This is a genomic window from uncultured Bradyrhizobium sp. (assembly GCF_947648125.1).
Lineage (GTDB): Bacteria > Pseudomonadota > Alphaproteobacteria > Rhizobiales > Xanthobacteraceae > Bradyrhizobium.
The window spans coordinates 115,344-172,632 of the sequence record NZ_CANSMR010000009.1; the positions used below are offsets into that span (position 1 = coordinate 115,344).

Annotated in this window: 52 protein-coding genes (2 of these 52 only partly in view); 32 read left to right on the top strand and 20 right to left on the bottom strand. The window is 65.0% G+C overall.

Features of this window, described 5'->3' with window-relative positions:
* The 6 genes from Q0030_RS18280 to Q0030_RS18305 all read left to right on the top strand — a co-directional run.
* Positions 1-395, top strand: partial view of a putative hydro-lyase gene (locus Q0030_RS18280; protein WP_298369803.1) — the 3' end only. Its footprint begins 424 nt before the window's first position; the window shows 395 of its 819 coding nt (coding positions 425-819); the start codon falls outside the window, past its left edge; its stop codon occupies positions 393-395.
* An 86-nt stretch (positions 396-481) separates the two neighbouring features.
* Positions 482-1,729 (top strand): ABC transporter substrate-binding protein, encoded by a 1,248-nt coding sequence (locus tag Q0030_RS18285; RefSeq protein WP_298369805.1) that lies wholly within the window; start codon positions 482-484, stop codon positions 1,727-1,729.
* A 178-nt stretch (positions 1,730-1,907) separates the two neighbouring features.
* On the top strand, positions 1,908-2,786 hold the full coding sequence (locus Q0030_RS18290) for a branched-chain amino acid ABC transporter permease (RefSeq protein ID WP_298369808.1): 879 nt from the start codon (positions 1,908-1,910) through the stop codon (positions 2,784-2,786).
* Positions 2,786-3,772 carry a branched-chain amino acid ABC transporter permease gene (locus tag Q0030_RS18295; RefSeq protein ID WP_298369810.1) on the top strand — a complete coding sequence of 329 codons (987 nt, stop codon included), beginning with the start codon at positions 2,786-2,788 and terminating at the stop codon, positions 3,770-3,772. The genes Q0030_RS18290 and Q0030_RS18295 overlap by 1 nt, the downstream gene beginning before the upstream one ends.
* Positions 3,769-4,500 (top strand): ABC transporter ATP-binding protein, encoded by a 732-nt coding sequence (locus tag Q0030_RS18300; RefSeq protein WP_298369813.1) that lies wholly within the window; start codon positions 3,769-3,771, stop codon positions 4,498-4,500. Before Q0030_RS18295 ends, Q0030_RS18300 begins: the two co-directional genes overlap by 4 nt.
* Entirely contained in the window at positions 4,484-5,188 is a 705-nt protein-coding gene (locus tag Q0030_RS18305; protein WP_298369815.1) for an ABC transporter ATP-binding protein, read from the top strand. The genes Q0030_RS18300 and Q0030_RS18305 overlap by 17 nt, the downstream gene beginning before the upstream one ends.
* Positions 5,189-5,434: 246 nt before the next feature.
* Here Q0030_RS18305 and Q0030_RS18310 read toward each other — a convergent pair whose 3' ends face one another.
* From Q0030_RS18310 to Q0030_RS18320, 3 genes are read right to left on the bottom strand one after another with little or no spacing between them, the layout of a single operon-like run.
* On the bottom strand, positions 5,435-5,716 hold the full coding sequence (locus Q0030_RS18310; RefSeq protein ID WP_298369819.1) for a hypothetical protein: 282 nt from the start codon (positions 5,714-5,716) through the stop codon (positions 5,435-5,437).
* 18 nt (positions 5,717-5,734) lie between these two features.
* Positions 5,735-6,238, bottom strand: a complete 504-nt coding sequence (locus Q0030_RS18315) for a GNAT family N-acetyltransferase (RefSeq protein ID WP_298369822.1) — start codon at positions 6,236-6,238, stop codon at positions 5,735-5,737.
* Entirely contained in the window at positions 6,231-6,890 is a 660-nt protein-coding gene (locus tag Q0030_RS18320; RefSeq protein WP_298369824.1) for an aldolase, read from the bottom strand. The genes Q0030_RS18315 and Q0030_RS18320 overlap by 8 nt, the downstream gene beginning before the upstream one ends.
* Before the next feature lie 178 nt (positions 6,891-7,068).
* Here Q0030_RS18320 and ltnD point away from each other — a divergent pair, with 178 nt between their 5' ends.
* From ltnD to Q0030_RS18355, 7 genes are all read left to right on the top strand, one after another.
* Entirely contained in the window at positions 7,069-7,980 is a 912-nt protein-coding gene (ltnD, locus tag Q0030_RS18325) for an L-threonate dehydrogenase (RefSeq protein ID WP_298369826.1), read from the top strand.
* Between the two features lie 12 nt (positions 7,981-7,992).
* Positions 7,993-8,775 carry a 2-oxo-tetronate isomerase gene (gene otnI, locus Q0030_RS18330; RefSeq protein ID WP_298369829.1) on the top strand — a complete coding sequence of 261 codons (783 nt, stop codon included), beginning with the start codon at positions 7,993-7,995 and terminating at the stop codon, positions 8,773-8,775.
* Positions 8,772-10,046, top strand: coding sequence for a 3-oxo-tetronate kinase (gene otnK / locus Q0030_RS18335; RefSeq protein WP_298369831.1), 1,275 nt, complete (start codon positions 8,772-8,774; stop codon positions 10,044-10,046). The genes otnI and otnK overlap by 4 nt, the downstream gene beginning before the upstream one ends.
* A 178-nt stretch (positions 10,047-10,224) precedes the next feature.
* A complete protein-coding gene (locus Q0030_RS18340) occupies positions 10,225-11,916 on the top strand; it encodes a methyl-accepting chemotaxis protein (RefSeq protein WP_298369833.1) in 1,692 nt (563 codons plus the stop codon).
* A gap of 191 nt (positions 11,917-12,107) precedes the next feature.
* A complete protein-coding gene (locus Q0030_RS18345) occupies positions 12,108-13,814 on the top strand; it encodes a methyl-accepting chemotaxis protein (protein ID WP_298369834.1) in 1,707 nt (568 codons plus the stop codon).
* 383 nt (positions 13,815-14,197) lie between these two features.
* On the top strand, positions 14,198-17,377 hold the full coding sequence (locus Q0030_RS18350; protein ID WP_298369837.1) for an efflux RND transporter permease subunit: 3,180 nt from the start codon (positions 14,198-14,200) through the stop codon (positions 17,375-17,377).
* Complete coding sequence (locus Q0030_RS18355) at positions 17,364-18,566, top strand: efflux RND transporter periplasmic adaptor subunit (RefSeq protein WP_298369839.1); 1,203 nt, start codon at positions 17,364-17,366, stop codon at positions 18,564-18,566. The genes Q0030_RS18350 and Q0030_RS18355 overlap by 14 nt, the downstream gene beginning before the upstream one ends.
* A 114-nt stretch (positions 18,567-18,680) precedes the next feature.
* Here Q0030_RS18355 and Q0030_RS18360 read toward each other — a convergent pair whose 3' ends face one another.
* Entirely contained in the window at positions 18,681-20,192 is a 1,512-nt protein-coding gene (locus Q0030_RS18360; protein WP_298369841.1) for an acetyl-CoA acetyltransferase, read from the bottom strand.
* A gap of 142 nt (positions 20,193-20,334) precedes the next feature.
* Positions 20,335-21,468 (bottom strand): nitronate monooxygenase, encoded by a 1,134-nt coding sequence (locus Q0030_RS18365; protein WP_298369844.1) that lies wholly within the window; start codon positions 21,466-21,468, stop codon positions 20,335-20,337.
* Between the two features lie 278 nt (positions 21,469-21,746).
* Here Q0030_RS18365 and yghU point away from each other — a divergent pair, with 278 nt between their 5' ends.
* Entirely contained in the window at positions 21,747-22,625 is an 879-nt protein-coding gene (gene yghU / locus Q0030_RS18370; protein WP_298369847.1) for a glutathione-dependent disulfide-bond oxidoreductase, read from the top strand.
* A 121-nt stretch (positions 22,626-22,746) separates the two neighbouring features.
* On the opposite strand, the gene Q0030_RS18375 is transcribed toward yghU, so the two are convergent.
* The 5 genes from Q0030_RS18375 to Q0030_RS18395 all read right to left on the bottom strand — a co-directional run bounded on the left by Q0030_RS18375 (position 22,747) and on the right by Q0030_RS18395 (position 26,701).
* Complete coding sequence (locus Q0030_RS18375; RefSeq protein WP_298369849.1) at positions 22,747-23,022, bottom strand: GNAT family N-acetyltransferase; 276 nt, start codon at positions 23,020-23,022, stop codon at positions 22,747-22,749.
* A 13-nt stretch (positions 23,023-23,035) separates the two neighbouring features.
* The gene (locus Q0030_RS18380; RefSeq protein WP_298369851.1) at positions 23,036-23,653 is read right to left on the bottom strand and encodes a flavin reductase family protein; all 618 of its coding nucleotides are present in this window, start codon (positions 23,651-23,653) and stop codon (positions 23,036-23,038) included.
* Between the two features lie 146 nt (positions 23,654-23,799).
* Complete coding sequence (locus Q0030_RS18385; RefSeq protein ID WP_298370124.1) at positions 23,800-25,077, bottom strand: acyl-CoA dehydrogenase family protein; 1,278 nt, start codon at positions 25,075-25,077, stop codon at positions 23,800-23,802.
* A gap of 172 nt (positions 25,078-25,249) precedes the next feature.
* Positions 25,250-25,627, bottom strand: a complete 378-nt coding sequence (locus Q0030_RS18390; protein WP_092125064.1) for a VOC family protein — start codon at positions 25,625-25,627, stop codon at positions 25,250-25,252.
* 291 nt (positions 25,628-25,918) lie between these two features.
* Entirely contained in the window at positions 25,919-26,701 is a 783-nt protein-coding gene (locus tag Q0030_RS18395; RefSeq protein ID WP_298369857.1) for an SDR family oxidoreductase, read from the bottom strand.
* A gap of 151 nt (positions 26,702-26,852) precedes the next feature.
* Between Q0030_RS18395 and Q0030_RS18400 the strand changes: the two genes are divergently transcribed.
* Genes Q0030_RS18400 through Q0030_RS18410 form a run of 3 tightly spaced genes read left to right on the top strand, consistent with a single transcriptional unit; the run spans position 26,853 to position 29,009 of the window.
* Positions 26,853-27,647 carry an enoyl-CoA hydratase/isomerase gene (locus Q0030_RS18400; RefSeq protein WP_298369860.1) on the top strand — a complete coding sequence of 265 codons (795 nt, stop codon included), beginning with the start codon at positions 26,853-26,855 and terminating at the stop codon, positions 27,645-27,647.
* Positions 27,644-28,630, top strand: coding sequence for a phosphotransferase family protein (locus Q0030_RS18405; protein WP_298369863.1), 987 nt, complete (start codon positions 27,644-27,646; stop codon positions 28,628-28,630). The genes Q0030_RS18400 and Q0030_RS18405 overlap by 4 nt, the downstream gene beginning before the upstream one ends.
* A gap of 1 nt (position 28,631) precedes the next feature.
* Positions 28,632-29,009, top strand: coding sequence for a DUF6285 domain-containing protein (locus tag Q0030_RS18410; protein ID WP_298369866.1), 378 nt, complete (start codon positions 28,632-28,634; stop codon positions 29,007-29,009).
* A gap of 129 nt (positions 29,010-29,138) precedes the next feature.
* Here Q0030_RS18410 and Q0030_RS18415 read toward each other — a convergent pair whose 3' ends face one another.
* The gene (locus Q0030_RS18415) at positions 29,139-29,918 is read right to left on the bottom strand and encodes an enoyl-CoA hydratase-related protein (protein WP_097670526.1); all 780 of its coding nucleotides are present in this window, start codon (positions 29,916-29,918) and stop codon (positions 29,139-29,141) included.
* Between the two features lie 220 nt (positions 29,919-30,138).
* Here Q0030_RS18415 and Q0030_RS18420 point away from each other — a divergent pair, with 220 nt between their 5' ends.
* Positions 30,139-31,413 carry an acyl-CoA dehydrogenase family protein gene (locus Q0030_RS18420; protein WP_298369870.1) on the top strand — a complete coding sequence of 425 codons (1,275 nt, stop codon included), beginning with the start codon at positions 30,139-30,141 and terminating at the stop codon, positions 31,411-31,413.
* Between the two features lie 27 nt (positions 31,414-31,440).
* Positions 31,441-31,914: a GFA family protein gene (locus Q0030_RS18425; RefSeq protein ID WP_298369872.1), complete on the top strand. Its 474-nt coding sequence runs from the start codon at positions 31,441-31,443 to the stop codon at positions 31,912-31,914.
* A gap of 142 nt (positions 31,915-32,056) precedes the next feature.
* On the opposite strand, the gene Q0030_RS18430 is transcribed toward Q0030_RS18425, so the two are convergent.
* Positions 32,057-33,637 carry a fatty acid--CoA ligase gene (locus Q0030_RS18430; protein ID WP_298369874.1) on the bottom strand — a complete coding sequence of 527 codons (1,581 nt, stop codon included), beginning with the start codon at positions 33,635-33,637 and terminating at the stop codon, positions 32,057-32,059.
* A 259-nt stretch (positions 33,638-33,896) separates the two neighbouring features.
* Positions 33,897-34,772 carry an SDR family oxidoreductase gene (locus tag Q0030_RS18435; protein WP_298369876.1) on the bottom strand — a complete coding sequence of 292 codons (876 nt, stop codon included), beginning with the start codon at positions 34,770-34,772 and terminating at the stop codon, positions 33,897-33,899.
* A gap of 100 nt (positions 34,773-34,872) precedes the next feature.
* Between Q0030_RS18435 and Q0030_RS18440 the strand changes: the two genes are divergently transcribed.
* The 3 genes from Q0030_RS18440 (at position 34,873) to ppc (ending at position 40,386) form a co-directional block, all read left to right on the top strand.
* Positions 34,873-35,685 carry a crotonase/enoyl-CoA hydratase family protein gene (locus Q0030_RS18440; protein WP_298369878.1) on the top strand — a complete coding sequence of 271 codons (813 nt, stop codon included), beginning with the start codon at positions 34,873-34,875 and terminating at the stop codon, positions 35,683-35,685.
* A gap of 123 nt (positions 35,686-35,808) precedes the next feature.
* Positions 35,809-37,353, top strand: coding sequence for an acyl-CoA synthetase (locus tag Q0030_RS18445; RefSeq protein ID WP_298369880.1), 1,545 nt, complete (start codon positions 35,809-35,811; stop codon positions 37,351-37,353).
* 240 nt (positions 37,354-37,593) lie between these two features.
* Positions 37,594-40,386 carry a phosphoenolpyruvate carboxylase gene (gene ppc, locus Q0030_RS18450; RefSeq protein WP_298369882.1) on the top strand — a complete coding sequence of 931 codons (2,793 nt, stop codon included), beginning with the start codon at positions 37,594-37,596 and terminating at the stop codon, positions 40,384-40,386.
* 139 nt (positions 40,387-40,525) lie between these two features.
* Here the strand turns inward: ppc and Q0030_RS18455 are convergent, their stop codons facing one another.
* The 4 genes from Q0030_RS18455 to Q0030_RS18470 form a co-directional block, all read right to left on the bottom strand.
* Positions 40,526-41,638 carry an SMP-30/gluconolactonase/LRE family protein gene (locus Q0030_RS18455; RefSeq protein WP_298369884.1) on the bottom strand — a complete coding sequence of 371 codons (1,113 nt, stop codon included), beginning with the start codon at positions 41,636-41,638 and terminating at the stop codon, positions 40,526-40,528.
* 157 nt (positions 41,639-41,795) lie between these two features.
* Positions 41,796-42,710 (bottom strand): SDR family oxidoreductase, encoded by a 915-nt coding sequence (locus Q0030_RS18460; RefSeq protein ID WP_028338734.1) that lies wholly within the window; start codon positions 42,708-42,710, stop codon positions 41,796-41,798.
* A gap of 158 nt (positions 42,711-42,868) precedes the next feature.
* Complete coding sequence (locus tag Q0030_RS18465) at positions 42,869-44,008, bottom strand: thiolase (protein WP_298369887.1); 1,140 nt, start codon at positions 44,006-44,008, stop codon at positions 42,869-42,871.
* Between the two features lie 4 nt (positions 44,009-44,012).
* Positions 44,013-44,426, bottom strand: coding sequence for a Zn-ribbon domain-containing OB-fold protein (locus tag Q0030_RS18470; RefSeq protein ID WP_298369889.1), 414 nt, complete (start codon positions 44,424-44,426; stop codon positions 44,013-44,015).
* A 255-nt stretch (positions 44,427-44,681) separates the two neighbouring features.
* Between Q0030_RS18470 and Q0030_RS18475 the strand changes: the two genes are divergently transcribed.
* From Q0030_RS18475 to Q0030_RS18520, 10 genes are all read left to right on the top strand, one after another.
* Positions 44,682-45,929 carry an amino acid ABC transporter substrate-binding protein gene (locus Q0030_RS18475; protein ID WP_298369892.1) on the top strand — a complete coding sequence of 416 codons (1,248 nt, stop codon included), beginning with the start codon at positions 44,682-44,684 and terminating at the stop codon, positions 45,927-45,929.
* Positions 45,930-45,974: 45 nt separating this feature from the next.
* Positions 45,975-46,898 (top strand): branched-chain amino acid ABC transporter permease, encoded by a 924-nt coding sequence (locus Q0030_RS18480; RefSeq protein ID WP_223970969.1) that lies wholly within the window; start codon positions 45,975-45,977, stop codon positions 46,896-46,898.
* A complete protein-coding gene (locus tag Q0030_RS18485) occupies positions 46,891-47,811 on the top strand; it encodes a branched-chain amino acid ABC transporter permease (RefSeq protein ID WP_298369898.1) in 921 nt (306 codons plus the stop codon). Before Q0030_RS18480 ends, Q0030_RS18485 begins: the two co-directional genes overlap by 8 nt.
* Positions 47,801-48,532: an ABC transporter ATP-binding protein gene (locus tag Q0030_RS18490; protein ID WP_050406749.1), complete on the top strand. Its 732-nt coding sequence runs from the start codon at positions 47,801-47,803 to the stop codon at positions 48,530-48,532. Before Q0030_RS18485 ends, Q0030_RS18490 begins: the two co-directional genes overlap by 11 nt.
* Positions 48,522-49,241, top strand: coding sequence for an ABC transporter ATP-binding protein (locus Q0030_RS18495; RefSeq protein ID WP_223970967.1), 720 nt, complete (start codon positions 48,522-48,524; stop codon positions 49,239-49,241). The genes Q0030_RS18490 and Q0030_RS18495 overlap by 11 nt, the downstream gene beginning before the upstream one ends.
* Before the next feature lie 110 nt (positions 49,242-49,351).
* The gene (locus tag Q0030_RS18500; RefSeq protein WP_298369904.1) at positions 49,352-50,701 is read left to right on the top strand and encodes an amidase; all 1,350 of its coding nucleotides are present in this window, start codon (positions 49,352-49,354) and stop codon (positions 50,699-50,701) included.
* The gene (locus Q0030_RS18505; protein ID WP_298369907.1) at positions 50,694-51,380 is read left to right on the top strand and encodes a DUF2848 domain-containing protein; all 687 of its coding nucleotides are present in this window, start codon (positions 50,694-50,696) and stop codon (positions 51,378-51,380) included. Before Q0030_RS18500 ends, Q0030_RS18505 begins: the two co-directional genes overlap by 8 nt.
* Before the next feature lie 248 nt (positions 51,381-51,628).
* The gene (locus Q0030_RS18510; RefSeq protein ID WP_298369909.1) at positions 51,629-52,372 is read left to right on the top strand and encodes a 2OG-Fe(II) oxygenase; all 744 of its coding nucleotides are present in this window, start codon (positions 51,629-51,631) and stop codon (positions 52,370-52,372) included.
* A gap of 13 nt (positions 52,373-52,385) precedes the next feature.
* Positions 52,386-53,039, top strand: coding sequence for a DNA oxidative demethylase AlkB (gene alkB, locus Q0030_RS18515; protein WP_298369912.1), 654 nt, complete (start codon positions 52,386-52,388; stop codon positions 53,037-53,039).
* Between the two features lie 26 nt (positions 53,040-53,065).
* Positions 53,066-54,280 carry an MFS transporter gene (locus Q0030_RS18520; RefSeq protein WP_298369915.1) on the top strand — a complete coding sequence of 405 codons (1,215 nt, stop codon included), beginning with the start codon at positions 53,066-53,068 and terminating at the stop codon, positions 54,278-54,280.
* Here the strand turns inward: Q0030_RS18520 and Q0030_RS18525 are convergent.
* The 3 genes from Q0030_RS18525 to hpaD all read right to left on the bottom strand — a co-directional run.
* Positions 54,277-55,905: a thiamine pyrophosphate-dependent enzyme gene (locus Q0030_RS18525; protein ID WP_298369917.1), complete on the bottom strand. Its 1,629-nt coding sequence runs from the start codon at positions 55,903-55,905 to the stop codon at positions 54,277-54,279. The two genes, Q0030_RS18520 and Q0030_RS18525, sit on opposite strands and share 4 nt — an antisense overlap.
* Before the next feature lie 24 nt (positions 55,906-55,929).
* Complete coding sequence (locus tag Q0030_RS18530; RefSeq protein ID WP_298369920.1) at positions 55,930-56,802, bottom strand: fumarylacetoacetate hydrolase family protein; 873 nt, start codon at positions 56,800-56,802, stop codon at positions 55,930-55,932.
* A gap of 156 nt (positions 56,803-56,958) precedes the next feature.
* On the bottom strand, positions 56,959-57,289 hold the 3' portion of the coding sequence (gene hpaD, locus Q0030_RS18535; protein ID WP_298369923.1) for a 3,4-dihydroxyphenylacetate 2,3-dioxygenase. 653 nt of this gene lie beyond the right edge of the window; 331 of the gene's 984 nt are visible here — the last part of the coding sequence; the start codon falls outside the window, past its right edge; it ends in the stop codon at positions 56,959-56,961.

Here is a 57,289-nt window from a genome sequence, read left to right on the forward strand (position 1 = left end):
TCCGTCACATCGAACGCAACCTGCGTGTGCCAATGTACCGGACCGACATCGCCTGCCAGCCGTCGGGGCCGTTCGCCGGACCCATGGTGGTGTCGATGCGCCCGTTCAAGCCGGCGGATGCGATCCGCGCGGTGCAGATCACGTCGCGCTTTCCGTCGGTGCATGGCGCACCGGTCCACCTCGGTCATCCGCATGCGATCGGCATCAAGGATATCGCCAAGCCCGACTATGGTGATGTGGTGCCGGTGGCCGATGACGAGATCCCGGTGTTCTGGGCCTGTGGCGTGACGCCGCAATCGGTGATCGCAAGTGCGAAGCTGCCGTTTGCGATCACGCATTCGCCGGGCCTGATGCTGGTGACCGATCTCAGGAACAGGCAGCTGGCTGTGCTCTGAATAGGCAATTCGTGCAATTCATTGAGGCTTTACTGCGCGCTACAAGCGTCACATCGATAATAACAAGCTGACCAAGGGGAATTGCGATGACGATCTCTCGCCGTAACGTGTTGCTGGGTGCCACTGCTGCCGCTGCGCTCGGTCCGATGGCCGCGCGCGCGCAGACCAGCGAAGTGGCAATCGGCGTGATCTATCCGTTGTCCGGATCCAGCGCCGCGATCGGTGTCGACGCGCAGCATGCCTTCAACACCGCGGCCGAGATCATCAACAAGAACTATGATTTCGCGCTGCCGCTCGCCAAGGGCGAAGGCCTGTCCGGCCTCGGCGGCGCCAAGGTCCGCCTGGTGTTCGCCGACCACCAGGCCGACCCGCAGAAGGGCCGCGCCGAGACCGAGCGGCTGATCACCCAGGAGAAGGTCTGCGCCGTCGTCGGTACCTACCAGAGCGCGGTCGCCGTCACCGTCAGCCAGACCTGCGAGCGCTACGGCATTCCGTTCATCTCGGCCGACAACTCCTCGCCGAGCCTGCATCGCCGCGGCCTGAAGTATTATTTCCGCGCCTCGCCGCATGACGAGATGTTCTCGACCGCGATGTTCGACTTCTTCGATGCGATGAAGAAGAAGGGCCAGAAGATCGAGACCCTGGCGCTGTTCCACGAGGACACCATCTTCGGCACCGATTCGGCGAATGCCCAGATCAAGCTCGCCGGCGAGCGCGGCTACAAGATCGTCAGCGACATCAAGTACCGCGCCAATTCGCCGTCGCTGACCGCCGAGGTGCAGCAGCTCAAGGCGGCGAATGCCGACGTGCTGATGCCGTCGAGCTACACCACCGACGCGATCCTGCTGGTCAAGACCATGGCTGAGCTCGGCTACAAGCCGAAGAACATCATGGCGCAGGATGCCGGCTTCTCCGAGAAGGCGACCTATGACGCGGTCGGCGACAAGCTGGACGGCGTGATCTCGCGCGGCAGCTTCTCGCTCGACCTGGCGCAGAAGCGGCCGATGGTCGGTCTCATCAACGAGATGTACCGCGCCAAGTCCGGCAAGGACTTCAACGATTACTCGTCGCGCCAGTTCATGGGTCTGATCGTGATGGCCGACGCCATCAACCGCGCCAAGTCGACCGACGGCGAGAAGATCCGCGAGGCGCTGGTCGCTACCGACATGCCGGGCGACGTGACCATCATGCCATGGCGGCGCGTCAAGTTCGACGAGATGGGGCAGAACAACTTCGCCGATCCGGTGCTGCTGCAATATACCGCGAAGAACTTCGTGACGATCTTCCCGGAACAGGCCGCCGTCTCCGAGGCGATCTGGCCGATGAACAGCTGATCGGTCGCTCAGCTTCCCTACGTCGTCCCGGGCAAGCGAAGCGCGACCCGGGACCCATTACCACAGGCAGGTATTTTGCGATGATTGGTTGTTGTCCTTCCTACCGATACGTTCGTGGTAATGGGTCCTGGCTTTCGCCAGGACGACGCTGGAATAATGCGGTGACTGGGGCGCAGCGGTGACAGCCGAGACCATTATCCAGAGTTTGGCGAGCGGCCTCTTGATGGGGCTGCTCTACGGACTGATCGCCGCAGGCCTCGCATTGATCTTCGGATTGATGGACGTCGTGAATTTCGCGCACGGCGAATTCCTGATGATCGCGATGTACGTGACCTTCTTTCTGTTCGCGTTCTTCGCGATCGATCCCTTGCTCGCGGCGCCGTTGGTCGCCGCAGCATTGTTCGTGTTCGGCGCGGTGGTCTACCTGCTGGTGGTCCGCTTCGCGATGCGCGCCAAGGCCAATGCCGGCATGGTGCAGATCTTCTCCACCTTCGGCCTTGCGATCGTGATGCGGGGCCTCGCCCAGTTCTTCTTCACACCCGACTACCGCAGCGTCACCAACTCCTGGGTCGGCGGCAAGACGATCTCGATCGCCGGCATCTACCTGCCGGAGCCGCAGCTGATCGGCGCGATGCTGTCGATCGCGGCCTTCGTCGCGCTCTACTTCTTCATCAATCGTACCGATTTCGGCCGCGCGCTCGAGGCGACGCGCGAGGACGCCGGCGCGGTGGCGCTGGTCGGCATCGACAAGAACCGGGTGTTCGCGCTCGGCTGGGGCCTCGGTGCGGCGCTGGTCGGACTTGCCGGCGCCATCATGGCGATCTTCTTCTACGTCTATCCCGACGTCGGCGCGTCGTTTGCGCTGATCGCCTACGTCACCGTGGCGCTCGGCGGCTTCGGCAGCGTGTTCGGCGCCTTTGCCGGCGGCATCATCGTCGGCCTGGTCGAGGCGACCACCGCGCTGATCCTGCCGCCGTCGCTGAAATCGGTCGGCATCTATGCCGTCTATCTCCTGGTCGTCTTCATCCGCCCGCGTGGCCTGTTCGGATCGATGTGATGGACACCAACTTCGCCCAACGCCGCAGGCGTGACCTGATCGTGGCGGCCTGCCTTGCGGTGATCGCAGCGCTGGTGCCGCTGTTCGTCAAGGACGTCTACGTCCAGAACATCATGGTCTTGACCTTGATGTATGCCGCGCTGTCGCAGAGCTGGAACATCCTGTCCGGCTATTGCGGACAGATCTCGCTCGGCCATGCGCTGTATTTCGGGCTCGGCGCCTACACCACCGCGCTGCTGTTCACCAAGTTCGGCGTGCTGCCGTGGTTCGGCATGCTGGCGGGCGGGGCGATCTCCGCGGTGATCGCGATGGCGCTTGGCTATCCCTGTTTCCGCCTGCGCGGGCATTATTTCGTGATCGCGACCATCGTGATCGCCGAGATCGCGCTGCTCCTGATCCAGAACTGGGATTGGGCGGGCGCGGCGCTCGGCATCGATATCCCGGTGCGCGGCGACAGCTGGCTGAAATTCCAGTTCACCCGCTCGAAGCTGCCGTACTTTTATTTCGCGCTGGCGCTGGCCTGCATCGCCTGGCTCGTCACCTGGTGGCTGGAAGATTCCAAATGGGGCTATTGGTGGCGCGCGGTGAAGGATAACCCCGACGCGGCCGAGAGCCTTGGCGTCGTCGTGTTCAATTCCAAGATGGGCGCGGCGGCGGTCTCCGCCTTCCTCGTTGCCGTTGGCGGCAGCTTCTATGCCCAGTTCGTCTCCTATATCGACCCCGAAAGCGTGATGGGCTTCCAGTTCTCGCTGTTGATGGCGCTGCCCGCGGTGCTCGGGGGCATCGGCACGCTGTGGGGGCCGGTGCTCGGCGCCGTGATCCTGATCCCGCTCACCGAGCTGACGCGATCCTTTGTCGGCGGTTCCGGCCGCGGCGTCGACCTGATCGTCTATGGCGCACTGATCGTTGCGATCTCGCTGGCACTGCCGAAGGGGCTCGTCAGCGTGTTCAGCATGCTCTCCGGGCGCAAGGAGGCCACGCGATGACGGCGCTCCTGGAGACTCGCGGCGTCTGGCAGCGCTTCGGCGGCCTCGTCGCCAATAGCGACGTCTCGATCTCGGTCGGGCGCGGCGAGATCGTCGGCCTGATCGGCCCGAACGGCGCCGGCAAATCGACGCTGTTCAACTTGATCGCGGGCGTGCTGCCGCCGACGCAAGGCTCGATCGTGTTCGACGGCGAGGACGTGACAAAGCTCCCGGCGGCGGAACGCTGCCAGCGCGGCGTCGGGCGCACCTTCCAGGTGGTCAAGAGTTTCGAGACCATGACCGTGATCGACAACGTCATCGTCGGCGCGCTGATCCGCAACACCAAGATGCGGATCGCGCGACAGAAGGCCTATGAGGTGCTGGAGTTCTGCGGCCTTGCGGTGCGCGCCGACAAACTTGCCGCCGACCTCGTCCCGTCGGAGAAGCGCCGGCTCGAAGTCGCCCGTGCGCTCGCCACCGAACCGAAGCTGCTGCTGCTCGACGAAGTCCTCACAGGGCTGACGCCGGTCGAGGCGCAGACCGGTGTCGAGCTGGTGCGCAAGGTCCGCGCGACAGGCGTCACCGTGCTGATGGTCGAGCATGTGATGGAAATCGTGATGCCGCTGGTCGACCGCGCCATCGTGCTCAATCTCGGCAAGGTGCTGGTCGAGGGCAAGCCGACTGAGGTCGTCCGCAATCCAGAAGTCATTTCTGCCTATCTCGGGGATCGTCATGCTGTCGGTGCGTGAAGTCACCACCGCCTATCAGGGCCTGGTTGCGATCTCCTCGGTGTCGATCGACGTCACCAAGGGCGAGATCGTCTGTGTTGCGGGCGCCAACGGCGCGGGCAAGTCGACGCTGCTGAAATCGATCGCCGGTGCCGAGCGTCCGCGCGCCGGCACCGTCACCTTCGACGGCAAGCGGATCGACGGCCAGCCGCAGCACGTCATCACCGCTGAAGGCATCGCCTTCGTGCCAGAGAATCGCCGGCTGTTTCCGCGGCTCTCGGTGCGCGACAATCTGCGGCTCGGCAGCTACCTCTATCGCAGCCAATCCGACCGCGATGCGCCGCTCGACCTCGTGTTCAATCTGTTCCCGCGGCTCGGCGAGCGGCTCGAGCAGCGCGCGGAGACCTTGTCCGGCGGCGAGCAGCAGATGCTCGCGATCGGCCGGGCGCTGATGACACGGCCGCGGCTCCTGATGCTCGACGAGCCGTCGCAAGGCATCATGCCGAAGCTGGTCGACGAGATCTTCCAGGCCGTGAAGCGCATCCGCGACGCCGGCATGACGGTCCTGATCGTCGAGCAGCGCATGGCCGAGTGCCTGGAGATCGCCGACCGCGCCTACATCCTGCAGACCGGCCGCGTGCTGATGCAGGGCACCGCGGCGGAGATCACCGGCAATCCCGACGTGCGCAAGGCGTATCTGGGGCTGTAGCGCCAAGGCATCGCCGCGCACGCACCCGTCATCCTTGTGCGCGCCCCTTTGGCGCGCCTCGAAGGATGGGCCGCGCGCGACGCGAGTATGTGGCATCCTTCGAGGCTCGCTGCGCTCGCACCTCAGGATGACGTCAGTGTTTGCGGCGCGGCGAGCGGCCCGGATGAGCGACTTGCGAAGGCGGAAGCGACATTCGTGAGTGTGCCGTGTATCGCTCATGCGGGCTACGGATCCAGCCCACGCAGCCTACTTGTCCTTGCCGTCTTCGACCTTCTCGACCTTCGCGGCGAGGTCCGGCACGCGGGTGACGCGGTAGGTTGCGTTGCTGCAGGTCAGCGTCCAGGCCTCGTTGTCGGGCTTGGAGAGCTTGTCGTCCCGTTCGGCCTTGAGCGGCTTGTCGCAGGCATAGCCTTGCGCACGCAGCTGGATCGCCAGCAGGTCGGGCAAGGTCTCCTCGGCCCGCGCGGCCGATCCCGCGAGGCCGCTCGTGAACAGAGCTGCGAATGCCAAGCCTGTGAGCCTCGTCATGACTGTCCTCCGCAAATCTTACACCTGTTGCAGTGATGCGCTTCTTTCCATGAGGGTGAGGGGCGTTCCGTTGTATTCGATCCGTTCGAAGGTCTTCCAGCCCAGCCGCGCATACATCGCTTCGCTGTGCGGGGTGAACAAGTACAGCCGGTCGAAGCCCAGTTTGGCGCTTTCATCGGTGGCGCGCAGACTCAATGCGGACGCTACTCCCTGTCCGCGATGTTCCCTCGGGACGTACACCGAGGACAGCCACGGCGTCAGATGCTTGTGGGTGATGCTCGCCGCCAAGATGCCGGCCGATCCCAACGGCGTTCCGTCCTCGCTCAATGCAACGATCGCCATCGGCAACGCGTCTTTCTGGAGCGATCGACGGAGCCTCTCGGTTCGATCTTCGAGCGTGGCCGCCGGCGTCAGGTAGCCGAACTGAGCGTGCTGCCATGCTGCGATCGTTGGCACGAGTGCTGGATGGTCAGCTAGATATTCGATCGTTACTTTCGGTTGCCTGATCAAATGTTCAGTCATGCCCATGTTCCGGCAGCGTCAGCCCGAACACTTTGGTCAAATCCTTGACCTGTTCGGGCGAGAGATAGCGCGGGTTCAGCCCGCGCAGCAGCAGATAGAGTTTGGCGGTTTCCTCCAGCTCCTCGGTCGCAAACACCGCCGCCTCCAGTGTGTCGCCGGAGACGACGGGACCATGATTGGCGAGCAGCACCGATGAATATTTCCCGGCCAGCCCCCTGATCGCATCCGCAACGGCGGGATCGCCGGGGCGATAATAGGGCACCAGCGCGGTCTGGCCGCACTTCATGACGTAATAGGCCGTCATCGCCGGCAGCGCGGCGCGCGGGTCGATCTCGGGCAGCATCGAAAGCGCGACCGAATGGGTCGAGTGCAGGTGCACCACGGCACCGGCCGTTGCGCGGGTCTGGTAGAGCGCGGTGTGCAGCGGCACTTCCTTGGTCGGGGCATCGCCGGAGACCAGCCGGCCGTTGCCGTCGAGCCGCGACATCTTCGCCGGATCGAGGAAACCGAGCGAGGCGTTGGTCGGCGTCACCAACCAGCCGCCGTCGTCGAGCCGGACGCTGATATTGCCCGAGGAGCCCGGCGTCAGCCCGCGCTCGAACAGCGAGAGGCCGAAGCGGCAGATGTCCTCACGAAGCCTTGTTTCGCCCATCCGCTTTCGTCCACCCGGTTTCGTCCGCCTGTTTTCGCCTTGGCGCTATTCGTTTCCCGCTTTGTCTCATGCTTTGGCAGCGCGGCCAAGCCGTGATAGGCAAGCAGTAAGCGCGCATGATCCGGAAAGATGGGAAACCGTTCCATGCGCAATCAAGTAAAAAGTTGAGGATCGCCGCATGTCCAGTTCCGCAACACCGCACGTCGCCGTCATCGGGCTGGGCTCGATGGGATACGGCATGGCGACCTCGCTCAAGCGCGCCGGTTTTGTCGTGACCGGCTGCGATGTCTCGGCCGATGCCGTCGCACGCTTTGTGGCCGACGGCGGCAAGGGCGCGAAAACGCCGGCCGAGGCGGCCAGGGATGCCGACATCGTCGTCAGCGTCGTCGTCAATGCGGCGCAGACCGAGGCCATCCTGTTCGGCAAGGACGGCGCCGCCGAGACCCTGGCCAAGGACGCGGTCTTCATCTCCTCGGCGACCATGGATCCCGATATCGCGCGGCGGCTGGCGAAGCAGCTGGAGGCGACCGGCCGGCATTATCTCGATGCCCCGATCTCCGGCGGCGCGCAGCGCGCGGCACAGGGTGAATTGACGATTCTCGCCTCCGGCAGCGCGGTGGCGTTTGCGAAGGCGCGGCCGGCGCTGGATGCGATGGCGGCAAAGCTCTACGAGCTCGGCGATGCGGCAGGGCAGGGCGCCGCGTTCAAGATGATCAACCAGCTGCTGGCCGGTGTGCATATTGCGGCCGCCTCGGAGGCGATCGCCTTTGCCGCCAAGCAGGGCCTCGACATCAGGAAGGTCTATGAGGTGATCACGGCCTCCGCCGGCAATTCCTGGATGTTCGAGAACCGCATGCCGCATGTGCTCGACGGCGACTATGCGCCGCGCAGCGCGGTCGAGATTTTCGTCAAGGACCTCGGCATTATCCAGGACATGGCGCGCAATGCGCGCTTTCCGGTGCCGGTCTCGGCCGCGGCGCTGCAGATGTTCCTGATGACATCGGCCGCCGGCATGGGCCGCGACGACGATGCGTCGGTGGCGCGGATGTACGCGCAGGTCACCGGCACCAAGCTTCCCGGCGCGAAATAACAGGATCCTGCAATGCCCCGCTTTGCCGCCAACCTCACCATGATGTTCAACGAGGTCCCGTTCCTCGACCGCTTCGAGGCGGCGGCGAAAGCGGGCTTCACCGCGGTCGAGTTCCTGTTTCCGTACGACCATCCGGCCGACGAGGTCGGCAAGCGGCTGAAGGCCGCCGGGCTGACGCAGGCGCTGTTCAATCTGCCGCCGGGCGACTGGAACGCCGGCGAGAAGGGATTTGCCGCGCTGCCTGATCGCTTCGCCGATTTGCAAGCGAGCCTGAAGACCGCGCTGCCTTATGCGCAGGCGACCGGCGTCAAGCGCGTGCATCTGATGGCCGGGATTGCCGACCGCAGTGATGCCAAAGCGGTTGCTGCGTTTCGCAAATCGGTCGCTCACGCCGCCGAGTTCTTCGCGCCGCACGGCCTCGACGTCGTGATCGAGCCGATCAATCCGCGCAACGTGCCCGGTTACTTCCTCAACGACTTCATCTTCGCGCGCGACCTGATCAAGGAGCTTGATATCGCGAACCTGAAGCTGCAGTTCGACATCTATCACTGCCAGATCATCCATGGCGACGTCACCATGCGGCTGCGCGAGATGATGCCGATCATTGGCCACATCCAGATCGCCTCGATCCCCTCGCGCAACGAGCCCGACGGCGAGGAGCTGAATTATCCGTTCCTGTTCGGTGAGCTCGACCGGCTCGGTTACGGCGGCTTCGTCGGCTGCGAATACAATCCGCGCGGCAAGACCACCGATGGTCTTGCCTGGTTCAAGCCCTACGCCGGAGTGAAGCCGTGACACTCGCACTCGGTTGCATCGCCGACGACTATACCGGCGCCTCCGACCTCGCCAACACGCTGACCCGCGCCGGCCTGCGCACGGTGCAGACCATCGGTGTGCCCGCCGACGATCTCGCGCTGCCGGAGGTCGACGCCGTCGTGGTGTCGCTGAAGAGCCGTTCGATCGAGGCCGGCCTTGCCGTGACGCGTTCGCGCGCGGCGGAAGCCTGGCTGCGCGGCCGGGGCGCCGGGCATATCCTGTTCAAGATTTGCTCGACCTTCGATTCTACCGATGCCGGCAATATCGGTCCGGTGATGGACGCGCTGCGCGCCGACTCCAAGGACAATATCGTGCTGGTGACGCCGGCCTTCCCGGAAACCGGCCGCACCGTCTATCAGGGCAATCTGTTCGTCGGCTCGGTGCCGCTGAACGAGAGCCCGCTGAAGGACCATCCGCTCAACCCGATGCACGATTCCAATCTGGTCCGCGTGCTGGCGCGCCAGAGCAAGACCAAGGTCGGCCTGGTCGATCTGGCGACGCTGAGCCGCGGCACCGAGGCGGTTCGGGCCAAGCTCGCCGAGCTCGCGCGCGCTGGCATCGGCGCTGCGATCGTCGACGCGGTGTTCGACCGCGACCTCGAGGCCATCGGGCAGGTGGCGCTGGATCATCGTCTGTCGGTCGGCGCCTCCGGCATCGGGCTTGGATTGGCGCGGGCGCTGGCCGCTGGTAAGGCCAAATCGGCTGCCGTGAATGCTGCGACCAGCGCTGCGATCGGCGGGCCGGCCGCCTGCCTCGCCGGCAGTTGCTCGCAGGCGACCCTGCGCCAGATCGCCAGCGCCGAGAAGGTGATGCCGGTCCTGCACCTCGATCCCGAGCGGGTGATCGCCGGCAAGGACGAGGCGCAGCGCGCGCTAGCCTGGGCCAAAGAGCGGCTCGGCACGGGTCCAATCCTGATCGCCAGCAGTTCGACTCCGGAGGAGGTGGCTGCTCTGCAATCCCGTCATGGCCGTGATGCAGCCGGACATGCGATCGAGCAGGCAATGGCCGACCTCGCTGAGGGGCTGGTGCGGTCGGGTGTGCACAGGCTGGTTGTCGCCGGTGGTGAAACTTCAGGCGCCGTGGTCGATCGCCTGGGTATCCCGGGATTCCTGGTCGGGGCGGAGATCGCTGCGGGCGTGCCGGTTCTGCGCGCGGTCGGCGCTGGAAAAGACGAGATGGTGCTTGCCCTGAAATCAGGCAATTTCGGCGGGCCGGAGTTCTTCTCGGACGCGCTGGCATTGATGCCTTGATGCGCCTGTCGCGCATCATGTCGGGATGATGACTGATATCTCCGTAGTTCAACGGTGAACCAAATTAACCCTACTTAAGGAGGGGGGCTGGCTTTGATATCTGCGGCGCACCGCCGCGCCATCAGTCTTGTTTCCGCACGAACGGGTCTAGCGAGCCCGGCACCCAAGAGACCCCACGATGTTCGCCAAATTCTCGATCCGCGCCAAGATCATTGCCGCGGTTGCGTTCCTGCTTGTTGCGCTGACGGGCATGGGCCTGCTTGCAGTCTGGAATATGCGGGCGATCAACGCCAGCACCGTCGACATCACGACCAACTGGTTGCCGAGCGTGCGCGTGCTCGGCGAGCTGCGTGCCGGGGTCATCACCTACCGCAACGTGATCCGCGAACACATGCTCTCGGAAACGCTGGAAGAGAAGCTGGCCGCCGAAAAAACGCTCGCCAGCGTCGTCGAGATGACCGCCAAGACGCGGGTCAAGTACGAGCCGATGATCACTTCACCCGAAGAGCGGGCGCTCTACCGGCAGTGGTCCGACACCTGGGACAAGTACCGCAAGGGCACCGAGGAAGTGATGAGCCTGTCGCGCAAGGAAGCCGGCAAGCTTCCGCATGAGGCGCATGAGCTCAACACCAAGGTGGTGAACAAGATCGGTCTCGAAGCGGACGAGATCCTGAACAAGGACATCGAGCTCAACAACACCGGTGCGGACAAGGCCGCGCAGGATTCTGCCAACAATTACAGCTCGGCACTGATGATGGTCGCCATCTTGCTCGGCATTGCCATCCTGATCAGTGTCGGCGTCAGCTTCTACACGGTTCGCGACATCTCGTCGGGCATTGCCTCGATCGTCGCGCCGATGCAGGCGCTGGGCCGCGGCGACCTGACCGCCCAAGTGCCGCACCAGGGCGAGAAGACCGAGATCGGTGCCATGGCCGACACACTGCAGGTGTTCAAGGAGGCTCTGGTTGCCAAGAAAGCGGCCGATGAGGCCGCCGCTGCCGATGCCGAAGCCAAGATCGAGCGCGGCCGCCGGGTCGATACCATCACCCGCAATTTCGAGCAGATGATCGGTGAAATCGTGCAGACCGTGTCGTCGGCCTCGACCCAGCTCGAAGCCTCGGCCTCTACGCTGTCGTCGACCGCAAGACGTTCGCAGGAACTGACCACCTCGGTTGCCGCCGCGTCCGAGGAGGCCTCGACCAACGTCCAGTCGGTGGCGTCGGCGACCGAAGAGCTGTCGTCGTCGGTGACCGAGATCAGCCGCCAGGTCCAGGAGTCGGCGCGGATGGCCGGCGACGCCGTCGGCCAGGCGCGCACCACCAATGATCGCGTCAGCGAGCTGTCGAAGGCCGCCGCACGCATCGGCGACGTCGTCGAACTGATCAACACGATTGCCGGCCAGACCAATCTGCTGGCGCTGAACGCCACCATCGAGGCGGCGCGCGCCGGTGAAGCCGGCCGCGGCTTCGCGGTCGTGGCATCGGAGGTGAAGGCGCTGGCCGAGCAGACCGCGAAGGCGACCGGCGAGATCGGCCAGCAGATCGCCGGCATCCAGACCGCGACCCAGGAGTCGGTCGGCGCCATCAAGGAGATCTCGTCGACCATCGAGCGGCTGTCGGAGATCTCCTCCACCATCGCCGCCGCCGTCGAAGAGCAGGGCGCGGCGACGCAGGAGATTTCCCGCAACGTGCAGCAGGCGGCGCAGGGCACCCAGCAGGTCTCGGCCAACATCACCGACGTGCAGCACGGCGCCAACGAGACCGGCTCGGCTTCGACCCAGGTGCTGTCGGCGGCACAGTCGCTCTCGGGTGACAGCAACCGCCTCAAGCTCGAGGTCGGCAAATTCCTCGACGCCGTCCGCGCGGCCTGACGCCGGCAAAATCTCCGACCATCAAACGATGCCCGGTCGAGAGGCCGGGCATTTTCTTTGCCGCGACGCGGTGCTCAGTAGTTCCACTGAATGTGTGATTAACGAACCGTAGTTCCGCGCGCGGTAACCTGCTGTGGCGCGACGCGACCACCCGCACAGAATCGCGAAATCCATTCCAAACGAGGCACCGGATGCTGTTCCTGCCGAGATTCCGCATTCTCACGAAGATACTGGCGATTGTGGGCGGTCTCTCGATCATCGCCGGGATGCTCGCCTATCTCGGGATCTCCTCGTTGAAATCGCTCAGCGAACACGGCGTCGTCACCGCGCGGGCTGCGGAACGCGCGTTGTTGTCAGCTGAGGCCAACCAGAACGTGCTCGCGATCAATCGCGCCGAATTCCGCAGCGCGCTCGATCCGCGCGACGAGAACCGGCTCGCGGCACGATCCCTGATTGACGAGCAGTTCAAGTCGCTCGAGGAGCGCCTCGCCACGATCAGCAAGACGCAGGACCCGCAAACCATCGCGCTGCTGCCCGGCGTGCGATCGGCGCTGTCCGCCTATCAGGCTCAGTTGAAGCAGACGCTTGACGCGGTCGAGAGCGCGAAGGCGGTCGACCTGACCCAGTCCGCCGAGAAACTGCGCGATGTGGCGATGAAGAGCCGCGCGGCCGCGGAAGAGCTTCAGGCCAGGGTTCGGGCCGTCGCTGACCGCAAGGACGAGCGGGTCAGGGACAACGTCAAGGCCAGTGAGCAGGAATACGTATCGACCTCGGAGCTGTTGATCCTGCTTGCTGCTTCGGGGGTCCTGCTCGGGTTGCTGTTCGGCTTCGTCGTCGGACAATACGGTGTCGCGAAGCCGATCCGTGCCGTCGTCGCGATGCTGCAGCAGCTTGCCGATGGCCAATATGACATCCCCGTGCACGGCACCGATCGCCGCGACGAGGTCGGCGACGTCGCCAAGACCGCGCTTGTGTTCAAGGACAACGGCCTTGCCAAGGTCCGGATGGAGCGCGAGCAGAAGGAAATCGAAGCGCGCGCCGCCGCGCAGCGCCGCACCGACATGCTGCAGCTGGCCGATGGCTTTGAGCGCGCGGTCGGAGAGATCGTCGAGACCGTCGCATCCGCCTCGACGGAGCTCGAAGCGTCTGCGACCACGCTGACCTCGACCGCCGAGCGTTCGCAAAACCTTGCCACCACCGTTGCCGCTGCGTCGGAGGAAGCCACCACCAACGTCCAGTCGGTGGCGTCCGCAACCGAGGAACTGTCATCCTCCGTCAACGAGATCAGCCGGCAGGTGCAGGAATCGGCACGGATGGCGGGCGATGCCGTCAACCAGGCCCGTGCGACCAATGACCGGGTCGGGGAGCTGTCGAAGGCTGCCGCCCGGATCGGCGATGTGGTCGAGCTGATCAACACCATCGCCGGCCAGACCAATCTGCTGGCGCTGAACGCCACCATCGAGGCGGCGCGCGCCGGCGATGCCGGACGCGGCTTCGCCGTGGTGGCATCGGAGGTGAAGGCACTCGCGGAGCAGACCGCAAAGGCGACCGGAGAGATCGGCCAGCAAGTTTCCGGCATCCAGGCTGCGACTGAGGACTCCGTGGCCGCGATCCGTGCCATCGGCTCGACCATCGAGCGGCTCTCGGAGATCTCGTCCGCCATTGCCGCTGCGATCGAGGAGCAGGGCGCGGCGACGCAAGAAATATCCCGAAACGTGCAGCAGGCGGCGCAGGGCACCCAGCAGGTCTCGGCCAACATTACCGACGTGCAGCATGGCGCCAACGAGACCGGCTCGGCGTCGACCCAGGTGCTGTCGGCGGCACAGTCGCTCTCGGGTGACAGCAGCCGCCTCAAGCTCGAAGTCGGCAAGTCCCTCAACGCGGTTCGCGCCGCCTGATCCGGCGCCGGTCCGGCCATACAGACATCGTTGTCGGGGCAACCGATCCCGGCGTGGTGAGCCGGCCGGCTCACCACGCTCTACATTTTCGCAGAGCAGCGATGCGCTAGCCTCGTGACGGCCGAAACGGCGTGCTCGGCCGGCGCATATTCGCAGCAGAGCCGTCTCTTTTTGACGATGATCCGAGCGCGATCGGCGGCACTGTGTCCGGCGTACCTGATCGGAGCGCACGGTCTCACGAACTATGCCAAGGAAGTGAAGGCCGCGGCGGCTCCGCAGGTTGGCGTTTTGCCCGTCATCGGGTAAATCGGCCGCTGCGGAACGGCTTTTGCAATGTCGATTCCTCTGCCCGGGGCGGGCTTCATTTCGGGAATGCTGCTTTTATGATCGCACTGGTCCGTATCGCGCTGAGCCGGCCATATACTTTCGTCGTGCTCGCGATCCTGCTCTTGATCATTGGACCGCTGGCAGCGCTGCGCACGCCGACCGACATCTTTCCCGACATCCGAATCCCCGTGATCGGTGTGGTCTGGCAGTACACCGGCCTGCCGCCCGACCAGATGGCCGGCCGCATTACATCGCCGTTCCAGCGCGCGCTGACCACGACGGTCAACGACATCGAGCACATCACCGCCAACTCGTATAACGGGTTCGGCATCATCAAGATCTTCTTCCAGCCCAATGTCGACATCCGCACCGCCAACGCGCAGGTCACCGCGATTTCGCAGACCCTGCTCAAGCAGATGCCGCCGGGCGCGACGCCGCCGCTGATCCTGAACTACAGCGCCTCGACGGTTCCGATCATCCAGGTCGCGCTCTCCGGCGAAGGCCTGACCGAGCAGAACCTCGCCGATATCGGCATCAACCAGCTGCGCACGCCGCTGGTCACGGTGCCTGGTGCTGCGATCCCGTATCCGTTCGGCGGCAAGCAGCGCCAGGTCCAGATCGATCTCAATTCGACCGCGCTGCAGGCGCGCGGCCTGTCGGGCCAGGACGTTGCCAACGCGCTCGCCGCGCAGAACCTGATCACGCCGGTCGGCACGCAGAAGATCGGCAATTTCGAATACACCGTAAACCTGAACAACTCGCCGCTCCGGATGGAGGAACTCGGCGATCTGCCGATCAAGCAGGTCAACGGCGCAATGGTCTATGTCCGCGACGTCGCTACCGTTCGCGACGGCAACCCGCCGCAGACCAACATCGTCCATGTCGACGGCAACCGCTCGGTGCTGATGATGGTGCTGAAGGCCGGCGCCACCTCGACGCTCGATATCATCTCCGGCATCAAGCAGAAGGTGATCGACGTCAAGGACCAGATGCCGGACGCGCTCAAGATCGGCTTCATCGGCGACCAGTCGGTGTTCGTCCGCGGCGCGATTACGGGCGTTGCCTTCGAGGGCGTGATCGCCGCGCTCTTGACCAGCGTGATGATCCTGTTGTTCCTCGGCAGCTGGCGCTCGACCGTCATCATCGCGGTGTCGATCCCGCTGTCGGTGCTCGGGGCCATCATCATGCTGTCCCTGATCGGCGAGACGCTGAACATCATGACGCTCGGCGGCCTTGCGCTCGCGGTCGGCATCCTGGTCGACGACGCCACGGTGACGATCGAGAACATCAACTACCATCTCGAGCAGGGCAAGCCGGTCGAGCAGTCGATCCTCGACGGCGCCAACCAGATCGTGACGCCGGCCTTCGTCTCGCTGCTCTGTATCTGCATCGTGTTCGTGCCGATGTTCTTCCTGACCGGCGTGGCGCGCTTCCTGTTCGTGCCGATGGCCGAAGCCGTGATGTTCGCGATGATCTGGTCGTTCATCCTGTCCCGCACCCTGGTGCCGACCATGGCGAACTATTTGCTGCAGGCGCACGTCCATCACGAGGGCGCGCCGCCGAAGTCGCGCAATCCTTTGGTCTGGTTCCAGCGCGGCTTCGAGGCGCGGTTCGAGCGCATCCGCGGCGGCTATCACGGTTTGCTCGAAATGGCGCTCGGCCACCGCACGGTGTTCGTCGGCGGCTTCCTCGCGGTCGTCGCAGCGTCGTTCCTGCTGGTGCCATTCCTCGGCCGCAACTTCTTCCCGTCGGTCGACGCCGGCAACATCCTGATGCATGTCCGCACCCAGGTCGGCACCCGCGTCGAGGAGACCGCCAACCAGCTCGCCGACATCCAGAAGGCGATCCGCAAGCTGGTGCCCGGCGAGATCGAGACCATGACCGACAACATCGGCATGCCGATCTCCGGCATCAACATGACCTACAATAACACCGGCGTGATCGGACCGCAGGACGGCGACATCCAGATCCGCCTGAAGGAAGGCCACAAGCCGACCGAGCAGCACGTCCGCGCACTGCGTGAGCAGTTGCCGCGGCTGTTCCCGGGCACCAGCTTCGCGTTCCTGCCGGCCGACATCGTCAGCCAGATCCTGAACTTCGGCGCGCCGGCGCCGATCGATTTGCAGATCCGCGGCGCCAACCTCGACGCCAACTTCGCCTACGCCAACAAGCTGCTGGCGAAGATCAAACGCATCCCCGGCATCGCCGACGCGCGGATCCAACAGTCGCCGAACAATCCGACCTTCAACATCGACGTCGACCGCACCCGCGCCCAGTATGTCGGCCTGACCGAACGCGACGTCACCAACTCGCTGGTCGTCAACCTCGCCGGCTCCTCGCAGGTCGCGCCGACCTACTATCTCAATCCCGATAACGGCGTGTCCTATTCGATCGTGATGCAGACGCCGCAATACCAGATCGACTCGCTGAGCGCGCTGCAGACGCTGCCGATCACCGCGACCGGCAACACCCAGGCGCCGATCCTCGGCGGCATCGCCGACATCAAGCGCGCGACCTCGAGCGCGGTGGTGTCGCAATACGACATTCAGTCGCTGGTGCAGATCTACGCCACGACGCAAGGCCGCGATCTCGGCGGCGTCGCAACCGACGTGCGCCAGCTGATCGCCGACACCGCCAAGGAGGTGCCGAAGGGCTCTTCGGTCGTGCTGCTCGGTCAGGTGCAGACCATGAACTCGGCCTTCACCGGCCTGCTGTTCGGCCTGCTCGGCGCGGTCGTCTTGATCTACTTCCTGATCGTCGTGAACTTCCAGTCCTGGTCGGATCCGTTCGTGATCATTACGGCGCTGCCCGCCGCGCTTGCCGGCATCGTCTGGATGCTGTTCACGACCCAGACCACGCTGTCGGTTCCGGCGCTCACCGGCGCCATCATGTGCATGGGCGTCGCGACCGCCAACAGCGTGCTCGTGATCAGCTTCGCCCGCGAGCGCTATGAGGAACTCGGTGATCCCGTCGCGGCGGCGCTGGAGGCCGGCTTCGTCCGGTTCCGCCCGGTGCTGATGACCGCGCTCGCCATGATCATCGGCATGGCGCCGATGGCGTTGGGGCTCGGTGAGGGCGGCGAGCAGAACGCGCCGCTGGGCCGCGCCGTGATCGGCGGCCTGATCTTTGCAACCTTCGCGACGCTGATGTTTGTTCCCGTGGTATTCAGTATGGTACACAAGAAGCAAGGCGCCAAAGCCGCCGCCTCATCGGAGATTCCGCATGCAGCCCACTGAACAGCGCCCACCGGTGTCCCGCCGGAGATGGGGCATATTCGGCGTGGTTGCACTGGTCGGCGCGGGGCTGATCGTCGGCACCGGCATCCGCGCCCGTGAGGAGCAGGACAACCGGCTGAAGGAATGGACCGATGACCAGGCCATTCCGACGGTCGCCGTGGCGCTGCCCAACGCCAAGGCGCTGAGCCCCACGATCGACCTGCCGGGCCGGCTCGAAGCTTATTCCCGCGCGCCGATCTATGCCCGGGTGTCCGGCTATCTCAAGAACTGGGACGCCGACATCGGTGCTCGCGTCAAGACCGGCCAGGTAATCGCCGAGATCGAGGCGCCCGACCTCGACCAGCAATTGCTGCAGGCGCGCGCCGATCTCGCCAGCGCCCAGGCCTCGGCCAAGCTCTCCGAAGCCACGCTGAACCGGCGCAAGACGCTGGTCGCCTCGAACTTCGTCTCCGCCCAGGAAATCGACGAGCGCACCGCCGACCTCTCCAACAAGAACGGTGCGGTCAGGGCCGGCCAGGCCAATGTCGAGCGGCTGGAAGCGCTCGCCGGCTACAAGAAGATCACGGCGCCGTTCGATGGCGTGGTGACCTCGCGCGACACCGACGTCGGCGCGCTGATCAACGCCGGCGGTAACTCGGGTCCCGCGATGTTCACGATCTCGGACATCACCAAGCTGCGCGTCTACGTCAACGTGCCGCAGAACTACGTCCCGGCGATCAAGATCGGCGCCAAGGCCTCGTTGGTATTGCCGGATTACCCGAACCGCAGCTTCCAGGCGACGGTGGAAGCTTCCTCGCAGGCCGTCGATGTCGCGTCCGGCACGACGCGGATGCAGCTCGGGCTCGACAATTCCTCCGGCGAGCTGATGCCGGGCAGCTATGCCAGCGTGAAGCTGAACTTGCAGCGCGAGGCCGCGCCGCTCAGCATTCCCGCCAGCGCGCTGATCTTCAACAGCAGCGGCCTGCGGGTCGCAACTGTCAGCCCCGATGACAAGGTGCTGTTCAAGACCGTGAAGATCGGCCGCGACCTCGGCAAGGAGATCGAGATCGCCTCGGGCCTCGCCCCCGACGACCGCATCATCACCGCCCCGCCGGACGGACTCGCCGACGGCGATCATGTCCGCGTCACCGGCGCCGGCGCCAAGGGCAAGCCGACGACGGCGTCGGAAAAGCAGGATGCGAAGGGGTAGCTTCCCCTTCGTCATGCCTGGGCTTGTCCCGGGCATCCACGTCTTCCTTTCTTTCGAGAGACAAAGACGTTGATGGCCGGGACGTGCCCGGCCATGACATGCAGAAAGAGAGCCTCAGCCCACCCGCCATTCCAGCACGCCGTCACTCGCGGTGACGATGTTGCCCGTGCTGCCGACCGGCGTGCGGTCGAGGTCCTGCAGATACGCCAGCGTTGCCGCGTCACTCGCCGGGATGCGGCCGAGGGTGCGGCGGCCGTCCTCGGTGCGCAGCATGGTGACGCCATGCTCGACCTCGCCATTGGCGCGATAGATCACGGTGAAGGCCTCGACCTTGCCTTTTCCCGTTGCCTCGGCGGTGAAGTCGGGCACGTTGCGCCTGTTGCGATCGGCCTCCGCCTGCACGCTCGTGTCCTGCTTGAGCGCGGCCGTCGGCGCCGCGCGCGACAGCACGAGGCCATGATGCTTGGTGACGAAGCCGCCCTGGCCGTAGAGCAGGCCGAGCGTGCCGCCGCTTCGGAGTTTGCGCACCATCGCGCAGGCCGAATGCGTCATGTAGGTGTTGAGCGGCGCGCCGAAGAACGTCAGACCGCCGGTCACGGTCGGCTGCACGTCGGCGCCGAGGCCGAGCGTCCGGCGCGCCATCTTCGGCACGCAGGGGAAGCAGCTATAGAGCTCGATCGCATCGAACTTCCTGCCGTCGCCGCCGACGAGGTCCATCACCGCCTTCAGCACCGCATTCTGCGCGTGGCTCTCCACGAACTGGTCGCGGATCAGATAGTCGCGCGGCTCTTCCGCCGAGGCGCCGCCGAGCGGATAGATCAGCTTGTCCTCGGGCACGCCGGCGGTGCGCGCTTTCGCAAGGCTGGTCAGGATCAGCGCGCCACCCATGTTCACCGTCGGGTTCGCCACCATCAGCTTGGTGTAGGGCCAGGCGATCATCCGGTTGTCCGGTGTCGCCGTGGTGATCTCCTCGCCGGTGAAGCGCTTCTTCAGCCAGGAGTTCGGATTGTCGGCGGCAACCCGCGCATAGGTCGACCACAGGTCGCCGGACTCCTTGAGCGCCTCACGCGGCGTCTGGCCCCAATGCGCAGAGGTCGCGGACTCATAGAGTGGGTAGACCGTGATCGGCCGGAACACGCCGAGCGCAACAGCCAGCGGCTTCTGGAATGCGGCGCCGCGCTTCGGCTCCTCCACGTCGTGCGCGAACGGTGTCCACGGCAATTCGACGCCGGCGCGCTGCGCCTTGGTTGCGGTCGATTGTGCCTCCGCGCCGCAAACTGCGGCAACGTTGCATTCGCCGCGCGCGATGCGTTGCGCCGCCTCGTGCAGGTAGCGGATCGGGCTCTCGCCGCCGACCGGGCCGTAATAGAGATGCGCTGGCGCGATGCCGAGCCGCTGCGCCAGCTGCTTCTCGGGATCGCGGTAGCGCCAGCTCAGGAAGTTGACGACATCGAGCGACTGCACGTCGGACAGCAGCTTTGCGCCGCTGTCGGCCTCGGCGCGCTTCAGTGCCTCTTCCAGCAAAGTGAGCGGCTCGAGGCCGGCGGCGATGTCCTTCGGACGATCGACGACCTCGCCGACGCCGACGATGACGGGAATGCGGTCTTCGGGGATGCTGTTCGACATTCTTGTTGCTTCACTCTGCGGTATTGGGCTCGGTGGTTGTTCTAGCCGTCATTGCGAGCGAAGCGAAGCAATCCATATCTCGACTCGGGGAAAGCTGGATTGCTTCGTCGCGTTGCTCCTCGCAACGACGGTGGTGCGTTGCTTACTCCGCCACCAGCGCGTTCATGTGCTCGACGGCTTCGACAAAATCTTCCTTGAATTCCTGCACCACGGCGCCCGCCGACTTCACGCTGTCGACCAGGCCGACACCCTGACCGACGAAGTAGCTGACGAGATCGCGCGCCTTCTCGTTGCCGGCGGCAGCGGCGCGGTCGATCGCGTTGAAGGCGTCGCGGCTGATGATGCTTTGCAGCGGCATCGGCAGCGCGCCGGGGCTATCCGGCGAGCGGTCCCAGGCGTCGGTCCACACCGAACGGAGCTGCCGCGCCGGCTTGCCGGTGCGGCCCTTCGAGCGGATGGCGTCGCGCGAGGAGGCCGCGATCATCTTCTCGCGGAAGATCTCCGAGGTCTCCGACTCCACGGTGGCAAGCCACACCGAGCCGGTCCAGGCGCCGGCCGCGCCCATCGCCATGCAGGCCGCCATCTGGCTGCCGGTCATGATGCCGCCGGCGGCGAGCACCGGCACGTCGCGGATCTTCCTGACCGCCTTGATCACCTCGGGCACCAGCACCATGGTCGAGACTTCGCCGCAATGGCCGCCGGCCTCGGTGCCCTGCGCGACGAGGATGTCGACGCCGGCCGCGACCTGGCGCAGTGCGTGCTCCTTGGAGCCGACCAGCGCCGCCACCGGCACGCCGTGCTTGCGGCCCATCTCGATCATCGCTTTCGGCGGCACGCCCAGCGCGTTCGCGATCAGCCTGATCGGATGGCGGAACGAGACCTCGAGCAATTGCAGCGCCGTCTCGGCATCGAATGGCTGCGGCTGGTTGTCGGCGACACTCTGCGTCGTGAGCTCGATGTTGTATTTCTTGAGGAGATTGCGGGTGAAATCGCGATGCTCCTGCGAAACGCGCTTTTCAAGGCTCTTCCACGTGACGTTCTTCTCACCCGCGGTCGAGATATTCTCGGGGATCAGCACGTCGATGCCGTAGGGCTTGCCGTCGACGTGATCGTCGATCCATTTCAATTCCTGCTCCAGCGTCTCCGGCAGATACCGGGTCGCGCCGAATACGCCGAAGCCGCCGGCGCGGCTGACCGCCGCCACAACGTCGCGGCAATGGCTGAAAGCGAGCAGGGGGAATTCAATTCCCAACATGTCGCAGATCGGTGATTTCATGGACTGGTTTTCTCCCGGCAGCCGTTTTTTGTGCTTGTTGGCATCAGGCTTCCGCGACGCTAGCGCATCATGGATGGTCAAGCCAAGCTGGTTTCCACTGCGGCGATCTTGCGTGCAGGCGCTGCTCTGGCAGCATCCCTCGCGACGCATTCCGCAAGGTAGAAAATGCGAGAACACAGGCTGGGCAAAGCCGAGCGCGCCCACCATCTAGTGCGGACGTGCGGATGGGCACGGCGGTCGCCGCCCCACCTTGGAAACGTAAACCGGGAGCCAACGACGTGACTGACACCTCTGACTACGAGCCTCCGAAAGTCTGGACCTGGAACAAGGAGAGCGGCGGGCGCTTCGCCAGCATCAACCGGCCGATCGCCGGTCCAACCCATGACAAGGAACTGCCGGTCGGCCGCCATCCGCTGCAACTTTACTCGCTGGCGACGCCGAACGGCGTCAAGGTTACCGTGATGCTGGAAGAGCTGCTCGCGGCGGGCCACAAGGGTGCGGAATACGACGCCTGGCTGATCAAGATCGACGGCAACCAGTTCGGCAGCGGCTTCGTTGCGGTCAATCCGAATTCGAAGATCCCGGCGCTGATGGACCGCAGCGGACCGGAGCCGATCAGGGTGTTCGAGTCGGGCTCGATCCTGGTCTACCTCGCGGAAAAGTTCGGTGCGTTCCTGCCGACCGACGTCAAGACCCGCGCGGAAACCTTCTCCTGGTTGTTCTGGCAGATGGGCTCGGCGCCGTATCTCGGCGGCGGCTTCGGGCATTTCTATGCCTATGCGCCGACCAAGATCGAATACGCGATCGATCGCTTTGCGATGGAGGTGAAGCGCCAGCTCGACGTGCTCGACCGCAGGCTCGCCGACAACGAATATCTCGCCGGCGACGTCTACACCATCGCCGACATGGCGGTGTGGCCCTGGTACGGCGGTCTGGCCAAGGGGCTGCTTTATGGCGGCGGTGAATTCCTGTCGGTGCAGGACTACAAGAACGTGCAGCGCTGGACCGACGCGATCGCAGCACGGCCCGCGGTGAAGCGCGGCCGCATGGTCAACCGCACCTGGGGCGAGCCGTCGAGCCAGCTCCATGAGCGCCACGATGCCAGCGATTTCGAAACGAAGACGCAGGACAAGATCGGCGAGCCGGCGGCGTCGTAGCTGTACGGCTTTGTAGGGCGGATTAGCTGCGTAGGGCGGATTAGCCGAAGGCGTAATCCGCCATCGTGCGCGGGCAGATCGGCGGGTTACGCTGCGCTAACCCGCCCTACGCATCCGCGTTTCACCCCAACAAATCGTCGTACTCCGGATGCTTCTTCATGAAGCCCTGGATGAACTCGCATTTTACGACGAGCTTGATGTTCTGCGCGCGGACGGCGTCGAGTGTCGCGCGAGCGAGCTTCGAGCCGACGCCGCGGCCGCCGAGCTCCGGCGGCACCACGGTATGCACAAGCGTGATCGTATCCGGCGTCTTGCGGTAGACCACGAAGGCGGTGGTGCCATCGACGTCAAGTTCGAACCGGCTCTGTGCCGGGTTGTCGCGGAATGCTTCACTCATTCGGTCGTCCTCGTTACGTGTTCTTCACACCTTCGGCCGCGGGAAACACCACGCGGTCGTCGGTGCGGCAGTAGCGGTCGGCGAACATACGGCCGATCGGGTGGTAACGCTCCATGTGGACGCGCATCGCATCACGGTCCCACAATTCGTCGCGGATGTGGAAGTGGATGCCTTCGCCCATGATCAGCTGGCGATCGCCGTTGACGTCGATCAGCTTCCAGGTCTTGCACTCCATCGCGAACGGCGCGTCGGCGAGCCGGGGCACCGCGATCTTGCTGGAGGGCGCGAGCTTCAGGCCGAGATAGCCGGGCTCGCCGATCTCGGGCGGGAAATCGCCCGAGGTCTCGTGCATCGGGCGCGCCAGCGGCTCGTCGGTGAGATTGACCACGAACTCGCCCAGGTGCTGGATATTGACCAGCGTGTCCTTCTCGCGGCCGTCCGGCCGTCGGTTGACCGCGAACATGCAGAGCGGCGGGTCCTCGCAGAACACGTTGAAGAACGAGAACGGCGCCGCGTTGACCACGCCGTCTGCGCCGAGGCTCGTCACCCAGGCGATCGGCCGCGGCAGCACGAAGGAGGTCAGCACCTTGTAGCGTTCGCGCTGGCTGAGGTCGCTTGGGGAATATTCCATGGGATGATCCGAAGAGCGTAGGGCGGGTTAGCGAAAGCGTATCCCGCCGCCGAGGGTTCGGAAAGCAAAGGCGGGTTACGCTTGCGCGAACCCGCCTTGCAGACTTGCTTCCTTACCACGCCCCGCGGGGAGTGGGGGCGCATCCACTAGGTCATGCTCAATTCGTGGCGGCCGACCACCATCCAGTGCACCTCGTCCGGACCGTCGGCGAAGCGCAGATGGCGGACGTCCTGGTACATTTCGCCGAGCGGCGACCACTGCGAGATGCCGGTGGCGCCGTGCATCTGGATCGCCTGGTCGATCACCTTGCAAGCGCGCTCGGGCACCATGGCCTTGACCATCGAGACCCAGACGCGGGCTTCCTTGTTGCCGAGCACGTCCATCGCCTTGGCCGCCTTCAACACCATCAGGCGCATCGCTTCGATCTCGCAGCGGGCTTGGGCGATGATCTGCATGTTGCCGCCGAGATGGGCGATCTTCTTGCCGAACGCTTCGCGGGTGAGGCCGCGCTGCACCATCATGTCGAGCGCCTTCTCGGCCTTGCCGATGGTGCGCATGCAGTGATGGATACGGCCCGGTCCGAGGCGGACCTGCGAGATCTCGAAGCCGCGGCCTTCACCGAGCAGCATGTTCTCCTTCGGCACCTTCACATTGTTGAAGCGCAGATGCATGTGGCCGCGCGGTGCGTGATCATGGCCGAACACGTGCATCGGGCCGAGGATCTCGACGCCGGGGGTGTCGATCGGCACCAGGATCTGCGACTGCTGCTTGCTCGGCGCCGCGTCGGGATTGGTCTTCACCATCACGATCATGATCTTGCAGCGCGGATCGCCGGCGCCGGAGATGTAATACTTCTCGCCGTTGATCACCCACTCGTCGCCGACCAGCTTTGCGGTGGTCGAGATGTTCTTGGCGTCGGAGGAGGCGACGTTCGGCTCTGTCATCGCATAGGCCGAGCGGATCTCGCCGTTGAGCAGCGGCTTCAGCCACTTCTCCTTCTGCGCCTTGGTGCCGACGCGCTCCAGAACTTCCATGTTGCCGGTGTCGGGGGCCGAGCAGTTCATGGTCTCGGAGGCCAGCGGGCTCTTGCCGAGCTCGGCGGCGATGTAGGCGTAGTCGAGGTTGTTGAGGCCGTCGCCGGTTTCGGCGTCGGGCAGGAAGAAGTTCCAGAGACCGACTTCCTTGGCCTTGTCCTTGGCCTTCTGCAGGATCGCGAGCTGCTCGTCCGTGAAGCTCCAGCGGTTGGTCTTCTTCTCGCCGGCGCGATAGAACTCGACCGACATCGGGTCGACTGTGTCGCGGATGAATTGCTTCACATGGTCGTACAGCGGGCGCACCTTGTCCGACATGCGGAGGTCGTTGAGCTCGTCGCCCGGATTGAGCGTGTAGTTCGTGGTGCGCGGCACATAGGCATGCTTCATTATCGTTTCTCCCGTGGCGAAGGCGTGTTTCGCGGCGGACAATAAACGCGTGCGACGCGAAGCGCGAGCACCGATTTTCCTGATATCTCTACCGCATCGCGGAATATCACGACGGCGTTTCAAACGTTGTTTGAACGCCGCCGTGTACCGCGTGAAAGAGTCAGGCGGACGCCGGCTAGGTCATCCGATGCATCGCGCAGATCTTGTTGCCGTCGAGGTCGCGCAAATAGGCGAGGTAGAGCTTGATGCCATTGCCCTCGCGCACGCCCGGCGGGTCCTCGCAGGTCTTGCCGCCATTGGCGATGCCGGCCGCGTGCCAGGCATGGACCTGCTCCGGCGAAGAGCAGGCAAAGCCGATCGTGCCGCCATTGGCGTGCGTCGCCGGTTCGCCGTTGATCGGCTTGGAAACCATGAAAATGCCGGCCTTGGTGAGGTACATAATGCGGTGACCGTCGACCCGGGCCGGCCGGACATCGAGCGTGCCGAGCAGCGCATCATAGAACGCCTTGGCCTTGTCCAGATCGTTGGTGCCAACCATCACGTGTGAAAACATCTGAAATATCCTCCCTGCTTGTTGACGAAAGCCGCCTTGTTGCGTCCTTGCCGCTCGAACGCTTAGCAGCAGTTTTGCCGCGACGGAAGCGACGCTGCGTCGCGTGTGGCGTGGTGTGGCAACTTGAATCGAGGACCATCCCATCGTCGTCCCGGCGCAGGCCGGGACCCATAACCACAAATGCCAACTGTTAGGTACCGCTGGAACGACGAGTCCCGTTCACTACAACTGCTGCGGCGTATGGGTCCCTGCTTTCGCAGGGACGACACCGGTGAAGCGGCAAGTGCGCGGCTAGAACGCCGTGTACCCGCCGTCGATCACGAAGCAATCCGCCGTATGATAGGACGACGCCTTGCTCATGAGGTAGACGGCGATGCCGCCGAAATCGCTCGGCTCGCCAAAGCGGCGTACCGGGATGCGCGGCATCACATTGGCGACGAACTTGTCGTTGGCCATGATGCCGGCGGTCATGTCGCTCTTGATCCAGCCGGGCAGGATCGCATTTGCGGTGACGCCGTGGCGGGCAAGCTCGACGCCGAGCGCGCGGCACAGCGCGTTCAGCGCGGCCTTGGTGCCGGCATAGTGCTCGTTGCGTGCGGTGCCGAACAGCGAGGCGAGGCTCGAGGTTGCGACCAGCCGGCCGAACTTGTCGCCGGCCTCGGAGCGCTCGGTCATGTGGCGTGCCGCAGCCTGGAATACATGGAAGACGCCGTCGAGATTGGTCGCGAACATCTTGCGCCATTCCTCCTCGGTGCGGTCGATGAAGGAGCGGCGTCCGCCGCCGCCGATGCCGGCATTGGCGAAGCAGCCGTCGACGCGGCCGAAGGTGTCGAGCGTCGCCTTCATCGCGGTCTTGACCGAGCCGGGATCGGTGACGTCGCAGAATTGCGTCGCGACCTTGCCGGGCCCGGCCTTCATCGAGGCCGCGGCATTGGCGTTTTTTTCCGCGTTGCGGCCCCAGATCGCGACGTTGCAGCCGGCGGCGTTGAGTGCCTGCGCGATGCCGAGGCCGATGCCGCCGTTGCCCCCGGTGATGACAGCGACGCGGCCGGTGAGATCGAAGATGCCACTCATTGGGGTTTCCATTTGGTTTGGTGCGCGCTAATCACGCGTTCACGGATGGGCTTGCTGCCGACCATGGACAAGCCCGGCACAAAAATCAAATATGGGTCGAAGCATCGACCTACCGCGGTACCAACCGCCGAAGCAACGTAAAGAGGAAACCATGCAGTTCAAGCACGTCACGCTCGACTTCGACGGATCGGTCGCGATCCTCAAACTCGACCATCAGGAAGTCATGAACGCTGTGTCGATCGACATGCTGGGCGGCCTTGCCGAGGCGCTCGATGCGATCGACGACAAGCGCGACGAGGTGCGCTGCCTGGTGATCACGGGCGCGGGCCGCGCCTTCTGCACCGGCGCCAATCTGCAGGGCCGCAACCAGCAGCAGAAGCCCGGCAAGAGCAACGCCGGCGCGGCGCTGGAGACCGCGTTCCATCCGTTCCTGCGCCGATTGCGTAAGCTGCACTGTCCGATCGTGACCGCGGTGAACGGGCCGGCTGCCGGTGCCGGCATGAGCTTCGCGTTGATGGGCGACCTCATCCTGTGCGCGCGCTCGTCCTATTTCCTGCAGGCGTTCCGCCGCATCGGCCTGGTGCCGGATTGCGGCTCGACCTGGCTGCTGCCGCGGCTGATCGGCAAGGCGCGTTCGGTCGAGCTGTCGCTGCTCGGCGAGCGGCTGCCGGCCGAGAAGGCGCTGGAATGGGGCCTCGTCAACCGCGTCTATGACGACGCCGCGCTGATGGAGGAGACCATGAAGCTGGCGCACGATCTCGCCAACGGCCCGACCGTCGCGTTGTCGCTGATCCGCAAGCTCTATTGGGACAGCCCGGAGAATACCCTCGAGGATCAGCTCAATCTGGAATGCGAGTCGCAGCGCATTGCGGGCCGCGCCGAGGATTTCAAGGAAGGCGTCACCGCATTCCTCGAGAAGCGTCCGGCGAAGTTCAAGGGCAAATGATCGAGACCGAGCTCAGGCGCTGCGTCGCCTCGTTTCATCCTGGCGCGACCGGCGTCACAGGCGCCGCGAAGCTCTCCGGCGGCGCCAGCCAGGAGACCTGGACGTTCGACATCGTGCACCCGAACGGCAATGTCGGCGCGATCCTGCGCCGCGCGCCGCCGGGCTACGGTGCGGCGCCCGGCCGCGCCGCCGGCCTCGAGGCCGAGGCGACGCTGATGCAACTCGCGCATGACGCGGGCCTGCCGTCGCCGAAGGTGATGCATGTCCTGAGGCCGGAAGATGGCCTTGGTCGCGGCTTCATCATGGCGCGGGTCGAAGGCGAGACCATCGCGCGGAAAATTTTGCGTGACGAGGAATTTGCCAAGGCGCGGCCGATGCTGGCACGCCAGCTCGGCCGTGTCATCGCCGGCATTCATGGCCTGCCGCAAGCAAAACTGCCGCAGCTGCGCGGCCTGACGGCGACCAAGGAGATCGAGGATCTCGCCCGTGAGTATCACAGCTTCAACTGGCCGCGGCCGGTGTTCGAGCTGGCGCTGCGGTGGCTGCGCGATCACGATCCCGGTCCGTCCTCGGAGGTGACGCTGGTGCATGGCGATTTCCGCCACGGCAATCTGATCATCGGCCCCGACGGGGTGCGCGCGGTGCTCGACTGGGAGCTCGCGCATACCGGCGATCCCATGGAGGATCTCGGCTGGATTTGCGTCAATTCGTGGCGCTTCGGCGAGATCGACAAGCCGGTCGGCGGCTTCGGCTCCCGCGAGGATCTGTTCGCGGGTTACGCCGAGGCCGGCCGCAAGGTCGATCCTGATCGCGTGATGTTCTGGGAAGTGATGGGCACGCTGCGCTGGGGCGTGATGTGCTGCGGCATGATGCAGCGCTTCCGCCTGGGCCCCGATCACTCGATGGAGCGCGCGATGATCGGGCGGCGGGCGTCGGAGACCGAGATCGATCTGCTTAGGCTACTGGCACCGAGAGGCCGTTGAGATGCAGGACGAACCGACACCCACCGAACTGATCAAGGCCGTCGCCGATTTCCTGCGCAACGAGATCGCACCCGCGATCAAGGGGCACAACAGCTTCAAGCTGCGCGTCGGCATCAACGCGCTCGATCTGGTGACGCGGCAGCTCGCGCTTGCCGAGGTCGGCGATGCGACCGAGGCCGCGCGGCTGAAGGCGCTGCTCGACACGGATGGCACGCTGATGGAGCTGAACCGCGCGCTGTCGGAGAAGATCGCAAGCGGCGAGGTCGACCTGGCAACGCCGGGGTTGCCTGAACATCTCTGGCAGACCACGATGGACAAGCTCGCGGTCGATCAGCCGAACTACGCGTCCTACAAGAGGGAACTGGGGAATAAGGTGTAGCAAATATCCAAGTTCGTCATTCCGGGATGCGCCGATAGGCGCAGGCCCGGAATCCATACTCACGATGGTGGCTATGGATTCCGGGCTCGTCGCTTCGCGACGCCCCGGAATGACGGAAGGAGAGAGCGTTTACCGCCCCAGCCACTTCGGCGGACGCTTCTCCGAAAACGCCTTCGGGCCCTCGATGTAATCCTGCGAGGCGGCCATCGCCTTCACCGCCGGATACTCGCGCTGCTCGGCCAGCGCCTGCTCCAGCGAGACTTCGAGGCCCTTCTGGATCGCTTGCTTGGAGGCACGGATCGACATCGGCGAGTTCTTGGCGATGGTCTCGGCCCAGCGCTCGGCGGCCGCCAGCGCCTCGCCCTGCGGCACCACCTCATTGACGAAGCCGAGCTCGAGGCCCTCCTTGGCGCTGACATGGCGCGCGGTCAGGATCATGCCCATGGCGCGCTTCAGCCCGATCTGGCGCGGCAAGCGGTGGACTCCGCCAGCGAGTGCCGCAAGGCCGACGCGCGGCTCGGGCAGGGCGAAGGTGGCATTTTCGGAGGCGATGATCAGGTCGCAGGCCAGCGCGATTTCGAACCCGCCGCCCATTGCGACGCCATTGACGGCGGCGATGATCGGCTTGTCGCAGTCGAAGCGGCTGGTCAGCCCGGCAAAGCCGCCCTTGTCCCAGCCGCGCTTGCCGCCGGCCGCCTGCCATTTCAGGTCGTTGCCGGCGCAGAACGCCTTGTCGCCGGCGCCGGTGACGATCGCGACCCACTGCTCGGGGTCGGCGGAGAAGTCGTCGAACACCTTGTTGAGCTCGAAATGCGCGTCGATATGCAGCGCGTTGTAAACCTCGGGCCGCGACAGCGTCACGATGGTGATGGGACCCTTGCGCGTCACCTTGGAGAATTTCAGATCCATGTTTGCTCCCGTCGATTTTCTGCGGCGAAGAATATGGCTGATATCCTACCGCCTGCACCTCGTTCCGCGCCATCCAATTACGCAACGCCACCGCGCGCGCAAGCCTCATCGGCCTGCTTGACTTGGCGGCGTGCTTCTCACCTTAATCGATCCGAACGCGGCTACGCGATAGCGTCTAAACGCAAAACCAGAATCAACAATATCTTCGGGAGTGACCGCCTTGGATTTCAATCTACCGGCTGACCTGACAGCCTATCTCGCCGAGCTCGATCGCTTCATCGAACGCGAGGTCAAGCCGCTGGAAGCGGCTGGCGACAACATCCGCTTCTTCGATCATCGCCGCGAATGGGCGCGCACCGATTTCGACAAGGGCGGCCTGCCACGCCATGAATGGGAATTGCTGCTGCGCAAGGTCAAGAACCTGGCGGATGCCGCCGGCCACCTGCGCTTCGCGATCCCGAAGCGTTACGGCGGCAAGGACGGCTCCAATCTCTGGATGGCTGTGATCCGCGAACACTTTGCCTCGAAAGGTCTCGGCCTGCACAACGATCTGCAGAACGAGCATTCGATCGTCGGCAATCTTCCGCTGGTCACCATGCTCGATCGCTATGGAACCGACGAGCAGAAGGCGATGATCGACGGCTCGATCACGGGCAAGTACCGCATCACGTTTGGTCTTACGGAGCCCGAGCACGGCTCCGACGCCACGCACATGGAGACCAAGGCGGTGCAGGCGACCCGCGACAACGTCAAGGGCTGGATCATCAACGGCGAGAAGATGTGGACGACAGGCATGCATGTCGCGACCCACTGCGCGCTGTTTGCCCGCACCTCCGGCAATGACGGCGACGCGCGCGGCATCAGCTGCTTCCTGGTGCCGGCGAAATCGCCGGGCGTGAAGGTCGAGGAGTATATGTGGACCTTCAACATGCCGACCGATCATCCGCGGGTCAGCTTCACCGACGTGTTCGTGCCTGAGAATGCGCAGTTCGGCGAGGTCGGCCGCGGCCTGTCGCTGGCGCAATGTTTTGTCCATGAGAACCGCATCCGTCAGGCGGCAAGCTCGCTCGGCGCTGCGGTCTATTGCATTAATGAAAGTGTGAAGTATGCGCGCGAGCGAAAACCGTTCGGCAAGGCGCTGGCCGAGAACCAGGCGATCCAGTGGCCGCTGGTCGAGCTTGCGACCCAGGCCGAGATGCTGCGGCTGTTGATCCGCAAGACGGCGTGGGAGATGGATCAACTGACCCAGGCGCAGGTCGAGCACACGTTGTCGGACCGGGTCTCGATGTGCAATTTCTGGGCAAACCGGCTGTGCTGCGAGGCCGCCGACCGCGCGATGCAGGTGCATGGCGGCATGGGTTATTCGCGGCACAAGCCGTTCGAGCACATCTACCGCCACCATCGCCGCTATCGCATCACCGAAGGCAGCGAGGAAATCCAGAAGCGCAAGGTGGCGGGCTTCCTGTTCGGCTACATGGGCGCCGGCAAGCACTGAGGCCCTGAACCGAGGAGGGGGCACGGCATGGAAGGCGGATGCACCTGCGGAAACGTCCGCTACCGCCTCACCGGCGGGCCGCTGATCGTGCACGCCTGTCACTGCACCTGGTGCCAGCGCGAGACCGGCACCGTGCATGCGCTCAACGCGATGTACGAGGTCGAGCGGGTCGCGCACATCGCGGCCGAGCCCGAGATCGTCGACACGCCGTCGGCGAGCGGCAAGGGGCAGAAGATCGCCCGCTGCCCGCGCTGCAAGGTCGCGGTGTGGAGCAACTATCCCGGCGCGGGACCGGCGGTGCGCTTCGTCCGCGTCGGCACGCTGGATGATCCGGGCCAGTGCCCGCCTGACGTCCACATCTTCACCTCGTCCAAACAGCCCTGGGTGACGTTCCCGCCCGGAGCGAAGGTGTTCGCGGAGTATTACGATCGGAAGGAGGTCTGGCCGAATGAGGCGCAGGAGCGTTGGCGTCTTCTCCGGGAGAAGATGAAGAAGACTTGACGGCTCTCTCCACCGTCGTCCCGGCGAAGGCCGGGACCCATAACCGCGAGAGGTCGTTGGTGGAGAAGGATGGGGCCACAGCGTGTTGCCACCACCAACAACGGTGGCAATGGGTCCCGGCCTTCGCCGGGACGACGGAGGGCTAGTTCACCTGCCGGTCCTTCCCCACCCAGTACGGATCGCGCAAATTTCGTCGCAAAATCTTGCCCGACGGGTTGCGCGGCAGCGCCGGGATGAAGTCGACCGATTTGGGCGTCTTGAATCCCGCGATCCGCTCGCGGGTGAAGTTAATGATGTCGGTCGCCGTCGCGCTCTTGCCCGGCTTCATTACGACCACCGCCTTCACCGCCTCGCCCCATTTGTCGTCGGGGATGCCGATCACTGCGGCTTCCGCCACGTCCGGGTGGTCGCAGAGCGCGCTCTCGACTTCGGCCGGATAGATGTTCTCGCCGCCGGAGATGATCATGTCCTTGATGCGGTCGTGGATGTAGAGATAGCCGTCACTGTCCATGTAGCCGGCATCGCCGGTGCGCAGCCAGCCGTCGCTATCGATGGTGCGCGCGGTGGCCTCGGGCAAATTCCAGTAGCCGGCCATGTTGGAGCCGGAGCGGGTGGCGATCTCGCCGACTTCGCCCGGCGGCAGCGGCTTGCCATCCGGATCGAGGATCGCAAGCTCGATGCCGGGCAGCGCCTTGCCGGCGGAGCGCATGCGGTCGAGCCCCTCGATGTGATCCTCCGGCGGCAGCGCGACGATGGTGCCGGTGGTCTCGGTCATGCCGTACATCTGCACGAAGCCGCATTTGAAGACCTCGATGCACTCCTTCAGCAGCGCCGCCGGGATCGGTGAGGCGCCGTAAAGCATGTATTTCAGGCGCGAGAAGTCGACCTGCCGCGCGCGGGGCTGCCGCACCACGAACTGCATCGCCGCCGGCACCATGAACAGCTTGGTGATGCCGGATTGCTCGAAGAAGTCGAGCACCTTGGTCGGGTCGAACTCGCGGGCGATCACGCCGCGGGCGCCGTGATAGAGCCCCATCACGCCCCAGCCGGAGCCGCCGATGTGGAAGATCGGCATCGCGACCAGCGAGACGTCGTCGGTGGTCCACCGGTTCCATTCCGGCTTCTCGGCCTCATTGCCGCTCTGCACGAGGTTGAGGAAGTTGGCGTGCGACAGCATCGCGCCCTTCGGCTTGCCCGTGGTGCCCGAGGTGTAGAGCTGGATCGCGATGTCCTTGGGCTCGATCGCAACGCGCGGGTCGTCGCCGCTCTGCGCGTCGCGCCAGGCGAGATAGTCGGGCCATTCCGGCGCGCCGCCCTCGGTCGTGATGACGGTGCGGACGCTCGGCAGCTTGTCCCTGATGTTGCGCGCTTGCGTGATGAATTCGGGGCCGACGAACAGGGCGGGCGCCTTGCAGTCGTCGACGATGAAGGCGACCTCGGGGCCTGCGAGGCGCCAGTTCACCGGCGCCATCACCACGCCTGCCTTCATCGCCCCCATCAACAATTCGAAATAGAAGTCGCTGTTCTTGCCGAGATAGGCGATCCGCTCGCCTTTCTTGATGCCCATCGCGATCAGCGCGTTGGCGACGCGGTTGGTGTTCGTGTCGAATTCGGCGAAGCTGGTTTGCCGGCCCTCGAACTCATAGGCCAGCGCATCGCCGCGACCGTTAGCGCGGTCGCGCACCATGTCGGCAAGGTTGCTCAGTTTCGGCGCGTCGGACATGTTTCCCCCGGGACGTCTTGTTTTGGTTGCGCGGAGTGTGGCGGCATCGCGCGGGAAAAACAATACGGGGGAGGTGGCCGCGACGTTTCAACATCGTCGTCCCGGCCTAGTGCGCAATTGCGCACGGGGGCCGGGACCCATTGCCACAAATGTTGATGTGGCGCGACGCTGGGGCCACAGCGGACGCGAACGTCGCAATGCGGTGGCTATGGGTCCCGGCCTGCGCCGGGACGACGGCAGAGGAGTTGGCGCGCGAGCTTCAACCTCGCGCCGCGCGATCCTTCTCGTTCTGGGCCTTGATCGAGTCGCGTGCCTTGGTCCAGTCGTCGTCGCTCCAGTCGCGGAGCTGGTAGAAATTGCCGCCCATCGCCAGCGCCTGCGCGCCGTCCATGGCGATGGTCTCGCCGTTGATCCAGTCGCAGCCGCCGGAGATCAGGAACACCGCGAGGTTCTGCAGCTCCTCCATAGTGCCGACCCGGCCCATCGGGTTCATCGCCTTGGTCCGCGCGCCGGCCTCGTCGCCGGGCTTGATGCGCTTGCTCATGCCCTCGGTCGGGATCTCGCCGGGCGCGATGGTGTTGAGGCGGATGCCGTGGCGGCCCCATTCGATCGCGAGCGACATCGTCATGGCATGGATCGCCGACTTGCTCATCGCCGACGGCACCACGTAAGGCGAGCCGTTGCGCACCCAGGTCACGGTGATCGACACCACGTTGCCGCGATGGCCGCCGGCGATCCAGCGCCGGCCCACCGCATGCGTGACGTAGAAGGTGCCGTGCATCACGATGTTGGCCACTGCATCGAACCCGCGCGCGGAGAGCTCTTCCGACCGCGAGATGAAATTGCCCGCGGCGTTGTTGATGAGATCGGTGAGCGGACCGCTGGTGGTCCAGATCGACTCGATCATCTCGTCGACCGCCATCGCATTGCGGATATCGACGCCGTGGCTGACCACGCGTCCGCCATGCTCGGCCATCAATTCGGTGGCGGTCTCGTCGCAGACGCTCTTGCGGCGGCCGCAGATATGCACCTCGGCTCCGAGCTGCAGGAACCGCGTGGCCATGGCCTTGCCAAGGCCGGTGCCACCACCGGTTACCAGTATGCGCCGCCCGGCAAGAAGCTGGTCAGAGAACATCGTTTCCTCCACGGGGGTTGTCAGTTAATTGGTCGATTGACTAAAAGCGGACAACGGCCTTTGTGTAAAGCGCCAACTCAAGGACAAAGCGGAGGGAATGATGGAAGATCGCGTTTCGATATCGATTTCAGACGGTATCGCCGATGTCCGCCTGGTGCGGGCGGACAAGATGAACGCGCTCGATGCCGCGATGTTCGAGGCATTGGTCGCCGCAACCGACCGGCTTTCCAAGGAAAAGGGCGTTCGGGTCGTCGTGTTGTCCGGCGAGGGACGGGCCTTTTGCGCCGGCCTCGACATGGGGCGGTTCGCCGCCATGAAGGATGGCGGTAACGGGGTGCCGGGCGGCGAGAACCGCGATCTCAGCATTCGCACCCATGGCAAGGCCAATTTCGCGCAGCAGGCGGTCTGGAGCTGGCGCCAGCTTCCGGTGCCGGTGATCGCCGCGGTCCACGGCGTCGCGTTCGGCGGCGGCTTCCAGCTCGCGCTCGGCGCCGACATGCGCTTCCTCTCGCAGGACGCGCGGATGTCGATCATGGAGATCAAATGGGGCCTCGTCCCCGACATGGCCGGCACGCCGATCCTCGCGAGCCTCGTGCGCGACGATATCCTGCGCGAGCTCACCTATACCGGCCGCATCTTCTCGGCGCAGGAAGCACAGAGCTACGGCCTTGCCACCCGCGTCTGTGACGACCCGCGCGCCGCCGCGCTCGAGGTCGCGCGCGAGATCGCCGGCAAGAGCCCGGATGCGATCCGTGCCGCGAAGCGGATGCTGAACAATCTGTCGGTCGATCCGGCGGCCGCGCTGCTTGCGGAATCGGTCGAGCAGCAGAAGTTGCTCGGCAGCCCGAACCAGACCGAATCCGTGCGCGCCAATCTGGAGAAGCGCGCGCCAAGGTTTGCGGATGTTGGGTAGACGCAGCGCCGTCATTCCGGGATGGTCCGAAGGACCAGTCCTAGCATCTCGAGATTCCGGGTTCGATGCTGCGCATTGCCCCGGAATGACGACTTAACCCGACGACAGATCGGACAGCGACAAATGGAAACGTCCCAACCCTTTCTCGGTATCGTCAGCGGCGGTCGCCGGCGCGATCACGCGGCGGTCGCCGAGCGCACCGACCGCATTGCCAGCGGCCTGAACAAGCTCGGCGTCAAGCCGGGTGACAGCGTCTGCATGCTGATGCGCAACGACATTGCGTTCATCGAGGCTGCCTACGCGGCGATGCGGCTCGGCGCCTACGGCGTGCCGATCAACTGGCACTTCAAGCCGGAGGAGATCAACTACGTCCTGACGGATTCCGGCACGCGGGTCCTGGTCGGCCATGCCGACATGCTGCATCCGCTGCGCGGCGCGATCCCGCCCGATGTCACCGTACTCAGCGTGCCGACGCCGCCGGAAATCCTCGCCAACTACAAGATCAACCCCGATCATCTCGCGACACCCGACTTCGCGATCGACTTCGAATCCTGGCTCGCCCAATTCCCGCGCTATGACGGCCCTGTGGTGCCGCAGCCGCAGAACATGATCTACACTTCGGGCACGACGGGCCATCCGAAGGGCGTGCGCCGCTTCGCGCCGACGCCGGAGCAGACCGCCAATGCGGAAGCGATGCGCGGGATGATCTACGGCCTGAAGCCCGGGGCGCGCGCGATCCTGCCCGGACCGCTCTATCATTCGGCGCCGAATTCCTTCGGACTGCGTTCCGGCAAGCTCGGCGGCGCGCTGGTGCTGATGCCGCGCTTCGACGCGGAGGAATTTCTGCAGCTGATCGAGCGCGAGAAGATCGACACCATCTTCATGGTGCCGACCATGTTCATCCGCCTGATGAAGCTGCCGGAGGAGGCGCGCCGGAAGTACGACATGTCGTCGCTGCGCCACATCATCCATGCCGCCGCGCCCTGTCCGCCCGACGTCAAGCGCGCCATGATCGAATGGTGGGGGCCGGTGATCTACGAATTCTACGGATCGACCGAGTCAGGTGCGGTGACGTTCGCCAATTCCGAGGACGCGCTGAAGAAGCCCGGCACGGTCGGAAAGATCTCGCCCGGCGCCGAGCTTCGCTTCATCGGCGACGACGGCAAGGAGGTGCCACAGGGGCAGATCGGCGAGATCTACTCGCGGATCGCGGGCAATCCCGACTTTACCTATCACAACAAGTCCGAGAAGCGCGCCGAGATCGATCGGCAGGGATTCATCACTTCGGGCGACGTCGGCTATATCGACGCGGACGGCTACGTCTTCATCTGCGACCGCAAGCGCGACATGGTGATCTCGGGCGGCGTCAACATCTATCCGGCCGAGATCGAGGCCGTGCTGCATGCGGTGCCCGGCGTGCATGATTGCGCGGTGTTCGGCATTCCCGACGCCGAGTTCGGCGAGGCGCTGATGGCGGTGGTCGAGCCGCAGCCCGGCGTGACGCTCGACATCGCCTCGGTCCGCGCCCAGCTCAAGACCGCGCTCGCCGACTACAAGGTGCCCAAGCACATCGAGATCCAGTCCAACCTGCCGCGGGAGGATTCCGGAAAGATCTTCAAGCGCCGGCTGCGTGACCCGTATTGGGAGCGGGCGGGGCGGAGGATCTAGGGGCAGCAAACTCGCTGTCGTCCCGGGCAAGCGAAGCGCGACCCGGGATCCATAACCACAAATCCATGGGTTGCGCGCAGCTGTGGCCCCAGCCTGATTTAACCACAGCCGCCGGTGGTTATGGGTCCCTGCTTTCGCAGGGACGACGGGCGAGTGTGCACCGCTTCCAAGTTCATCTTGCGCTGCGGCAAAAAAAGCGCACACTCCGGAGGAACCCGGCAGCCTCTGGAGTAGCCCGCCATGTCACCCCAGACCATGCCTTCCGAGACCGATCTCGGTGCCAGGAGTGCCGCGGAAAAGGCGGCACAAGAGGAGGATGCACGGCTCCGGAACGACATCCGGCTCCTCGGGCGCGTGCTGGGCGACACCGTGCGCGACCAGGAAGGGGCCGATGTGTTCGACCTGGTCGAACGCATCCGCCAGACTTCGGTCCGGTTCCATCGCGACGAGGACAAGCTGGCGCGGCGGGAGCTGGAAGGCATCCTCGACGGCATGTCGATCGCCGAGACGCTGCAGATCGTCCGCGCCTTCAGCTATTTCTCCCACCTCGCCAATATCGCCGAGGACCAGAACAACATCCGCCAGATGCGCAGCAGCGGCCCCAGCGGGGCGCCGCGGCCGAGCACGCTGGAGCAGACGCTGATCCATGCCCGCCAGGCCGGCATCAGCCCGGCCGACCTGCGCAGCTTTTTCAAAAGTGCGCTGGTCAGCCCGGTCTTGACGGCGCATCCGACCGAGGTCCGCCGCAAGAGCACGATGGACCGCGAGATGGAGATCGCGCATCTGCTCGACCGCCGCGAGCGGCTAGAGATGACGCCGGAGGAGAGCGAAGCCAGCGACGAGCAGCTCCGCCGCGCGGTTGTGACGCTGTGGCAGACCAACCTGCTGCGCCGGACCAAGCTCACCGTGCTCGACGAGGTGGCCAACGGCCTGTCGTTCTACGATTACACTTTCCTGCAGGAAGTCCCGCGCGTGCACTGCGCGCTGGAGGACCGCCTGAACAAGGAGGGCGGCGAGGCGGGCGAACTCGCCTCGTTCCTCCGGATGGGAAGCTGGATCGGCGGTGACCGCGACGGCAATCCGTTCGTCACGGCGGAGGTGATGCGCGGCACGCTGCGGCTGCAGTCGAGCCGGGTGCTCAGCTTCTATCTCGAGGAGCTGCACGCGCTTGGCGCCGAACTGTCGCTGGCAGCACACCTCGCCGATGTCTCGGACGAACTGAGGATTCTTGCTGAGCGTTCGCCGGACACCTCGCCGCATCGGAGCGGCGAGCCCTATCGTCTGGCGGTATCGGGCATCTATGCGCGGCTCGCGGCCACCGCGATGCGGCTTGAGGTCGAGACCACGCGGCCGCCGGTCGGCAAGGCCGAGCCTTATGCCAGCGTGAATGAATTCCAGGCCGATCTCGACGTGCTCAACCGCTCACTGATCGCGAACAATTCCGGCGTGATCGCGCGCGGCCGGCTGCGGCAGTTGCGGCGCGCGGTGGATTGCTTCGGCTTCCATCTGGCGCGGCTCGACATCCGCCAGAACTCGGCGGTGCATGAGCGCACCGTCGCCGAGCTGCTCGACACCGCAAATCCCGGCATGTCCTATCTGGCGCTCGGCGAGGATGCGCGCGTCAGCCTGCTGCTCGGCGAATTGCGCAATGCGCGGCCGTTGGCCTCGCCCTTCGTCAAATATTCCGAGGAGACCCAAAGCGAGCTCGCCGTCTTCCGGGCCGCGGCTGAAGCCCACGCCAGGTTCGGTCCGGAGGTGATCTCCCAGTGCATCATCTCGATGTGCAAGGGCATGTCCGACATGCTCGAGGTCGCGGTGCTCCTGAAGGAGGTCGGGCTAGTCAACCCGTCCGGCCGCAGCGCCATCAACATCGTGCCGCTGTTCGAGACCATCGAGGATCTGCAGGCCTCGAGCGGCATCATGGACCGCATGCTGGTGTTGCACGACTATCGCAAGCTGGTCGACAGTCTCGGCAGCGTGCAGGAGGTGATGCTCGGTTATTCCGACAGCAACAAGGACGGCGGCTTCGTCACCTCGGGCTGGGAACTCTACAAGGCCGAGATCGGCCTCGTCGAGGTGTTCGAGCGTCACGGCGTGCGGCTGCGCCTGTTCCATGGCCGCGGCGGCTCGGTCGGCCGCGGCGGCGGCCCGAGCTATGATGCGATCATCGCGCAGCCCGGCGGCGCGGTGAACGGCCAGATCCGCATCACCGAGCAGGGCGAGATCATTTCCTCGAAATATTCCAATGCCGAGGTCGGCCGCAGCAATCTGGAGATCCTGGCCGCGGCTACGCTGGAAACCAGCCTGCTGCAGCCGCGGCAGAGCGCGCCGCGCCCCGAATATCTCAAGGCGATGGAAGAGATTTCCGCGCTCGCCTTCAAGGCCTATCGGGGCCTCGTCTATGAGACCGAAGGCTTCGCCGACTATTTCTGGGGTTCGACGGTCATCAACGAGATCGCGACCTTGAACATCGGCAGCCGTCCGGCCTCGCGCAAGAAGACCCGCGAGATCGAGGACCTGCGCGCCATTCCCTGGGTGTTCTCCTGGGCGCAATGCCGGCTGATGCTGCCGGGTTGGTATGGCTTCGGCAGCGCGGTCGAGACCTGGATTGCCGGGCACCCGGAGCAGGGCATGCCGTTCCTACAGGAGCTCTACAGAGAATGGCCGTTCTTCCGCACACTGCTCTCCAACATGGACATGGTGCTGGCGAAGAGCTCGATCGCCATCGCCTCGCGCTATGCCGAGCTGGTGCCCGACGTCGCACTGCGCGAGAATATCTTCGGCCAGATCCGCCGCGAGTGGCATCTTTCGATCGAGACGCTGCTCGACATCATGGGCCACGACCGGCTGCTGCAGGGCAACCCGCTGCTGGAGCGCGGCATCCGCAACCGCTTTCCCTATCTCGACCCGCTCAATCACGTGCAGGTCGAACTGCTGAAGGTGCACCGCGCGCAGAACCCGGACGAGCAGGTGCTGCGCGGGATTCAGATCACGATCAATGGGATCTCGGCTGGCTTGCGGAACAGCGGCTAGTCACAGCGTCGTCCCGGCGAAGGCCGGGACCCATAACCACGACCGGTGTTGTTGCGAGAAGCTGGAGCCCCAGCTTTTTGAACAATCGACACTGGTGGTTATGGGTCCCTGCTTTCGCAGGGACGACAGCGTCTTGATATCAACAGTTGTGCGCGCCTCTTGTCTCCACATACACCGCATACAATGACTGGCTCGCGGTCATGAACAGGCGGTTGCGCTTCTTGCCGCCGAAGGTGAGGTTGGCGCAGGTCTCCGGCAGCAGGATCTGGCCGATGCGCTGGCCGTCGGGCGCGAACACCTGCACGCCGTCATAGCCCGGGCCGACCCAGCCGGCGCCGACCCAGATGTTGCCGTCGATGTCGACACGCATGCCGTCAGGGAAGCCTGACTTGCCGTCCAGCGTCATGTCGATCAGCGTGCGCGGGTTCGAGAGCTTGTCGCCGTTGAGGTCGTACTGCCAGACGATGTTCTTGGCGTTCGGATAGTGCGTGATGCCGGTGTCGCAGACATAGACCTTCTTGTAGTCGTGGCTGAAGGCGATGCCGTTCGGCTTGAACGGTTCGTCGGCAACCTTGGTGATCTGTCCGGTCACGGCATCGATGCGGTAGACGGCTTCCTTCTGGTAGGGCTGGTTCGAGCCGGTGTTGGCGCGCTGGCCCTCGTAGATCGAGACCGCGCCATAGCCGGGATCGGTGAACCAGATCGACTTGTCGTTGGGATGCACGACCATGTCGTTCGGCCCATTGAGCTGCTTGCCATTGGCCTGCTCGGCCAACGAGGTGACGGTTCCGTCGTGCTCGTAGCGTACCAGCCGCGTGCGCTCGGCGGTGATCTGGCGGCCCTCGAAATCGAAGGTCGAGCCGTTGGCCTCGTTCGACGGCTTGTGGAACTGCTCGGAGATGTGGCCGTCATCGTCGAGATAGCGCAACTGCCGGTTGGCCGGGATATCGCTCCACACCAGATACTGGCCCTGTGCGTTCCAGGCCGGGCCTTCCGCCCAGAGGCAGCCGGTGTACAGCCGCTTGATCGCGGTGTTGCCGACCTTGGCCTTGAAGCGCTTGTCGTCGATCACGACGATGTCAGGATCCGGATAACGCTGCGGCTCCGCATTGCGGCCGAAGTCGCGCGCTGCAGCATCGGATGCAGCCATCGCGGTTGCAGCAAGCGCGGTTGCGCCGCGCAAAATGGTTCGACGGTCGAACGCCTTCGCGCCGTCGCTCTCGTGTTGCTCTGTGTTGTTTGGATTTGTCACGAAAGTCCTCCCAGGCTTTTTTTTATCGGGAGGACGATCATGCGCCCGCAATTCGGGCACAATGCGGGCACGCTATGAAGAAACAACCAAAGAGTGTGCCGCCCCGGCGAATTCGCCGAGGCGACTTTTCATAAAACTGTCAGATCGGATCCCAAGTTCAGATCGGATCCCAGGTGAAGACGTCAGCCGAGCGGTCGAGCTTGGCGAACGATCCCTTCAGCGCCGGCATGCCGTGTTCGGCAATGGTCTCGGGCGTCCAGCCTTCGCCGCGATGAACCGAGCGCACCGGGCGATGCTGGCCGAACAGGAAGATCTCGTTCATGCGCACGCCGAAGATCTGCCCGGTGACGTCCTTGGCGGCGTCCGAGAGCAGATAGGCGCAGACCGGCGCGATCTTCTCCGGGCCCATCTGCTTGATCTTCTCGACGCGCGCCTTCTCGGCATCGGTCTCGGTCGGAATGGTGCCGATCATGCGGGTCCAGGCGAACGGCGACACGCAGTTCGAGCGCACGTTGAAGCGACCCATGTCGAGCGCGATCGACTTCGACAGCCCGACGATACCGAGCTTGGCGGCGGCGTAGTTGGCCTGGCCGTAATTGCCGATCAGGCCGGAGGTCGAGGTGAAGTGCACGAACGACCCCGACTCCTGCTCGCGGTAGATGCGTGCCGCAGCGTGGCTGACATAGAACGAGCCCATCAGGTGCACCTTGATAACGGCCTCGAAGGCTTCCACGCTCATCTTGTGGAAGATCATGTCGCGCAGGATGCCGGCATTGTTGACGACGCCGTCGAGCCGGCCGAAATGATCGGTCGCGGTCTTGACGATCTTGCTGGCGGGGATCGCTTCCGCCACCGATTCAAAGTTGGCGACCGCAGTGCCGCCGCGCTTCTTGATCTCCTCGACGACCTCCTCGGCGGGCGCCGCGCTCGAGCCGCCACCGTCGGCAGCGCCGCCGGGATCGTTGACCACGACCTTGGCGCCTTCCGCCGCGCAGAGCAGCGCAATCTCGCGGCCGATGCCGCGGCCGGCGCCGGTGACGATGATGACCTTATCCTGCAATGATTTTGCCATGTGGGTTCTCCTTGTTGCTGTGTGTCCGCAGGCCGATGCAGAGCCCCACTCGTCATGCGAGGGCTTGACCCGCGCATCCATCCTTCGTCAGAAGGGGATGGATTGCCGGGTCAAGCCCGGCAATGACAGATCGGGCGCTGCGCTCGCGCCGGCCATTGCTATCGTTCGTTCGTAAAGATGATCGTGCCTGACGCGGCGAACATGCCGCCGACGCCGTGGCAGACCGAGATCTTCGCATTCGGCACCTGCGCCGGCGCGATGCCGCGCATCTGCCGCACGCTCTCCTGCAACGCGTACATGCCGTACATGCCGGAGTGCATGTAGCTCAGCCCGCCGCCATTGGTGTTGAGCGGCAGCTTGCCGCCGGGGCGGGTGTTGCCGTCGGCGATGAACTTGCCGGTTTCCTCATGCGGCATGAAGCCGAGGTCGCCGAGGCCGTAGAGCGGCAAATGCGCGAAGGCGTCGTAGATCATCAGATGATCGACGTCCTTGTGGGCGATGCCGGCCTCCTTGAATGCGAGCGGGCCTGCCACCTTGAAGGCACGCGACGAGTCAAACGTCTTCATCTGGCTGACCATCGGCGTTTCCACGCTCTCGCCGGTGCCGAGGATGTAGACCGGCTTTTGCGGGAAGTCCTTGGCGCGGTCGGCCGAGGTGAGGATCAGCGCGCCGCCGCCGTCGGTGACGAGGCAGCATTGCAAGAGCCGGAACGGATAGGCGATCATCCGCGAGTTCAAGACGTCAGCGACCGTAATCGGATCCTTCATAGTCGCGCGCGGGTTCTTCGCCGCCCATTCGCGCTGCACGACGGCAACCATCGCGAGCTGCTCATGCGTGATGCCGTGCGTCTTCATGAAACGCAGCACCGGAATCGGGAACATGCTCGGCGGCCCGTAGACGCCGAACGGCGACTCGAACTGGCCGTTGAGGCTGTCGGGTGCGGTAAAGCGCGGCTGCTTGCCGATCATCGACTTGCCGCTCTCGGCATGCGTGATCAGCACGGTCTTGCAGAGGCCGGCCTCGATCGCCGCAGCCGCGTGGCGGACATGCAGCATGAAAGAGCAGCCGCCGACCGAGGTGCCGTCGACCCAGGTCGGCGTGATGCCGAGATAGTGCGCCATCTGCTGCGGGGTCTCGACCGCGGTAGCAAAGCCGTCGATGTCGGACAGTTTTAGGCCGGCGTCCGCAATCACGTTCAGCGCCGCGTCCGCGTGCAGCTGGATCTGCGACATGTTCGGGATGACCCCGAGTTCGGTGGTTTCGGCCGCACCGACGACGGCAACCTGATTCCTGCGCATCACATTACCCCTTTGCCGGGCGGAACAAAGGAAGGGTGATCTTGTCGTCGAGGGCCTCGAAGGCGACCTCGAGCGGCATGTCGAGCTCGAGCGCTTCCGGCGTCTGCGGACAATCGATGATGTTGCTCATCATGCGCGGGCCCTCATCGAGCTCGACGATGGCGATCGCATAAGGCGGCGTGAAGCCGGGTGCGGCAGGACGATGATTGATGACGTAGCTGTACAGCTTGCCCTTGCCGCTGGCCTTGAAGATCGAGACCTTGCGCGAGGCGCAGGAAGGGCAGAACGGCCGCGGCGGAAAGTAGACATTGGCGCAGGCGTCGCAGCGCTGCAGGCGTAGTTCGCCGGCCTTGGTGCCGTCCCAGAAATGCTGGGTCTCAGGTGTCGGTTTTGGTTTCGCGCGCGCGGGCTCGGCCATGTCTGATGTCTCCTCCCGAAATCGTTACGGTCTTGATGCGCCATTGGACCAACGGCCGTCAACGGTCCATCCACGCCCCGCGCAGCGGCCTGTGTCCCGCGCATGCCGCATATTCCGCCCCTCGCACAATTGCTAAGGCCGTGATGCTTGTGTCGCTCCGGTCCGGCGCGTAGAAGGGCCGCGGTCCAAGATACGTCCAAGATACGTCGAAGACCGGTCCACGAGACGTCCAAGACACCCGGGAGGAATAACATCATGCTGAGGATCATCGGCGCGGCACTCGCTGCCAGCCTCGCATTTGCCACGCAGGCAATGGCCGCCGACGCACCGTCGGAAATCAAGATCGGGACGCTCTACGCGTCCTCGGGGCGCTACGCCTCGATCTCGATGCCGGTCTACAGCTCGCTCAAATTGTGGGTCGAGCAGAAGAACGCCGAGGGTGGCGTGTTCGTGAAGGCTTTCGACAAGAAGATCCCGATCAAGCTCGTCTCTTATGACGACCAGAGCAACACGGCGACCGCCTCGACGCTTTATAATCAGCTCGTCACCCAGGATAAGGTTGACCTGCTGGTCGCTGATTCCGGATCGGTGCTCACGGCGCCCGCGGTCGCGATCGCGCGCGACCACAAGATGTTCCTGTTCGACCAGACCGGCACCGGCGCAAGCTTCTTCTCCAAGGACAATCCCTACATCGCGCTGATGGCCGACCCGGTGTCGACCGTGTGGCCGAAGCCGGTGGCGGACTTCATCAGCCATGATGGTCCGGGCCTCGGCATCAAGAAGATCGCCATCCTCTACGCGACCAACGAGTTCACCGGCACCCAGGCCAACGCGTTCCGCAAGTTCGTCAAGGAGTCCGGCGCGCCGATCGAGATCGTCTACGACCAGGGCGTTCCGACCGAGACCACCAACTACAACGTCATCATCAACAACATCAGCAACACCAATCCCGACGCGGTGATCCATTTCGGCTACGCGCCGAACGACATCGCCTTCCTGCGTAACGTCCAGGACGTCGGCACCAAGTTCAAGATGCTGTTCGCGATCTATGCCGGTCTCGAGACCGAGCTGCTCGAGAAGAACGTCGGCGCCAAGGGCCTGGAACACATCTGGACCTATGTGCCGCCGTCCGAGCTGGATTATCCCGTCAATTTCGGGATGAACATGAAGGATTTCCGCGCCGCCTGGCTGAAGAAGTACAACGACGGCAAGATGGAGTTCGGCTTCAACGCGGTGGCCGGCTACACCACTGCGCTGGTGATCGAGAAGACGCTGTCGGTTGCGACGAGCCTCGACCAGATGGAGCTGCGCCGCGCGGTGTTCTCGCTCAGCGGCCAGCTCAAGACGCTGGACGGCACCTTCGCGCTGGATGAGACCGGCGGCCAGATCGGCGAATTGACGCCGCTCGGCCAGCTCACGGTCGACGAGCATGATCACATCAAGTTCGTCTCGATCTATCCGCACGAGACCGCCACCGGCAAGCCGATCTATCCGGCGCCGTGATGCAGGTGAGTGTGGCAGGCGCAACCTTCGGCGGCGAGCGGTAGCATGACCTATGCGCTCGTTGCCGGCGTGCTGTTTGGGCTGTATTTCAGCCTGGTCGGCATCGGCCTCAATCTCGTGTTCGGCGTCATGCGCATCGTCAACCTTGCGCATGGCGACATCCTGATGCTGGGCGCCTTCATCGCGCTCGGCGTGGTCGGCATTGCCGGCATCGACCCGCTGTTCGCGGTGCCGCTGGCCTTCATGGTCTTCGTGCTCGCGGGCGTGCTGCTGTACTGGGTGCTGGTGCCGCGGCTGCAGGGCTCGGCCAACCCGGAAATGCTGTCGATCATCTTGTTCTTCGGCCTGTCGCAGGTGATCGAAGCCGTCACCACGATCTTCGCCGGCACCAGCGAGCGGTCGATCCAGAGCCGGCTGCTCGGCACCGTGTTCACGACCATCAAGGTCAAGTGGTTCGGCGGCAAGGCCGGCGGGGCAGGGCCGATCCAGATCTTCGGCCAGGGCTTTCCCGCGCCCTGGGTGATCGCGGCGATCACCAGCCTGATCGCGATTGGGTTTGTCTATCTCTATCTCTACCACACGCGGCTCGGCACCCTGACCCGCGCGGTGATGTCGCGCCGTGACGAGGCGTTGGCGACCGGCATCGACGTCGATCGCGTCTCGGCGGCGGCGTTCGGCATCGGGCTCGGCATCGCGGCGGTGGCCGGCGTGTTCGCGCCCTTCATGTTCGGCTCGGTGACGCCGGCCTTCGGCGCCGATGCGACGGTGACCTCGTTTGCGATCGTGGTGCTCGGCTCGCTCGGCAATCCGCTCGGCACCGCGCTCGGCGGCGTCGTCTACGGCCTGTGCTACATGCTGGTGCAGACCTATCTCAGTTCCTGGGCCGACCTCTTGCCCTATGTGTTGTTGATCGTGATCCTGTTGTTGCGCCCGAGCGGTCTGCTCGGAAGGCGGGTGCGCGTTGCATAATGCATCGAAGCACCTGCTGTTCATCCTGGCGCCGCTGGTGGTGGTGTTCGCGCTGCTGCCCGGCGTCTATCAAAACCATCTGCTGCTGTTCAACTTCGTGATCTTCCTGATCCTCGCGCAGGGCGTGAACATCATCTATGGTTTCACCGGTTATCTGCCGTTCGGCTATGTCGGCTTCTTCGGGGCCGGCGCCTACGGCTTTGCCATCATGGTGATGCATCTGCAGACGCCGGCGCCGCTCGCGGTGCTGGTCGGCGGTGCCGTCGCGGTGGCGCTCGGCCTGTTGCTGACGCCGTTGCTGCGGCTGTCGGGCGCGTATTTCGCGATCGCCAATCTCGCGGCCTCGCTCGCGGTGCTGCACTTCGTCGCCAACCCGGCGCTGGAGGGGATCACCAAGGGGCCCTACGGCGTGTCGCTCACCGGCACGTTCAACCCGACCCACGCGTACTACGCGGCTGTCGTCGTGATGGCGCTGACGGTCGGCGCGGTCATCTATCTCAAGAACTCGCCGTTCGGCCTGGCGCTGCAGGCCGTGCGCGAGGATGCGGTGTCGGCCTCGATGGCCGGGGTCAACATCATCAAGATGCGGGTGATCGCCTGGCTTGCGTCGGCGCTGGTCGCCGGTCTCGCCGGCGGCATCTACGCCTGGTACGTCTCGGTGTTCTATCCGGACAACGTGTTCTCCGGCGAGTTCTCGATCTTTGCGATCGTGTTCGCGTTGTTCGGCGGTGTCGCCACCATCACCGGACCGATCGTCGGCGTGCTCATTCTCTACGGCATCTACAATCTGATCGGCTTCACCACGCCGCAATATTTCCAGCTGATCTATGGCCTCCTGATCATGGGACTGGTGCTGTTCCTGCCCGCAGGGCTGGTGTCGCTGGCGACGCGCAGGGGGTGGCATGTCCCCTGAGCAAAACTCCATCCTCAAGGTCTCGAAGCTGGTCAAACGCTTCGGTGGCTTCCACGCGCTCGACGGCTTGAGCTTTCACGTCGTGCCGGGCGAGATCCTCGGCCTGGTCGGTCCGAACGGCTCCGGCAAGACCACGGCGATCAACGTGATCTCGGGCCTTTATGCGCCTGATGGCGGTGAAGTGGTGTTCGACGGCGCGTCCTCCGGTGGCGTCGCCTCGCACAAGCTGGTTCACCGCGGCATCAACCGCACCTTCCAGGTGCCGAAGCCGTTCCTGTCGCTCACGGTGCGCGAGAACATCCAGGTGGCGCTGGCCTATGGCGGCGCGACTGGGACGCCGCCGTCGATCGCCGAGCTGCTTGAGGAATACCGGCTCAAGGAGGTCGCCGACCGGCCTGCCGCCGATCTCAACAGCGCGCAGCAGAAGATGCTCGATCTCACCCGCGCGCTCGCCACGCGTCCGCGGCTGCTGCTGCTCGACGAGCTCGCGGCCGGCCTCAATCCGGCGGAGCTCGACTGGATCGCCGGCCGCATCAAGGCGCTGGCCGCGACCGGCATGGCGATCATCGTGGTCGAGCATCTGATGGGCTTCATCGAGCAGATCACCGACCGCGTCATCGTGCTCAATGCGGGCAAGGAGATCTTCGAGGGTACTCTCGCGACCGCGGTACGCGAGCCTCAAGTGATCGAGGTGTTTCTGGGAGGCGAGCATGCCCACTGATGCAGCGTCGCTTCTGGACGCCAAGGGCGTCGATGCCGGCTACGGCACCATGCAGGTGTTGTGGGGCGTCGATCTCGACGTCCGCCCCGGCGAGACCGTGCTGCTGCTCGGCGCCAATGGCGCGGGCAAGACCACGTTCCTGAAATCGCTGGTCGGCCTGATCGAGGCCCGCAACGGCCACATCAGGCTCGGCGGCGAGGACATCACCAGAATGCGATCTTCGGACCGCATGAAGCGCGGCATGACCTACATGTCGGAGCTTGCGGTATTTCCCGATCTGTCGATCGAGGAGAACATCCGCGTCGGCGCGCAGGCGCTCGGCCATGCCAATCCGGGCGCGCGGGTCGACGAATTGTACGGCCTGTTCCCGGTGCTGCGCGACAAGCGCCGCGACCCGGCCTCCAGCCTGTCCGGCGGCCAGCGCAAGATGCTCGGCATCGCCAAGGCGCTGTCGGCCGAGCCGAAACTGCTGGTCATGGACGAGCCCTCGGCCGGGCTGTCGCCGCTGTTCGTCAAGGAGGTGCTTCGCGCCTTGTCGAGCCTGCAGGGCCGCGGACTGGCGCTCTTGATCGCCGAGCAAAATATCGGTTTCCTAGAGATCGCCACCCGCGTGTTCGTGCTGGAAGGCGGGCGGATCCGCTTCTCCGGCACGGTGGCCGAGATGAGCGGCAATGAAGAGCTGCACCGGGCCTATTTCGGGCTGAAGTGACGCGGGCGCGCCGATCTGGAAATCGGCGCCGGTTCGCGCAACAATCAGCTGCAAGACCATTTGAATTGCAAGCCAGCCAGCCGTGAAGTGCAAGCCTTAAAGTGAAAGCCATGCCCAAAAATCCGACACTCGCCTCCCTTGCCGCCGATCTCGCCAGCGGCGCGACCTCCGCCCGCAAGCTCGTCGAGCAATGCATCGCCAGGATCGCCGATCCGTCGGGCGAGGGCCAGCGCACCTTCATCCATGTCGACCGCGACGCCGCGCTGGATGCCGCCGACGCCATGGACCGGCTGCGCAAGGCCAATGCGGCGCCGTCGCCGTTTGCCGGCATTCCGGTCTCGATCAAGGACCTGTTCGACATCAAGGGACAGGTGACGCGTGCCGGCTCCCGGGCGCTCGATGATTCCGCGCCGGCGGATGCCGATGCGCCTGCCGTGGCGCGGCTCAAGCGCGCCGGCTTCATCGTGATCGGCCGTACCAACATGACCGAGTTCGCCTATTCGGGCATCGGCATCAATCCGCATTACGGCACCCCGAAGAGCGCCTGGAACCGAAGCGTCGGGCATGTGCCCGGCGGCTCGTCTTCGGGTGCGGCGGTCTCGATCGCCGACGGCATGGCGTTCGGCGCGCTCGGCACCGACACCGGCGGCTCCTGCCGGATTCCGGCCGCCTTCAACGGCATCGTCGGCTACAAGCCGACCCAGCGCCGGATTCCGCTCGATGGCGGCGTGCCGCTGTCGTTCACCCTGGACAGCTACGGCCCGCTGGCCAATTCAGTCGCCTGCTGTGCCGTGCTCGATGCGGTGCTGGCCGACGAGCCGGTGACGCCGATCGCCCCGCGCCCGGTGAAGGGCATGCGGCTTGCGGTGCCGACCACGGTCGTGCTCGACGACCTCGACGATGCCGTCGCAAAAACCTTCGAGCGCGCGCTGGCGGCGCTGTCGCACGCTGGTGCGTTGATCGAGCGGATCGAGGTGCCCGAACTGCTCGATGTCGGCATGATGAACACCAAGGGCGGGTTTTCCGCGGCCGAGAGCTATGCCTGGCACCGCTTCCTGCTGGCCAGCAAGGGCGACATCTACGATCCCCGCGTCGCGGTGCGGATCCAGCGCGGCGAGGGCTTCCTGGCGGCCGACTATATCGACCTCATCAACGCGCGGCGCTCGTTCATCGCCCGGACCGAGGCGCGCATCGCGCCCTATGACGCGATGGTGCTGCCGACCACGGCGAACCTGCCGCCGACCATTGCGAGCCTCGCCGACGACAAGGCATTCGCCACGGAGAACCTGCGCGCGCTGCGCAATCCCTCGCTGATCAACGTGCTCGACGGTTGCGCCATCTCGCTGCCCGCGCATCGCGAGGGCGAGGCGCCGGTCGGCCTGATGCTCGCCGCCGCGGGCGGTTCGGATCGCCGCATCTTCGAGCTTGCGGCCGGAATGGAGACCGTCATCCGTGTTTGATCTCACCTTCAATGTCGACGACAAGGGCGTCGCCACGCCGCTCACGCTCGAAATCACGCAGGCCGTGATCGCCGGCTGGACCGGCCGCGATCCGGTGGCGCGCGACAAGCACATCGCCGAGCTCGAAGCGCTCGGCATCGCGCGGCCCGCGACGACGCCGATCTATTACCGCTGCTCGGCGCGCCGGCTCACCTTTGCCGACACCATCGAGGTCTGCGGCGAGGATTCGAGCGGCGAGGTCGAGTTCGTGCTGATCGGCTGGCAGGGTCGCACCTTCGTCGGCTGCGGCTCCGATCATACCGACCGCAAGGTCGAGAGCTATAGCGTCACGGTGTCGAAGCAGATGTGCGACAAGCCGATGGCGGCCGAACTCTGGGAGCTCGAGGATGTCATTGGCCATTGGGACCAGCTCATCCTGCGGTCCTGGGCCACAATCGGCGGTCAGCGCGTGCTCTACCAGGAAGGCACCCTCGATCACATGCTACCGGTGAAGGACCTCATCGCGCGCGGCTTCGACAAGGGCGCGTTGCCCGACGGCTGCGCCATGTTCGGCGGCACCTTCGCGGCCAAGGGTGGCATCCGCCCGGCCAGCCGCTTCGAGTTTGAGCTGGAAGACCCGGTGCTCAAGCGGAAGATCAGCCACGGATATGATGTGGTCACGCTGCCGGTCAGGGGCTGATCTTTCCGCGCGTGATCGTGTCGAGAGCTAGTCGGCACTTCCTCCGCACGTCGTCCCTGCGAAAGCAGGGACCCATACGCAGCGGCTCTCGCAAAGGGCATGCGGCCAGACGGCTTTCTCACAACCAGCATCTGTGGTTATGGTCCCTGCTTTCGCAGGAACGACGCCGTGATTGTGGCGGCGTTCCCGGCATATTTGGATCGGAAATCGGGTGGCGCCAGCCGTGCTCATGGGCCAGATTCCGCCTCATGACAGCAACAGCCAAAACCCTCACCCGTCCCGCCAGTGGCATTCCCGCCCGCGTTGACGCACTCGACTGGGACCAGATCACCACCGACCTCGGCGGGCAGGGCTGCGCCGTCCTCAAGGGCTTGCTGACGCCAGAGGAATGCGATGCCGTCGCCGCGCTCTATCCCGACGACAGCCGGTTCCGCAGCCGGGTCGTGATGGGCCGCCACGGTTTTGGCCGCGGCGAATACAAGTATTTTTCCTATCCGCTGCCGGACCTGATCGCGGAGCTGCGGCCGGCGCTCTATGCGCGGCTGACCGCGACGGCCAATCGCTGGAACGAGACGATGGGGATCGAGATCAGCTATCCTCCGTCGCACGCGGCGTTCCTGAAGCGCTGCCATGATGCCGGGCAGACGCGGCCGACGCCGCTGCTGCTGCAATATGGCGAGGACGACTACAATTGCCTGCACCAGGATCTCTATGGCGAGCACGTGTTCCCGATCCAGGTCGCGATCCTGCTGTCGCAGCCGGGGCGCGATTTCACTGGCGGCGAGTTCGTGCTGACCGAGCAGCGGCCGCGGATGCAGTCGCGGCCCGAGGTGGTGCCGCTGACCAAGGGCGATGCGGTGGCGTTTGCCGTGCATCATCGTCCGGTGCAGGGGACACGTGGGCCGTATCGTGTCAATCTGCGCCATGGCGTCAGTCGGATCAGGTCCGGCCATCGCCACACCGTTGGCGTGATCTTCCACGACGCAAAGTGAGTGCGAGAAGGGCGTGGCCGCTGATCTGTTCGAGATAATTGGCGATGCGCGGCCGCCGCGCGAAGTGATCGCGGATGGTGCGCTGCTGTTGCGCGGCTTTGTCCGGCCGTTCGAGGCCGAGCTGATCCCGGCATTGCGTGTGATCGTCAAGCAGGCTCCGTTCCGGCATCTGATCACGCCGGGCGGCCACCGGATGTCGGTCGCGATGACCAATTGCGGCAGCGTCGGCTGGGTCTCCGACGCGAGCGGCTATCGCTATGATCCGATCGATCCGGACTCCGGACAACCCTGGCCTGAAATGCCGGAGGTATTGCGAAGGCTCGCCGCTGGCGCCGCCGCCGCGGCCGGCTTCCACGGCTTCGCGCCACAGGCCTGCCTGATCAATCGCTATGTCCCCGGCGCAAAATTGTCGCTGCATCAGGACAAGGACGAGCTCGATTACGGCGCACCGATCGTTTCGATCTCGCTCGGGCTGCCGGCGGTCTTCCTGTTCGGCGGCCTGAAGCGCAGCGATACGCCGCGCCGCTATCGGCTCGAACATGGCGACGTTGCGGTGTGGGGCGGGCCGTCACGGCTGTTTTATCATGGCGTCGCGGCGCTCGCCGATGGCGAGCACAGCGTGCTCGGGCGCCAGCGCATCAATTTGACCTTCCGCAAGGTGCGCTGAAGCGCTGGGTGGTCTAGACTTGGCGGATGACCACCAAGGCCGACCGCGCGGTCAACCGCACCGGCGTCTATCTCGCCGTGCTGCAGCTAGTCTTCACGCTGGGCTGGACCACCTATCTGATCTATCTGCCCAAGCTGTGTGCCGATGTCGGCATCGCGCCGTCAACCGTCATCCTGATCCTGATGATGGACCAGGGCATCTTCACCATTACCGATACCGCGATGGGCATGGCCGCCGACAGGATTGCGAGCCTGGTCGGCCGTCTCGGCCTGTTCGTCGGCGTTCTCGCCGCGATCTCCTGCGCCGCCTTCGTCGCGCTGCCCTATGTGGCCGGCACCGGGCCGGGTGCGAAATTCTGGCTGATCGCGTTGATCGTGATCTGGGCTGTCACATCGTCGGCCTTGCGCGCGCCGCCGCTGACGCTGCTCGGCAAGTATCGCGCGCAACCCTCGGTGCCGTTCCTCGCTGCGCTGGCGATGCTGGGCTACGGCATCGCGGGCGCGGTCTCGCCCTATCTCGCCGTCGTGCTGCGCGATCACGACGCGCGGCTGCCGTTCGTGCTGTCGGGCGCTGTGCTGCTGCTGACGGCGCTCGCGTTCTCAGGGATCGAGCGCCGCGTCGCCGAGGAGGCGCAGCCGGAGCGGCTCGCACCACCGGCCAAGCGGCTCGGAGCGGTGCCGATGTTCCTGATCGCGTCGATGGTGCTGCTCTCGCTCGGCTATCAGCTGCACTTCAACATCAACAGCGCCCCGTTCTATTTGCGCTTTGCCAAATCAGATGAGTTGCAATGGCTGATGCCGGTGTTCTGGATCGGCTTCAACATCGCGATGTTTCCGGCGAGCATTGTCGTCAAGCATCGCGGCGGCCTGATCGTGATGGGCGCGGCGGGATTGCTCGGCGCATTCGCCATCGTCGCCGCGGAGGTTGCGGGCAGCCTCAACGTCCTGATCGTGGCGCAGTTCATGGCGGGAGCGGCGTGGGGCTGCATGCTGATGAGCGCGGTGTCCGCAGCTCTTGCGATCGGGGAGACCGGCGCGGAGGGCAAGGTCACGGGCCTCGTGTTCTCGGCGCTGGCGCTCGCGACCTTTGCGCGGATGGCGGCGGTCGCGGGCGGCCTGCAGAAGATACCGGACTATGCGCCGCTGGTGCACTGGGCGCCGGTCGCCTGCTGGTCGGTCGCCGGCGCCGGTCTGCTGGTGATCGCCGCGTCGCGGCTGCAACGCGGGGTGAAGAGCACCTAGTTATTTCGCGCCGGATGGATGAAAGCCCAGGGGCTGACTTCCGAATCCGTAGGCACTTCCACCGAGATCACGTAGGGGCCGCCATCGGCGAGCGCCTTCTCCAGCACGGGCCGGAAATGATCGGGTGAGGTGACGCGCGCGGCACCGACACCGAAGGACTCCGCGAGCTTGACGAAGTCCGGATTGACCAGGTCGGAGGCGACGACGCGGCCGTCGAAGCGCTCGCGCTGGTCGCGGCGGACATTGCCATAGGCGTTGTTGTTGAACACCAGCGTCACCACGCCGATCTTGAACTGCACGGCAGTGGCGAGCTCCTGCACGCCGAACATGAAGCCGCCGTCGCCGGTGATCGCAACCACCGGCTTGTTCGGATTGGCGACCTTGGCGCCAAGCGCGGTCGGGAAGCCCGAGCCGAGCGTGCCCTGATAGCCCGAGGTGACGAAGGTGCGCGGTTCGTAGATCGGAAAACCGTACCAGGAGGCGAAGCCGACCTGCGACAGCTCATCGGTGACGATGGCGTTCGCCGGCAGCACCTCGCGCAGGATCTTCAAATAGGCCATCTGCGGCTGGATGCGCCGGATCTCCAGCTCGGTGGCCGCGGTCGCCTCGCGGATCGCGGTGCGGCGGCCCGAGGTCTTGCTATAGCCGGCCTTGCGGACGGCCGCGACGAGATCGGCGGTGCCGGCCTTGGCGTCCGCGATCACGCCGGCGTCGGCCGGCCAGCGGCGCAGCTCGACCGGATCGATGTCGATCCGCACGCATTTCAGTCCGGGCGGCTGATAAGGCCAGCGCGACATCGTCGGCAGCTCCATGCGAGTGCCGATGCCGATCATCAGGTCGGTCCTCGGCCATAGCTTGTAGGCCGCAGCCATCGTGAGCCCGAGCTCATGCGCGTTGGAGACGATGCCGCGGCCGCTGCGGAATGCGACCACCGGCGCGTCGATCATCTCGGCCAGCTCGAGGATCTCCTCGCCGGCCCCGATGGCGCCGCTGCCGACGAAGATCATCGGCGCCTTGCTGCCGGCGATCAGATCGGCGGCCGCCTCGATGCGGTCCGGATCGGGCTGCGGCGCCGGCAATGGATCGAACGGCTTGACGGGGGCAACCTGGGTGCGCTGGGTGAACACGTCCCAGGGCATCTCCAGCGAAGCCGGGCCGCGCCGGCCCGACAGCATCTCCTGGAATGCGCGCGACACCATCGCGGGCGCGTTGTCGGGATATTCGATCCGGTCAGCCCATTTCACGAAGGTGCGCAGCGTCGCAAGCTGGTCCGGCATCTCGTGCAAATGGCCGCGGCCCTTGCCGAGGAATTGCGTCGGCACCTGGCCGGTCAGGCATAGCACCGGCTCGTTGCAGCCGAATGCGGTCAGCAGCGCCGCCGAGGCGTTGAGCACGCCGGGGCCGGGCACCACGCTGAACACGCCGGGCTTGCCAGAGGACCGGGCATAGCCGAACGCCATGTAGCCGCAGGCCTGCTCATGCCGGGCGCCGATCACCTTGAGCTGCGCCTGGTGGAACGCATCGAACAGGCCATAGATCTGCGCGCCGGGCAGGCCGAACACGGTGTCGACGCCGTGGGCGACGAGGCCGTTGACGATCGCTTCGCCGCCGGATGTTGAGGTCATGGCACTGTCCACTTGCTTGCGGGGTTAGCTGGCTTCGTCGACGACGCCGTTGCGCAGGATACCGACGCCTTCGGCCTCGACCTCGACGACATCGCCGGGCTTCAGATAGCGCGGCGGATCGAACCGCGCTCCTGCGCCGGTAGGCGTCCCCGTGACGATGATGTCGCCGGGAACCAGCGTCGTGAAGGTCGAGATGTAGTTGATGAGGTAGCGAAAGCCGAAGATCAAGCGCGAGGTGCGGTCGTCTTGCCTGACTTCGCCGTTGACTCGCGTGGTCAGCCGGATGTCGGCGATCTGCGCCTCGCCGGTGTAAGGCACGATCCACGGGCCGAGACTGCCGGTGGAATCGAAGTTCTTGCCCTGGGTGACATTGAATTTGGCATGGCGCACCCAGTCGCGGATGGTGCCTTCATTGCAGAGCGTGATCGCGGCGATGTGATCGAGCGCAGCGCTCTCGGGGATATGCCGGCCGGCCTTGCCGATCACCAGCACCAGCTCGCCCTCATAGTCGAGCTGCGGCGAGACGCGCGGCCGCACCACCGGCGTGTTGTGACCCACAAAGGAGCGCGGCACCCGCAGGAACATGCTCGGATATTTCGGCGCGTCCGAGCCGTCCTTGTACTCGGCATTGCGGTCGGGATAGTTGACGCCGATGCAGATGATCTTGTCCGGCGCCGGGATCGGTGGTTGCCAGGTGACCGCATCAAGCGCGACGTCGGGCGCGCGCTTGGCAGCGTCCTCAACGAGGTTGGTCAGCGCGCCGGCGGCGATCGCCTCGCGCAGCGTCGGATAGTCCTTGGCGAAGCGTGAGGAGAGGTCGACGATGCCGGTGTCGGTGACGGTGCCATATTTCGTGGCGCCGTTGGCGGAATAGGTGGCGAGGCGAGGAGAAGGCATTAGCAGTCCCATAATTGGTGTCGTCCCTGCGAAAGCAGGGACCCATAACCACAGGCTTCACATTCGGGCACGCTGGGCGACGATCTTATCCAAAACACGGGCCGGTGGTTATGGGTCCCGGCTTTCGCCGGGACGACGTGTGGAGGGAGGCGTGCACTAGTCCGCAACGAGCACGTCGGCGACGAAGCGCGGCTCGCGCACCGCCTGGCCCGCGAAGGTCGAACCTTCCTCGAACCAGGAGCGCGGCGCCGGTGCGCCCCACAGCGTCTGGCGGCGCGGATCGCGCAGCGACCAGCGCAACGGCTCATGGTCGTGATCGCCGGTGAAATAGTCGCTGGTGTAGAGCTCGATGCGATGGCCGTCGGGATCGCGGATGTAGAGGAAGAAGGCGTTCGAGATGCCGTGCCGGCCCGGGCCGCGCTCGATGTTCGCGAGGAAGCCGGAGGAGGCCATCACGTCGCAGAGATGTACGATGTTCATCGCGGTC

Coding starts and splice junctions, on each gene's coding strand:
- ltnD (WP_298369826.1), top strand. CDS start 7,069: ATGTCCAGTTCCGCAACACCGCACGTCGCCGTCATCGGGCTGGGCTCG.
- Q0030_RS18360 (WP_298369841.1), bottom strand. CDS start 20,192: ATGTCGAACAGCATCCCCGAAGACCGCATTCCCGTCATCGTCGGCGTC.
- Q0030_RS18400 (WP_298369860.1), top strand. CDS start 26,853: ATGCAGTTCAAGCACGTCACGCTCGACTTCGACGGATCGGTCGCGATC.
- Q0030_RS18435 (WP_298369876.1), bottom strand. CDS start 34,772: ATGTTCTCTGACCAGCTTCTTGCCGGGCGGCGCATACTGGTAACCGGT.
- Q0030_RS18355 (WP_298369839.1), top strand. CDS start 17,364: ATGCAGCCCACTGAACAGCGCCCACCGGTGTCCCGCCGGAGATGGGGC.
- Q0030_RS18425 (WP_298369872.1), top strand. CDS start 31,441: ATGGAAGGCGGATGCACCTGCGGAAACGTCCGCTACCGCCTCACCGGC.
- Q0030_RS18440 (WP_298369878.1), top strand. CDS start 34,873: ATGGAAGATCGCGTTTCGATATCGATTTCAGACGGTATCGCCGATGTC.
- Q0030_RS18405 (WP_298369863.1), top strand. CDS start 27,644: ATGATCGAGACCGAGCTCAGGCGCTGCGTCGCCTCGTTTCATCCTGGC.
- Q0030_RS18345 (WP_298369834.1), top strand. CDS start 12,108: ATGCTGTTCCTGCCGAGATTCCGCATTCTCACGAAGATACTGGCGATT.
- Q0030_RS18395 (WP_298369857.1), bottom strand. CDS start 26,701: ATGAGTGGCATCTTCGATCTCACCGGCCGCGTCGCTGTCATCACCGGG.
- Q0030_RS18310 (WP_298369819.1), bottom strand. CDS start 5,716: ATGACGAGGCTCACAGGCTTGGCATTCGCAGCTCTGTTCACGAGCGGC.
- Q0030_RS18500 (WP_298369904.1), top strand. CDS start 49,352: ATGCCCAAAAATCCGACACTCGCCTCCCTTGCCGCCGATCTCGCCAGC.
- Q0030_RS18300 (WP_298369813.1), top strand. CDS start 3,769: ATGACGGCGCTCCTGGAGACTCGCGGCGTCTGGCAGCGCTTCGGCGGC.
- Q0030_RS18390 (WP_092125064.1), bottom strand. CDS start 25,627: ATGTTTTCACACGTGATGGTTGGCACCAACGATCTGGACAAGGCCAAG.
- Q0030_RS18530 (WP_298369920.1), bottom strand. CDS start 56,802: ATGCCTTCTCCTCGCCTCGCCACCTATTCCGCCAACGGCGCCACGAAA.
- Q0030_RS18415 (WP_097670526.1), bottom strand. CDS start 29,918: ATGGATCTGAAATTCTCCAAGGTGACGCGCAAGGGTCCCATCACCATC.
- Q0030_RS18465 (WP_298369887.1), bottom strand. CDS start 44,008: ATGCGCAGGAATCAGGTTGCCGTCGTCGGTGCGGCCGAAACCACCGAA.
- Q0030_RS18490 (WP_050406749.1), top strand. CDS start 47,801: ATGTCCCCTGAGCAAAACTCCATCCTCAAGGTCTCGAAGCTGGTCAAA.
- Q0030_RS18285 (WP_298369805.1), top strand. CDS start 482: ATGACGATCTCTCGCCGTAACGTGTTGCTGGGTGCCACTGCTGCCGCT.
- Q0030_RS18410 (WP_298369866.1), top strand. CDS start 28,632: ATGCAGGACGAACCGACACCCACCGAACTGATCAAGGCCGTCGCCGAT.
- Q0030_RS18510 (WP_298369909.1), top strand. CDS start 51,629: ATGACAGCAACAGCCAAAACCCTCACCCGTCCCGCCAGTGGCATTCCC.
- ppc (WP_298369882.1), top strand. CDS start 37,594: ATGTCACCCCAGACCATGCCTTCCGAGACCGATCTCGGTGCCAGGAGT.
- Q0030_RS18470 (WP_298369889.1), bottom strand. CDS start 44,426: ATGGCCGAGCCCGCGCGCGCGAAACCAAAACCGACACCTGAGACCCAG.
- Q0030_RS18380 (WP_298369851.1), bottom strand. CDS start 23,653: ATGGAATATTCCCCAAGCGACCTCAGCCAGCGCGAACGCTACAAGGTG.
- Q0030_RS18520 (WP_298369915.1), top strand. CDS start 53,066: ATGACCACCAAGGCCGACCGCGCGGTCAACCGCACCGGCGTCTATCTC.
- Q0030_RS18480 (WP_223970969.1), top strand. CDS start 45,975: ATGACCTATGCGCTCGTTGCCGGCGTGCTGTTTGGGCTGTATTTCAGC.
- Q0030_RS18315 (WP_298369822.1), bottom strand. CDS start 6,238: ATGACTGAACATTTGATCAGGCAACCGAAAGTAACGATCGAATATCTA.
- Q0030_RS18430 (WP_298369874.1), bottom strand. CDS start 33,637: ATGTCCGACGCGCCGAAACTGAGCAACCTTGCCGACATGGTGCGCGAC.
- Q0030_RS18475 (WP_298369892.1), top strand. CDS start 44,682: ATGCTGAGGATCATCGGCGCGGCACTCGCTGCCAGCCTCGCATTTGCC.
- Q0030_RS18305 (WP_298369815.1), top strand. CDS start 4,484: ATGCTGTCGGTGCGTGAAGTCACCACCGCCTATCAGGGCCTGGTTGCG.
- Q0030_RS18495 (WP_223970967.1), top strand. CDS start 48,522: ATGCCCACTGATGCAGCGTCGCTTCTGGACGCCAAGGGCGTCGATGCC.
- Q0030_RS18320 (WP_298369824.1), bottom strand. CDS start 6,890: ATGGGCGAAACAAGGCTTCGTGAGGACATCTGCCGCTTCGGCCTCTCG.
- Q0030_RS18525 (WP_298369917.1), bottom strand. CDS start 55,905: ATGACCTCAACATCCGGCGGCGAAGCGATCGTCAACGGCCTCGTCGCC.
- otnI (WP_298369829.1), top strand. CDS start 7,993: ATGCCCCGCTTTGCCGCCAACCTCACCATGATGTTCAACGAGGTCCCG.
- Q0030_RS18340 (WP_298369833.1), top strand. CDS start 10,225: ATGTTCGCCAAATTCTCGATCCGCGCCAAGATCATTGCCGCGGTTGCG.
- Q0030_RS18460 (WP_028338734.1), bottom strand. CDS start 42,710: ATGGCAAAATCATTGCAGGATAAGGTCATCATCGTCACCGGCGCCGGC.
- Q0030_RS18350 (WP_298369837.1), top strand. CDS start 14,198: ATGATCGCACTGGTCCGTATCGCGCTGAGCCGGCCATATACTTTCGTC.
- Q0030_RS18295 (WP_298369810.1), top strand. CDS start 2,786: ATGGACACCAACTTCGCCCAACGCCGCAGGCGTGACCTGATCGTGGCG.
- Q0030_RS18445 (WP_298369880.1), top strand. CDS start 35,809: ATGGAAACGTCCCAACCCTTTCTCGGTATCGTCAGCGGCGGTCGCCGG.
- Q0030_RS18365 (WP_298369844.1), bottom strand. CDS start 21,468: ATGAAATCACCGATCTGCGACATGTTGGGAATTGAATTCCCCCTGCTC.
- Q0030_RS18375 (WP_298369849.1), bottom strand. CDS start 23,022: ATGAGTGAAGCATTCCGCGACAACCCGGCACAGAGCCGGTTCGAACTT.